This is a genomic window from Flavonifractor hominis (genome assembly GCF_040095835.1).
GTDB lineage: Bacteria > Bacillota > Clostridia > Oscillospirales > Oscillospiraceae > Flavonifractor > Flavonifractor hominis.
Map to the genome: position 1 here is coordinate 1 of NZ_JBBMFT010000003.1, position 57,225 is coordinate 57,225.

The following is a 57,225-nucleotide window of genomic DNA, read 5'->3' on the forward strand; positions in this document are numbered from 1 at the left end:
CCGAACACAGAAGTTAAGCTCACCTGCGCCGACAATACTTGCCTGGAGACGGGCCGGGAAGATAGGTAACGCCAACACAAAAGACGGACTTCTTTTGAAGTCCGTCTTTTGTTATTTCCAATTTTATTTAAATAACCAAGGACTTATACAGGTTTTATATGTCAAGACAGGAGTGGATTGAAGGACAATCCACAGGTCACAGGGTACCTAGCACTTGGTCTACATACAGGGAAACGTCAAAACGATTCAGCGGGCTGTCCTTCCGCAGATACAGCGGGTGGTGGGGATGTCCCTTCTTGGAAAAGGAGCCGGCGGAGTACCAGCAGGCCCCCAATTCTTCCCCAATGCGGATCATGTCTCGAAGACAGGCAGATAGATAGGGCCGTTTTTCGATGATGGCGCCCCACGCTGCCCAGATGGCGGGCGTGCCCTCCCGGGTCTGCTCCAACGCCCAACGGAAGGCGGCCATATTTTCCTGGTGGAGACAGGCGTTACACTCCAGTTCCATATCATCCGGCCGGGTGGCTCGTTGGGCATATACATTGAACATGATGAAACTGTCATATCCATTGCCCAAGGCAATGCGTTCTACCGATTTTAAGGTATTATCCAATGCATTGGGGGCGGCGGTGGATGGATTGATGCCTACGCAGATCAAGGGACGGATACCGGTGGTTCCCAGAATGTAACGATAATCGCAGTAAAAATTGGGTACAAACAACCAGCGGGCCACATCATAATCGGGACTAGGTTGTCGGGCGGCCTCCAGTGCGCGGGCAAAGGGCAGGATGGATTGCTCGGCGGTGCCGCAGGTGGGGATATGCATGAAAAAGAGCTCCTTCCAGATGGCTTGCAGGGCAGGCCATGGGGTGATATACTTACACCATTAGCATACAGGCAGGAGCAAGGTAATGCAATATCAACATGTCCATAAAGGAATTTTTTTAGAGCGGCCCAACCGCTTTATTGCTCATGTAGTCATAGACGGCAGGACGGAGCGCGTACATGTGAAAAACACCGGTCGATGCCGGGAACTGCTGGTCCCCGGGGCTACCGTTTATCTGGAGGAGAGTGGCAATCTGGCGCGGAAGACCCGCTATGATCTGATTGCGGTGGAAAAAGGAACGAGGCTTATCAATATGGATGCACAGGCTCCCAACCAGGTCTTTGCGGAGTGGGCACAGTCGGGTAGCTTCCTTAAAGGACTTACTCTGTTGCGCCCGGAGATGACTTGGGGGAGATCCCGGTTTGATTTCTACTGGGAGTTATCCACACGACGGCGTGGTTTTGTGGAAATCAAGGGAGTCACGCTGGAAGAGAACGGCCACGCCCGTTTCCCCGACGCGCCGACCGAACGGGGCGTGAAGCATCTGGAGGAGCTGATAGCCTGTCGTGCGGAGGGATATGAGGCGGCGGTTTGCTTTGTGCTCCAGATGGATGGTATGGTAGATTTTTCACCTAATGATATTACCCATCCGGCTTTTGGCGCGACGCTGCGCCGTGCGGCGGCGGCGGGGGTGGAGATTATGGCTCGACAATGCGTGGTGACACCCGACAGTTTGTCCATTGCCGGAGAAGTACCAGTTCGGCTGTGAAAGAACCAACGAGAGAAATGAAGGAGACAGAACGATGGAACCCATCTATCAGATTTACCCCAATGAGATTGGGGCGAAAGGGAAGGCCTACCTGGCGGTACGCCGCTGTCGGGCGGATGACCTGGAGGATGTGCTGCGTCGGGGACGTGAGAAGCTGTTGAGCCTTGGAGCGGCGGAGATTTATGTGACCTGCAGTGATCCAGCGGCGCCCCTGGAAGAGGGAAAGCTGGCCGACTGTCGCCTAGTGCATGTGAGGGACATGCTATGGATGGAGCGGGAGCTGACTGCGCTTCCGCCCGGCGGGGCGGAGCTGGATTTGGTTCCGCTGGCCAGAGAACGCGGCGGCGCTTGGCTGACGCTGCACAACGAGAGCTTTTTTGACGCACCCAATTCGGCCACTTATGGGCCGCAGGACCTGGAGACTGCATTGGAAGAGGGACACCGCTGTGGGTTTGCTCAGTACAGCGGTGTGCCAGTGGGTATCTATGAGCTGAATTTGACTGGAGAACTGCCTGAAATCGAGGGGATCGCCCTACAGAAGAATTTCCGGGGGAAGGGACTGGGCCGGGCTCTGCTGGTACGGAGCATGGAGGCTCTGGCTGCGCTGGGATATGGACGCTGCCGGCTGATGGTGGCCACCGACAATGCAGCGGCCTTTGCGCTCTACCGCAGCGCCGGTTTTCGGGCCGCGGGGGTACAGAGCCGCTGGTTTCAGATGTTGGGTTCATATTAAAAAAAGAGGAGCCGAAGGGCTCCTTTTTTTGCTTGACTTATATCGAATATCGGTATAATATGGCTATGACGATATTCGATATAGAAGGAGAGGAGAGCATGGCACGCAAGAAACTGGATACCCTGACCGAGCAGATGTTCTACGTGTTGCTCTCCCTGCGGCAGGAGCGGCACGGGTATGGAGTGATGCAGACCATTACTCAGCGGACCCAGGGGCGGGTGAGTGTAGGTGCGGGGACCTTGTATGCCCTGTTGGAGCGCTTTGAAGCAGATGGGCTGATTCGGCGCACCCGGACGGAGGACAACCGGAAATACTATCAGCTAACCGGTGAGGGGGAGCGGGTCCTCCTGGCGGAATATAAGCGCATCAAGCAGCAGGCGGCGGATATGGAGGCAGTTTTACGGGAGGAGGAAGGACAATGAAACGGCGCTGGAACCTGTTTACGTATCCAACCATGGATATCAAGGCGGCGGAGGCCATGCTGAACCGGCAGGCGGAGCAGGGCTGGCGGCTGGAGAAGGTCTGGCTGGGTCTGCTGGCTTCCTTCGTTCCGGCGAAGGAGCCGGTGTGCTATTGCATTGACTGGTATGACCCCAACCGGGAGGATGGGACGGACTACCGTACGCTGCTGGCCGATGCAGGGTGGACACTGCGGCGTCAAACGGCCTATCGGAACATCTACGAGGCGCCGGCAGGTACTCAGCCCATTCAAAGTGACAGTCAGCTGGAGTACCAGCGCTTTCGTAAAAAGGTGCTGCGTCGGATGGGGATCGGCGCGGCAGTGGTGGCGATCTATCTGCTGGTAATGCTACTTTTGATCCTGGGCACAGGCGGATGGGACTGGATGGCCACAGCGTACCTGCTTGCCGATTCGGATTTGCTGTCGGTGATGCTGCCTCTGCTGCCCTTGATACTGGTGGGAGGCGGGGCCTGGCTGCTGCGCATGGTCTGGCGGTTGTGGCAGTGGAATCGGGCCATTCGGGAGGGACAGGCACTGCCCGTGCCGGGACGGCGTAGCGCGGCAGTGGCGAAGGTATGTTCCCTGGGAGGGTGGATTGTCCTGCTGATATTTTTGGTGGCTATTCTACTGGACGTGTTGGGAAAGCGCTACCCTGTCTCGACCCTGGCCGGCTTTACCGTTGGTTCGCTCATTGTGCTTTTTAAATTTCAAGGGGAGGAGTACCGGCGTAGGCGGCGGTATGGTGTGGCTATGCTGGTGGTATGTCTGACGGCGCTGGTAGCTATGCTGGTGTTGCCCGAAGGGTTGACCGATCCTATCCATGTCCAGCCTCCCGCCGTACTGCGGGAACCGTTGGAGGAGATGCAGGAGCAGGGGGATCCCGCCTGGGGAAAAGAGGAGAGCAGCCTTTTGCTATACCACAGTAGTTGGCATAGGTATGGTGCGCCGGATGAGTGGCTCCAGGTTGAGGTATGGACAGCCCGGGGAGACCGGTTGGCCGACTGGGTATGGCAACAGACGATGAGGGAGCTGAGAGAGAACGGAACGCCGGAAGCCGAGGGGACAGACGTATGGCGTGTGATGTTGGGAGAGAACGACGATCTGTGGCTGCTGCGCCGGGGGACCACGGTGCTATGGCTGGAGGGCAGCGAAGGCTTCCTGACACCGCTGCTGGCGCAGCTGCAAGAGGTGGAATTATGAAGCAGGGTGAGACGTGCCGCCGCTGGTTCCGTTATACTGCTGAGGACGCCAAAGCCGCTCAAGCGGAGTTGGATGAATGGGCAGAGCAGGGCTGGGAGCTGGCGGAGCTGGGCATTTTCACTGCGACCTTCCGCCGCTCTACCCAGCCCCGACGGTGCTGGGTGGAACCCGCCCGGTGGAAAAGCATCCGCTGCAGGGATGAGCAGGCCCGGGCGGATTACTTGGAACTGTGTTGTGAGGCGGGCTGGGACCTGATTGACGAGGCGGGTGGACTGTTTTATTTCCAGGCCCAGGCGGGAAGGCATCCCGTGCCTATCCAGACCGACGGGAGCGTTGAGTGGGAAGAGGTACTGAAAAAGAGCCTGTGGAACCAGGCTTATACGTTCTTCTATCTGGTCATCTACTGGGCGGCCTGGGCTGGCGGGCAGTTTTTCCGGGATCAGCCCCGGGTGTGGGAATTGTTTCTCTCGAACGAAGCCATGATTGCCCAACTATTTTTACTGCTCTGGATCACACTGGAACTGTTTCTAGGCCTGCGGGTGGTCCGCTACCGCAGAAGATGCCGCCGGGCGGCGGAGACGGGGGAACCGATGCCGGTGCCAAGTCGGAGGTCCGCCCGATTCCGGGGGAGTATGCCCTTGGTTTACACGGTGCTGGGATTTGTCCTGATCCTGAGCTTCGTCATAGGAGCCAATACCCAGGACCTGCACAGCAGTTATGACTTGAACGGCCGGCTGACGGTGGAAAAGTCGGTTTTTGCTCATGGAATAGAGTATCGGGAATTTTCCGACCAGGGTGATTTGTGGATGGAATCCTACGACTGCAAAACCTCCTGGCTGGCGGATATCATCTGTGGAGATCTGCGGAGGATTGAGCGCGATGAGGATCGGCTGCACCACTATTTCCACATGCACAGCGCGGTGGAGCTGAACGAAGCAGACCTGGGCTATGACCAGGCCTGGACCTATGCCTGGGGTGCGGGCAGTGGTCTCATTTTCCGACAGGAGGACCGGGTGGTCCACATCGAGGCTGAGCGGGTAGACCTTACCGACAGAAGCGCCGTAGAAGGCCTGCTGGCTTGGTTGGAACAGGCCGCTTGCACCCTGGACGAAAGTGTGGTAGCATGAGTGAGAAAATGAACGCGGGAGCGTGAGGAAATGGAACATCTGCTGTTTGTCAATGGCTGTGTGCGCGGCGAAAAGTCCCGCACACTGAAGCTGGCCCGTCGCTTTCTGGAGCGGTATCAGGCAGCTCATCCAGATACGGAGGTGACCGAGGTGGACGTGTGTGCCCAGCGGCTGTCCCCCCAGTATCCGGAAGTGCTGGCCGAGCGGGACGCGGTGTGGAACGCGGGCGGTCTGGACCAGCCTATGTTTGCCCCTGCCCGGCAGTTTGCTGCAGCGGACAAAATCGTGATTGCTGCGCCATTCTGGGACTTGTCCTTCCCGGCGGCCCTGAAGATCTATCTGGAGCGCATCTCGGTCACCGATATCACCTTCGGCTATGATGCCGACGGCAACAGTGTGGGGCTGTGCAAGGCCTCCAAGCTGCTTTATATCACTACCCGGGGCGGCTATTATGCCGGTACGCCGCTGGATATTGCCACCCAGCACATCAAGGGACTGGCGGTCATGTATGGTATCCCCTGCGTCCATTTTCTGGATGCAGAGGGACTGGACGATGTACGCAATGACAAGCAGGCGCTGCTGGAGCAGGCCATGGAGCGGGCGGATGCGCTGGCGGAGGAATTTTGAGTGAAGCGGCGGATCCTTTTGCTGACCACCGGCGGCACCATTGCATCCCTGCCAACGGCGGAGGGCCTGGCCCCCGGACTGGGGGGAGAAGCGCTGGCGGAATTTTTGCCCCGTGGTGTGAGCGACAGCTATGATATTACCATCCGGGATATCCTGCACCTGGACTCCTCCAATATCCAGCCGGAGGAGTGGCAGACCATTGCCCGGCATGTATTTGAAAACAGAGGGGAATATGACGGTATTGTGATTACACATGGTACCGATACGATGGCTTATACTTCCTCTATTCTTTCCTTTATGCTGCGGGGGATCGCCATCCCGGTGGTGCTCACCGGGGCGCAGCTGCCCATGACGCACCCCCTTAGTGATGGCATGGAGAACTTGCGTACCGCCCTGGCCATGGCGGCCTCGGGTGTACCGGGGGTGTTTCTGGCCTTTGACCGGAAGGTGATCCTGGGCTGCCGTGCGGTCAAGACCCGTACCACTGACTTTGATGCTTTTGAGAGTGTCAACTGGCCCCTGGCGGCCAGCGTGGACGGCAAGGGCCTGCAAATCCACCGGGAGGCCATCCCGCCCCGCACCGGGGAGTGTTCTCTGCGGGACCGGCTGTGCGATAAGGTGTTCCTGATTAAGCTGACTCCCGGATTGGATCCGGAGATTTTTGATATGCTGCTGCAAATGCATTACCGGGGCATTGTCATTGAAGCTTTCGGCGCAGGTGGATTGCACTTTGTCCGCCGGGATCTCATCGCCAAGCTTCAGGCCGCGGCCCAGGCGGGCATGACGGTGGTGGTGTGCAGTCAGTGCCTCTATGAGCCCAGTGATTTCTCCATCTATGAGGTGGGGCAGCGGGCGCTGGAGCAGGGGGTCATCCAGGGCCGGGACATGACTACGGAGGCGGCGGTTACCAAGCTCATGTGGGTACTGGGACAGACCAGCGATGGAGAGATCATCCGGGACTACATGGAGCGTAGTCTGGCCGGAGAGATGGCCGGATATTAACAAAGACGCCGGCACAGAGCGTATACTCTGTGCCGGCGTCTTTTTGTTTCCTTATTCCAGTACGGCGCCCCGGGCGGCAGAGGTGACCGACTTGGCATAGCGGGCCAGATAACCCGTTTTGACCCTGGGCTCGGGACAGACCCATTTGGCCTTCCGCTGAGCCAGGGTGGCCTCATCCACCTGAAGCTCGATTTTGCAGGCCGGGATATCGATGGAGATGATGTCTCCCTCTTCCACCAGGCCGATGGGGCCGCCCTGGGCGGCCTCGGGGCAGACGTGGCCAATGGAGGCGCCGCGGGTAGCGCCGGAGAAGCGCCCGTCGGTGATAAGGGCTACCGACTCGCCCAGACCCATGCCGCAGATGGCGGAGGTGGGGTTGAGCATCTCACGCATGCCGGGGCCGCCCTTGGGACCCTCGTAGCGGATGACCACCACGTCGCCGGCGACGATCTTGCCTTCGTAGATGGCGGCGATGGCATCATCCTCACAGTTGAATACCCGGGCGGGACCGGTGTGGGTCATCATCTCGGGGGCAACGGCGGAGCGTTTCACCACGCAGCCCTCGGGGGCCAGGTTGCCCTTGAGCACGGCGATGCCGCCGTCGGGGGAGTAGGGGGTCTCGATGGGACGGATGATCTCGGGGTCCCGGTTGACCACGCCCTCCAGATTTTCCTCCAGGGTCTTGCCGGTGCAGGTCAGCACGCTGGTATCCAGCAGCCCTTTCTTGGTGAGCTCTTTCATGACGGCGTACACACCGCCTGCCCCCTCCAGGTCTTCCATGTAGGTGTTGCCTGCCGGGGCCAGATGGCACAGATTGGGGGTCTTGGAGGAGATCTCGTTGGACAGATCCAGATCCAGCTCGATGCCGCACTCATGGGCGATGGCGGGCAGGTGGAGCATGGTATTGGTGGAGCAGCCCAGGGCCATATCCACCGTCTCGGCGTTGTGGAAGGCGGCGGGGGTCATAATGTCACGGGGCTTGATATCCCGCTTTACCAGCTCCATGATCTGCATGCCGGCGTGCTTGGCCAGCCGCAGCCGGGCCGACCACACGGCGGGGATGGTGCCGTTGCCCCGCAGGCCCATGCCGATTGCCTCGGTGAGGCAGTTCATGGAGTTGGCGGTATACATGCCAGAGCAGGAGCCGCAGGTGGGACAGGCGTTGTTCTCATAGTCTTCCACGCCCTCTTCGTCCAGCTTACCCGCCTTGTAGGCACCTACTGCCTCAAACATGTGGGACAGGCAGGAGCGACGGCCGTCGTTGAGCTTTCCAGCCAGCATGGGACCGCCGGAACAGAAAATGGTGGGAATGTTTACCCGGGCGGCGGCCATGAGCAGGCCGGGCACGTTCTTGTCGCAGTTGGGAATCATCACCAGTCCGTCAAACTGATGGGCCATGGCCATGGCCTCGGTGGAGTCTGCAATCAGGTCCCGGGTCACCAGAGAGTATTTCATGCCGATATGGCCCATGGCAATGCCGTCGCAAACGGCGATGGCGGGAAATTCCACCGGAGTACCGCCGGCAGCCCGGACTCCGGCTTTGACAGCCTCGGCGATCTTATCCAGATTCATATGTCCGGGCACGATCTCATTGTATGAGCATACCACGCCGATGAGGGGGCGCTCCAGCTCCTCCTTAGTGTAGCCCAGAGCGTAAAACAGAGAGCGGTTGGGGGCGCGCTCCACCCCTTTGGTCACGTTGTCGCTGCGCATGGAAAGGACCTCCTTCTGATCGTATCCAACAAGTTGTATGACTACACTTGCATTGTCTGACTATATATTATATGATAGAGGCAGAACTGTCAAGGACACAATGGAGGGAGAACAGGGCATGGAGAAAAAAAGTTTGGTCCAGCAGACCACTGAGCGCCTGTACAGCTGTATTGTGGTGGAAAAGCAGATCCCTCCGGGGGAAAAGCTGCCCAACGAGGTGGAGCTGGCCCGAAGCCTTGGGGTGAGCCGGGCCACTCTGCGGGAAGCCATCCGGGCTCTGGTGACCCAGGGGGTGCTGGAGGTCCGGCGGGGCAAGGGTACTTTTGTCTCTCCACAGGTGGAGGAGATTGAGGACTTTGGTTTTGACGGACTGCGGCGGCTGCGTGGGCAGCTGCGGGATCTGTTTGAACTGCGCAGCGTATTTGAGCCCCGGGCGGCGGCTCTGGCCTGCCGCCGGGCCACTCCGGCCGAGCGGGCGGATATCCTGGAGCTGGGAGAGCGGGTGGAGCGCTGCATCCGGGCTGGAGAGGACCGGCTGGAGGCGGACCGGAGTTTTCACGCCGCCATTGTCCGGGCCACCCACAATGAGTTTTTTACGCGCCTGCTGCCTCTTATTGATGAGGCGGTGGCCGCCGCCCTGCGGGCGGGGGAGCACCAGGAACAGCTGGCGGAGGATACCCTCCGGGACCACGCACTTCTGTTGGAGTTTTTTGCCAAAGGAGATGCGGAGGGAACGGAGCATGCCATGGCCATCCATATGCGCCGCTCCATGGATGTTATGGGGCTATTTGAAGAAAAACAACCGTGAGGCGTAAGCCTCACGGTTGTTTTTCTTCATGCGTCGGAGCGGAAATAGGCCAGCTGATCGCTCTGGGAGTCGTAAATGGCCAAAGTGCAGTTGAGGGGAAATTCCAACTGGTGTCCCTCCGGTGAGCGGTCCAGATACCAGTACCAGCCCTGGGTGGGAAGGGTGTAGGTGAACCCGTCATCCTCCAGCAGGGAGAGGGTGGAGTCCAGTACATGGGCGGACTGCTCATCCAGCGGAAGCGGATACCAATCTTCCCGCCCGGCCAGTTCCTGGGCCAGAGCCTCGCCGTTCTCCGGAGAAAAGGCAAGGATCAGACAGGAGTTCCCATCTCCATGGAATCCACCATGCGTGTCAATATCGGTGAGCACATCCCCTTCCGGAAGCGTCAGGTCCAGCTCCTGGGCCGGTTCTTGCGCCGGGGAGGCGGTACAGCCCGCTACTAAAACCAGTGGAAGGATGAGCAGCAGTTGTCGCAGCATGGGTAAAACCCCCTTTCTGGGAAACAGAATACCATATGTCATATCAAAAATCAATTAAAATTTATTGAAAAACAATACAAATGAATGGAGCACTTTTTCAAAGTGCTCCATCGTGGGGAGAATCCGGGCCTCATCAGTCCATACCACTGCATACTCCTGGGGAGCCGCCAGACCGGGTACAGGTTAGGGTAAGGCCGGTGGGAGTTATGTCTCCTTTGGAAGGAGATTCTATTATAGAAAAAGCGCCTGTCCAATTGCGGACAGGCGCTTTTTGTCAGATATGTTTAGTTGGAGGCGGTATCCAGGTCCTTGTCGCCACCCCAGATCATGTTCTTGCGCAGCTCTTCGCCCACGATCTCCATCTGGTGCTTCTTGAGCTGGGCACGCTTGGAGTTGAAGAAGGTGCGGCCGTTCTTGTTCTCGGCGATCCACTTGCCGGCGAAAGTGCCGTCCTGGATGTCAGAGAGCACAGCCTTCATGTTCTTCTTGGTCTCCTCGTAGGGGAGGACACGGGGACCGGAGACATACTCGCCGTACTCCGCGGTGTCGGAGATGGAGTAGTTCATGGCAGCCACGCCGCCCTTGTTGATCAGGTCGATGATGAGCTTCATCTCGTGGATACACTCAAAGTAAGCGTTTTCAGGCTCATAGCCAGCCTCCACCAGGGTCTCAAAGCCGCAGCGCATCAGATCCACCACGCCGCCGCACAGCACGCACTGCTCGCCGAACAGATCAGTCTCGGTCTCATCGTGGAAGGTGGTCTCCATCACACCGGCCCGGGCGCCGCCAATGCCGGCAATGTAGGCCAGAGCGATCTTGTAGGCGTTGCCGGTGGCGTTCTGCTCCACGGCAACCAGGCAGGGCACACCCTTGCCGTTGACATAGGTGGAGCGGACGGTGTGGCCGGGGCCCTTGGGGGCTGCCATAAAGACGTCCACGCCGGCGGGAGGAACGATCTGCTGGTAGCGGATGTTAAAGCCGTGGGCGAAGGCCAGAGCCTTACCCTCAGTCATGTAGGGAGCGATATCCTTCTTATAGACATCGGCCTGGACCTCATCGTTGATGAGCATCATCACGATGTCGCCCCACTGGGCGGCCTCGGGGATGGTCATCACCTGCAGGCCGGCCTTTTCTGCCTGAGCCCAGTTCTTGGAGCCCTGACGCAGGCCGACACAGACCTCGCAGCCGGAATCCTTCAGGTTGAGGGCGTGGGCGTGGCCCTGAGAGCCGTAGCCGATAATCGCGATCTTCTTACCGTTCAGGTAGGACAGGTCACAGTCCTTCTCGTAGTACATCTTAGCCATGGTGATACACTCCTTTTTCTTCTTGCTGGTATGTGGGGATTTTGGATTTATAATAGCATAGTTTTCAGGAAAAGAATGATAACTGTGATACAATCCGCTGCGGACGCGGCATGAGAAGCAAATCAATCAAGCACTCGTTCCAGTTCGATCTCATCTTCGTCCGCCCGGCCAGTGGCAGAGAAGCGCAATGTCTGGTACAAATGGCAGGCAGCGGAGTTTTCCGGACTGACGGTCAGCCGGACAATGCTGGAATCTCCAAAGGGCTTGGAACGGATATAGGTAAGCGCTGCCTCCATGGCTGCCCTCCCATAGCCCCTGCACTGGTGCTGAACATCGATCATCAAATGCCAGATGAAATAAGCTTCTTCGTCATAGTCATAGATGACCATAAGATATCCGATTACCTGACCGGCGCAGTAGATCGCAAAAGGCGTACACTGCTTGTAATATACATACGCCTGGGCCAGACTTCGAATGGGGTGGGATACGAATCGCTCCTGTTTGGCATCTAACTTCAGGGAAAAGCAATCAAGAAAATTGGATTCATCAACTTTTTGTAAGGTAATACGATCCATACTTCCTCCTTCATATTCGGAGGGTTAACGGATGAAAACCCTCCTTTTGGTTGACAGGAACACGTTTTGATACAGATTCATACATGCTCTCCCCCTTTCTTTGAAGAAACAAATGCTGATATTATATATAAACACAGAGGCCTCTGTGGAATTGGCCAAGGCCATATTCTGTGTGCCGGGAATCAGGGTTTTTACAGGAAGTTCTTGCCCAGATTGAACTCGGTCTGCTCCTTGGTTTCATCCCCGATGGTGTAGGCGCCCCGCTCCAGAGCCACCATGCCAGTGCGTACCAGCTCCAGAATACCGAAGGCCTCCAGCAGTTTCTGCATGGCCTCGGCCTTGGTCTCATCTCCGATCAGAGCCAGGGTAAGGGATTTAAGCGATACGTCGATAATGGAGGCGCGGAAAATGTTGGCAATCTGGATGACCTCGTTACGGATATCATGGGTCTCCGCTTTGACCTTGAACATAACCAGCTCACGGCGGATGGAACGTTCCGGTTTCAGTTCCTGCACGGAGTAGACGGGAAACTGCTTGCGCAGCTGATTCATGATCTGTTCAATCATGGGTGCGTCGGCCATAACCTCAATGGTGATACGGGACACGGCAGGGTCATCGGTAGTACCCACAGCCAGGGATTCGATGTTGTATCCTTTCCGGGAAAACAACCGGGAGACCTGGGAGAGCACACCGGCGGAGTTTTCCACCAGTACCGAGAGGGTGCGGCGGGTGACATTGGCATCATTCATATTCCATGCCCTCCTTTAATCCAAAATAAAATCGGTGACCGGAGTGCCGGCAGAGACCATGGGATGGACCATGGCATCTTTGTCAATAGCACACTCAATGAGGTAAGGCCGCCCGGCGGCCACCGCCCGGCGGAAAGCCGTTTCAAATTCGCTCTGGGTGGCAGCACGTTCACCCTGAATACCGTAGGCCTCGGCCAGCCGGACAAAGTCGGGGCCACGGTCCAAATCGGTTTGGGAGAAGCGCTTTTGATAAATTAGGTTCTGCCACTGGCGAACCATGCCGAGGGTACGGTTGTTGAAGATCACGGTGATGACGGGAATGTTGTAGTGCTCGGCTGTACACAGCTCGTGGCAGTTCATGCGGAAACAGCCGTCGCCGGTACACTGTACCACCACTTTGCCCGGGTTGCCAACGGCGGCGCCCATGGCGGCACCCAGGCCAAAGCCCATGGTACCAAAGCCGCCGGAAGTAATAAACTGACCGGGACGAGAGAAATGGTAATACTGGGCACACCACATCTGGTGCTGCCCAACGTCGGTGACGATAATGGCATCTCCATCGGTGACATCCTGAATGGTCTCCAGGATCTCATGGGGGTGGAGGATCTCATCCTTCTTCAGGGGAACTTCCTTATGGGAGAACACCCACTGCTTCCACTCAGGATAGTCATGGGGAGGAAGCTTGGCGTTGAGCAGTTCCAGCACCCGCCGGGCATCTCCGATGATATGATGGTCGGTCTTGACGTTTTTGTCGATTTCCGCACGGTCGATGTCGATATGGACGATTTTGGCGTTGGGGGCAAAGGTAGCCGGATTGGTGGCCACCCGGTCGGAGAACCGGCAGCCGATGGCGATGAGCAGATCGCACTGATCACTGGCGTGGTTGGAGGCATGGGAGCCATGCATACCGATCATACCGGTAAAAAGAGGATGGTTGCCCGGACAGGCTCCGCCGCCCATAATGGTGGAGGCCACGGGAGCGTTCAGCGTCTCTATGAACGTACGGAACTCGGGTACTGCGCCACGGGAGCGGATCACGCCGCCGCCCACCAGGACCAGAGGCTTTTTGGCATGCTCGATCATGTCAAGCAGAGTCTGAATGTCACCGGCGTCGGGCTCGGGGGTTTTCAAATCATGGCTGGCCCGGCGGAGCATAGCGCCCAGCCGGCCATGGTTGGGGTGCTCAGCCAGAGGGAGCGGCTCATACTCCGCTTCCGCCGCGGTGACGTTCTTGGCAATATCCACCAGCACTGGTCCCGGCCGGCCCGAGCGGGCGATGGCAAATGCCTCACGCAGTACATCGGCCAGCTGATCCGGATCCTTCACCAGATAGTTGCACTTGGTAATGGGCATGGAGATACCGGTGATGTCTACCTCCTGGAAAGAGTCCTTGCCGATCAGATTTTCACTGACGTTGCAGGTAATGAACACCACGGGGGAGGAGTCATAGTAGGCAGTGGCAATACCGGTAGTCAGATTGGTGGCGCCGGGACCGCTGGTAGCAAAACATACCCCAACCTTCCCGGTGGCCCGGGCATATCCATCGGCGGCATGAGATGCACCCTGCTCATGAGCGGTAAGAATATGGCGGATCTTATTTTTGTAACCATGCAGCTCAAATTCGTCATATACGTTCAGGATCGTACCACCGGGATAGCCGAATACCGTGTCTACCCCCTGTTCCAACAGGCACTCCATTAAGATTTGAGCGGTTTTCATTCGCATGGGGATGGCCTCCTTTGGTCCAGATTTGGAAAAAAACATGGCGGCTTCGTCCCATAGGACGAAGCCGCCATGACGCTCCGTGGTACCACCTAATTTCGCGGGGAAAGGGCCCGCGCACTCATTGCCCTGTTAACGGAGGGAAACCGTGCCCGCCTACCTGAACTCGGGGGGCCCGCTCACGGGTGACCTTCCGCAACGGCCGCGGAGGAGCTTGCACCAGCCGCTCCCTCTCTGTGCCTGCGCACCGTCCGTACTGTCCCGGTCATTGCTTTTTTCTGCGGCCGGAAAATACCGGCACGATGAATTATTTGTTATCATACCGTGTCCGTTCGGGTTTGTCAAATGAATTTAAAAACTTCTACTTTTTAAACAATTAAAGCGGGAAAGTACAGAGGCGAAATGGTCAGTGATGACAAAAAGTAAACTGTACAGTTTGGCGAAAGGGAAGAAAAGGACCTTAAAACAAGAACCTTAACCGACAAAACTATACAGTTTAATGGAAAATGAAAGAAATTTGAACATTTTAACTGGACAAAAACAGTGGTTTGCGATATGATAACTCTGTTTGAGATACCGGTCAAACGACTCAGAAAAATGACCCGTGTGTGGGTCAGGTTTGCGAGGTGGACCTATGAAGCAAAGCTTTTACGGCGGCGTGCATCCCAATGACCGGAAAGAGTTGGCACGCCACAAGGAGATTGCGCCACTGAGCGCTGCTCCCAAGCAGGTGGTCATCGCCATGTCGATGCATATCGGCGCCCCCTGCAAGCCCATCGTTGCGGTGGGCGACCATGTTAAGGTGGGTCAGAAGATCGGCGAGATCGCCGGTCTGGGCGCACCCATCCATGCCTCTGTCTCTGGTGAGGTCAAGGCAGTGGAGCCCCGTCCTTATGTGGGCGGCGGCAAGATGATGTCCGTGGTCATTGAAAACGACTTCCAGGACACCTGGGGGAGCGAGCTTACTCCCCACTCCGATTACACCAAGCTGAGCGCCGACGAGATTGTGAACATTGTCAAGGAAGCTGGCATCACCGGTATGGGCGGCGCCGGGTTCCCCACCCATGTGAAGATCAGCTCGGGCATCGGCAAGGTGGACACCGTGATCCTCAACGGCGCTGAGTGTGAGCCCTACATCACCGCTGACCACCGCCTGATGCTGGAGCAGGGCGAGAAGGTCATCGGCGGCCTGCGGATCCTGATGCAGGCCTTTGGGCTGAAGAGCGGCGTCATCGGCGTGGAGGCCAACAAGGAGGATGCCATTGAGCACCTGCGCGCACTGGTGGGCGGCAAGGGCGACATCCAGGTGGAGTCCCTGCGTACCCGTTACCCCCAGGGCGCTGAGAAGCAGCTCATTCAGCGCATCACCGGCCGTGAGGTGCCTCCCGGAGGCCTGCCCGCCCATGTGGGCTGTGCTGTGTTTAACGTGGGTACTGCCGCTGCGGTGTATGACGCGGTTGTGGAGGGCAAGCCCGTAACCCACCGTGTGCTCACGGTTACCGGCGATGCCATCCAGGAGCCCAAGAACCTGCTGGTGCCTCTGGGCGTGTCCTTCCAGTACCTGATCGACGAGGCCAAGGGCTTCAAGGAGACCCCCGACCGGGTGCTCACCGGCGGCCCCATGATGGGTATTGCCCAGTACAACCTGGACGTGACTGCCATCAAGGGTACCAACGCAGTACTCTGCCTGACCAAGAAGGAAGTTGCGCCGGTGGTGGAGGAAGAGGTCTGCCTGCGGTGTGGCCGCTGCGTCAACGTCTGCCCCATGCACCTGACCCCTGTGTACATCCATCTCTATGCCGAAAAGGGTATGTGGAAAGAGGCAGAAGGCCTCAACGTAATGGACTGCATCGAGTGCGGTTCCTGCAACTACATCTGCCCCGCCCGTATCCACCTGGTGCAGTCCTTCCGGATGACCAAGGGTGAACTGCGGAACCTGGCGGCCAAGGAAAAAGCGGCGAAGGAGGCAGCCAAAGCATGAACGAGGAAAAGAACCTGAGACTGACGGTGGCTTCGTCCCCCCATGTAGCCACCCCGATTGATACCCAGAACCTGATGCGGGATGTACTGATTGCCCTGGTGCCTGCCATGGTCATGGGCGTGGTCTTCTTTGGCCCCCGCGCTCTGATTGCTACCATCATCTCCGTGCTGGCCTGTGAGTTCTTTGAGTGGGGCTACCGCAAGCTGATGCACAAGTCCTGCGCCAACAAAGACCTGTCCGCTGCCGTCACCGGCGTGCTGCTGGCCTTTGTGTGCGCTCCCACGCTGCCTTACTGGATGCTTATCATCGGTGACTTCTTCGCCATCGTGGTGGTTAAGCAGCTCTTCGGCGGCCTGGGCAAGAACTTCATGAACCCCGCCCTGGGCGGCCGTGCCTTCCTGATGCTGTGCTACCCCGTGGCTATGACCACCTGGGTGGTGCCCGGCATCGGCGCTGACAAGTGGGCTGGCCTGTTCTCTGGCAGCGTCACCATGACCGGTGCCGACGTGGTTACCGGTGCGACTCCTCTGGGTGCCGACTTTATGCATGGCGGCCTGCTGCCCGATGCTTCTATCCTGGATGCCTTTGTAGGTAACGTGGGCGGCTGCATCGGCGAGGTCTCTGCGCTGATGCTGCTCATCGGCGGTCTGTACCTCATCTGGCGCGGCGTTATCCGTGCTCGTATCCCCGTGGCCTATATCGCCACCGTGGCGGTGCTCACCTTCCTGTTCCCCATGGGCGGCAATGACCGTCTGACCTGGATGGCCTATCAGCTGTTCAGCGGCGGCCTGTTCCTGGGTGCTTTCTTCATGGCTACCGACTATGTTACCAGCCCTGTCACCAAGAAGGGCGAGGTCATCTTCGGCATCGGCTGCGGCCTGCTGACTGTGTTCATCCGCTACTTCGGCGGTTATCCCGAGGGTGTGTCCTACTCCATCCTGATCATGAACTGCTGCGTGTGGCTCATTGATAAGGTGGGTAAGCCCAACCGCTACGGCGTGACCAAGGAAATGAAGGCTGCCGCCAAGGCTGCCAAGAAAGCCGGAAAGGAGGGCTAAACCATGAGTGAGACTACGACCAAGAAAAAAGAGCCTGGTATGGCGACTCTGGTCATCGTGCTCTTTGCTATCTGTGCGGTGACGGCCCTGCTGCTGGGCCTGACCAACATGGTGACCAAGCCCTACATCGACAAGAATGCTCAGCTCAAGCAGGAGCAGGCCATGGCGGCCGTGCTGCCTGCGGACAGCTACACTGAGGTAACCGATCAGTACACCGGCGGCGACGCTACTGTGCTTAATATCTACGATGCCGGCGAGGCTGGTCATGTGGTGCAGGTGAAGCCTGCCACCTCCTTCAGCGGCAACCTGACCATTATGGTAGGCGTGGATGGCACCGGTGCCTGCACCGGTATCTCCGTTGTCAGCACCGGTGAGACGTCCGGCCTGGGCTCTAACGCCAGCAAGCCGGAGTTTGCCGACCAGTTCATCGGCAAGACCGGTGAGGTCAAGGTGAGCAAGGACGGCGGCGACATTGATGCGCTGACCGGCGCTACCATCACCTCCCGCGGCGTGTGCGAGGCTGTTACCAGTGCCATCGCCGCCGTCGCGAGCATGGGCTAAGGAGGGTACTGAAGCATGAATGTGAAAAATCAACTGCGGGACGGCCTGTTCTTCCAGAACCCTGTTACCGTACAGCTGCTGGGTATGTGTTCGGTTCTGGCCATTACCACCACCCTGTTCAACGGACTGGGCATGGGCGTGTCGGTGCTGGTTATCCTGACCCTGGCCAACATCATCATCTCCCTGCTGCGTAAGATCATCCCCAACAACATCCGTATTGCTTGCTTTATCGTGGTCATCGCTGGCTTCGTGACCATCGTGGACCTGTGCCTGCAGGCGTTCCTGCCGTCTCTGTCTGCCAGCCTGGGCCTGTTCATCCCCCTCATCGTGGTGAACTGTATCATTCTGGGCCGTGCTGAGTCCTTCGCCTACAAGAACGGCCCCGTGGCCTCCGCGCTGGACGGCGTTTTCCAGGGCCTGGGCTACACCATGGTGCTGGTTATCATGTGTGTGGTGCGTGAGTTCCTGGGCAACGGTACCTTCGGCGGCGGCATCCTCAACGGCGGCAACGGCATCCGCATTCTGCCCGAGGGCATTCCTGCTCTGGGTATGATTCTCCCCGTGGGCGGATTCTTGACCCTGGCCTGTGTGATTGCCGCTATGCAGTACATCCTGAATAAGCCCAAGAAGGGCGAGAATAAGACTGAGGAGGTGGCCAAGTAATGGAGTGGACTTCCCTGTTTACCATCGCCCTGGGCGCCATCCTGGTCAATAACTTCATTGTGGCCCAGTTCCTGGGCATCTGCCCCTTCATGGGCGTTTCCAAGAAGGTTGAGACGGCTTCCGGCATGGGCATGGCCGTTATCTTCGTCATGGGTCTGGCGTCTGCTATCTGCTGGCCCATCAACCAGTTCATTCTGGTACCCATGGGTCTGACTTTTATGCAGACCGTGACCTACATTCTGGTTATCGCTTCTCTGGTGCAGTTTATTGAGATGTTCCTAAAGAAGGCCATGCCCGCCCTCTATGAGGCCCTGGGCGTGTACCTGCCTCTGATCACCACCAACTGCGCCGTGCTGGGCGTGGTGCTCCAGAACACCCAGAACAGCTATAACTTCATCGAGAGCGTCGTGTACGGCATCACTGGCGGCGTAGGCTTCCTGCTGGTCATCGTGATCTTTGCCAGCATCCGGGAGCGTATGGAGTTCTCCGAGTGGCCCAAGGCCTTCGACGGATTCCCCATCGCCCTGGTGGCCGCCGGCCTGATCGCTCTGGCCTTCCTGGGCTTCTCCGGCCTGAAGGTCTTCGGTTAAGGGAGGCGGAAGAATATGAATACTGTTATCATTGCCGTGGTGGTCCTGGCGGTCCTGGGCGCCATCTTCGGCCTGGTCCTGGCGATTGCCTCCAAGGTGTTCGCCGTTGAGGTGGACCCCCGCGAGGAGGCCATCCTCGGTTGCCTGCCCGGCGCCAACTGCGGTGGCTGTGGTTATCCCGGCTGCTCCGGCTATGCTTCTGCCGTGGTGAAGGGTGTGGCTCCTGTCAATGCCTGCGCCGCTGGCGGTGAGGCTGTGGCTGCCCAGATCGGTGAGATCATGGGTGTGTCTGCCGGCGCTGCGGTGAAGCAGATTGCCCAGGTGCACTGCACCGGCTGTGGCCAGAACTACAAGCAGTACGAGTACGTGGGTATCCACGACTGTGTGGCTGCCTCTAAGCTGCCCGGCGGCGGCGATCTGGCTTGTTCCTTCGGCTGCCTGGGCCTGGGCTCCTGTGAGAAGGTTTGTCCCTTTGACGCCATCCACGTGGTGGACGGCGTGGCCAAGGTGGATGAGGACAAGTGTAAGGCATGCAACAAGTGCGTGGATGTCTGCCCCCGGCACATCATCGCTCTGGAGCCTTACAAGACCAAGCGTCATGTCAGCATTCCCTGCTCTTCTCATGACAAGGGTGTGGATGCCCGCAAGGTGTGCGATAACGGCTGCATTGGCTGCTCCCTGTGTGCCAAGAACTGTCCCAAGGAAGCCATTACTATGGTTAACAACCTGGCGGTCATCGACTACGAGAAGTGCATCGGCTGCGGCATTTGTGCGCAGAAGTGCCCCCGCAAGCTGATCACCGTGGACGGCAAGGTGCCCGTGGTCAAGCCTGCGGCCCCCAAGGCTGCTCCGGCTGCCGCTCCCAAGGCGGAGGCCCCCGCGGCTGCTGCAGAGCCCAAGGAGTAAGTACTCCGGATAAAGATTAAAAATCGCGCGTCCCCAATACGGGGACGCGCGATTTTTGCTTAATGCCCGAACTTAGTGCTTGCAGCCGCCAGGACCGCCCAGCTGGAAGGATGCACACTCAGTAGAAGCGCAGTTGGTCACATTGGCGTCGCAGCAACCCACCTTGATTTCATTCAGGGTACAGTAGTTCTGCTCGCCGCAGTGGTAAGCACAATTGTTGACGGAGCATTTGATGCTGCTGTTCGGGGTCTTGTTCATATCGCATTTCCTCCTTATTTCCGTGGTACGCTCTTAGTATGGACCGTGGGAGGAGGAATATACGACTAAGATTTGGAAGATTCGCTGTCCTGCTTGGGTAACGCCTTGGGAATAAAACGACGGGCAAATCTGCCTTTCCCGCGATTTTTTACATAGAAATAGCCGATAACAGAAAAGACTACCGCGCCAATGAAGTTAACGAACAGATCCATCATGGTATCCAGAATGCCGATATCCAGGTATCCGCCCAGCCCCAACGGATGCTGGGTCCCATCGGCGGTAACGACGATCACATCGGTGATGTTATGGATCGCAACGGGAGTATTCCCACCGGTAGGATCCAGCATTACCGAGCCGATAGAGTGGACAATGGTATCCTTTTGCATATCCAGCAGAAAGAGCTGATCCATGGTGCATTCGAAAAATTCCCACAGCACACCGATGGTCATGGAAAAACAGAATGCCACGATGGCCAAATATACCGGCGAGAGCTGAAAAGCCAGGCGCTCGTTTCGATTCAGAATATCCAACAGCGAAAACCCGATGGCGGCACACAAAAAGCCGTTAAGTGTGTGCAGCATGGTGTCCCAATACGGAAACTGGACATAATAGGCCTGAATTTCGCCGAGAATTTCTGCGGCAAAGATAAACAGGAGAATGATGACCTCCAACGTATCCGGAATGTCAATATGAATGGTGCGTTCAATGAAGCTGGGAAGAGTAAAGAGAAACAAAGTCAGTACGCACAAAAAGACATTTTCAAAATTCCGGTTAAAAATCTGGGCAATAAGAGCCACCACGACCAGGAAACGCAGGATAACATATACAACTGCCACGCCGGGGTGCTGTCGCACCTGTTCCCGAAGTGGTGTGTGGCGGCTGCGACGATGTTCCATTCTTTTCACAGAAGACCTCCTTATGTCTGTGCCGCTTCAGGCAGTTGCTGGGCGGCAAGTGTACAATAATTGTGGGCGGAATGGACCAGATCGGCGGCCTCATCCGGACGTAGGGAACGGACTACTTTGGCAGGGGAGCCCATTACCAGGGAGCCAGGTGGGATGACCATATGCTGGGGGATCAATGCACCGGCAGCCACCAGGGACCCTGCTCCCACGACGCATCCGTTGAGCAAAATGGCTCCCATACCGATGAGTGCACCGTCTTCCACGGTGCAGCCGTGGAGAATGGCGGCGTGCCCCACAGTTACGCTGTGGCCCACAGTAGTGGGATAACCTGGGTCAGCGTGTACAACTGCGTTGTCCTGGATGTTGCTGTCTGAGCCGATGTGTATGCTGTCCTCATCCCCGCGCAGTACAGCGCCGTACCAGATACTGACGCCGGACTCCAGAGTTACTTCGCCGGCTACGGTGGCGTTAGGTGCCACTCTCACATTCTGGGCAAGGGTAGGGTGCTTGCCGTCTATTTGAATTATCACGCCGCCCATTCTCCTTTCTGCGACAAATCCACCAAACATTATAGACGCTGGGAAAGATACTGACAAGTCAAATCTGTACCGGCAGTGCATAGGATAGCAGGGAGGTGAATCGTATGGACCTGAAACGAAACCAGATCACAGTAGGGGAGCTGATGGATCATCCTGGGGCGAGAGCGGTCTTCCAGCGCCGGTTCCCCATGTTGATGAAGCATCCTCTGCTGGGGGCGGCGCGCACCATTACCCTGGAGCAGATCCTGTCGGTGGCCCGGGCTTACGTACCGCAGAAGAAAATTGAAGAGACCCTTAACGAACTGAGACGGGCGTAAAAATACTCCCGCTCAAACGCAGAACGTTTGGGCGGGAGTATTTTTTATGCAGGGCTGTGTCGGGACAGACGGAGATACCATCGCAGAACATCGGTATCACGGGTACGGCGGAGAAGAGCGGCGGTAAGGAGCGTGTCTACCAGCAGGAAAGCCGCTGTCGGTGGTGCCAGCCATGGGGGAATATGCATAACCAGCCAAGTTACCCAGGGATGGAGCAGATAGAAAATCAGCAGAGCCAGTATCCCCCAGCACAGGGCAAAGCGCAGACATGCATGCCGACCGAGATGCATAGGCAGGTGTGAGTAGTCCCAGAAGCAGACCCGAAAAACTTTTTCGTAAAAGAATCCGGTAAACCACTCCACTCCGGTGCAGATAAACACTGCAGCAGGGAAAAGCAGCCAGGGGGTCTGCTGGATTTCCGCCGGCAGACACAACAGCCCCAGAGCGCCAAGACCATAGACCGGGCAGATCGGCAGAAACAGGCGGCACTTTCGGTCTCGCTTGGCATTACCGGTGATGTGAACATAGCAGACCTCGATAAGAAAGCCAACGAAACTGTAAATAAGAAAGTACCAAAACCAAGTCAAGAAAACCGCCCCGTCTCGTCCGTTTTTTTTATCATGGGACGAAACGGGGCAGTTCATACTCCACAGATTTTGACAGAGCGTCTTACACGGTTCTTTCTTGGGAACAAGGAAACCAGCAATGCCAGGAGCAGCGAGGAAAAAAGAGTCCAGATGATATAGGAGACGGTAAAGAAGCCTGCAGTGGTATCTCCGCCGGTGTGGATACGTTGGATCAGCGGAGGGAGGTTCCAAAGAGACATCCGGTAGAGTAGGGAACTGATGGACAAAATAGCCAGCTTTTCTCCCGCCCACGCCAGCAGCATGCCGGCGGCGATGGGATACATAGGACGTTCTGTCCGCCGGAAGACCCAACGCAGATAAAGGGCGCCGATGGGAAAGGGAAGCTGGTAAATAAGCCCTGTAAGGGCAATCATTTTATCATATTGCAGGGTAAAGGCTGGGGTACCGTATAGGGAGCCGGGCACCAATGCGCCCAAATGAGGAAGACCGTCGTTGGCAAGGGGGCCCGCCGCGCTGCCCATGATCTGGGAAAATACGGCGGTGACCAGAAGATAGAGGCCTCCCATCAGGCAGACGGCCAGCCAGATACGACTCACACAGTAACGCGGGCGCTGGCTGCGTAGAGCCAATTCAGCCTGGCGGTATTCACGCCGGAGCTGTTGGATGCTGCCCAGCTGAGACAAGGTTTCTCCCCGGGCCTCCGATTCCGACATTCCATGCTCCAGACAGCTCTGGTAAAGCATGCCCATATGATCCATCAGTTCAGCCAGTACCCGTGTCCGGTAGCGGCGGTCATGCAGAGGTTCCGCAATGAGCGCTGCCTGCTCCTCCATCCAGTTCAAGACGTTCCTCCTTCCAGAATCAGTCCCATGGCCCGGGTATAGCGCGCCCACTCCTGCTCCTGCTCCGCCAGAACGGCATGGCCAGTATCGGTCAGGCGGTAATACCGCCGCTCACGCCCTGAGTCCGACTGAAGATAGGAGGTAATCTCTCCACGGCTCTCCAGCGTGTGGAGAAGAGGATACAGGCTCCCCTGACTCATGGAAAAGACCCCTTCCGAGCGACGGGCCATTTCTTGGACCAACTCATAGCCGTACATGTCGCGCAGAGAGAGCAGCTTCAGCAGGATCAGGCCATGGCTTCCTTTGGACAATTCTTTGTTCAGCTTCATAAATACACCTCTTGTTTAGAGGCATTATATACATCGGACTAAGAGGTGTCAAGGAGAAATGGGAAAAAAGAAGGAAATTTGTCCATTCTGCTCTTGCCGTGAGAGGGGGAAATATGATACGATAGAAAAAATTCAAAAGGGGAAATGAAGCGTCATGCGGCATTTGATCGACTTTGGAGACCTGTCAAGGGCGGAGTGGGATTCCCTGTACCAGCGGTGCAGTGATATTATGGACCACCCCGCCGATTTTATGGATGCCTGCCGGGGGCGGGTGATGGCCAGTTTGTTCTATGAGCCCTCTACCCGTACCAACTTTTCTTTCCAGACAGCCATGCTGCGGGTAGGCGGCACCGTATTTGGCTTTGCCGATCCCAAGTCCACCTCTACCGCCAAGGGCGAGACCTTGAAGGACACCATCAAGATGGTGTCTGGTTATGCCGACGTGGTGGTCATGCGTAATCCCAAGGAGGGAGCGGCAAAGGCAGCATCCCTCTACTCCGACGTACCGGTAATCAATGCCGGTGACGGCGGTCATATGCACCCCACTCAGACGACCGCCGACCTGACCACAATCACCCGCTTGCGGGGGAAGGTGGACGGGCTGTCCATCGGCTTGTGCGGCGATCTGAAAAACGGACGGACGGTCCACTCCCTTATTAAAGCGCTGGCTAAGTTCAAAGGGATCAAGTTCTTCCTCATTGCCCCTCGCGAGTTGGCGGTACCGGAGTACATGCGGGCTTTCATGCGGGAGAACGATATGTGGTTTACCGAGGTCACCGGTCTGGAGGCTGTTATTCCTCAGCTGGATGTGCTGTATATGACCCGCATTCAGCGGGAACGGTTTGTGGATCCTCTGGAGTATGAGCGGTGCAAAGGAATATATGTCCTCACCCGTCGGAAGCTGGACCGGGCCCGCAAGGATCTGTTGGTGATGCATCCCCTGCCCCGTGTGGATGAGATCTCCATTGATGTGGACGATGATCCCCGGGCGGTTTATTTTGAACAGGCCCGCTACGGCATGTTTGCCCGTATGGCACTGCTTACCGACTTGGCTAACCAGGAGCGTATGCGGCCCGATGCGGTAGAGATCGGTGTAAAGCCGGTGTGTTCCAATCCCAACTGCATTACCCAGACCGAGCATTATCTGCCCCCGCTGGTGAAGCAGAACGGTGGTGTGGACTGCTGCGCCTACTGTGATAAGGAACTGCGATAAAAACAAGCAAATACAATGAGATGCGGGACGGCCTCAGGGCCGTCCCGCATTGTTGTTTTATAAAAAATAAAATTGGAGTGCGGTGTGACCAACGGCCTGACCGCCCTGCTGACCACGGTGGAGCCTTCCGTGGAGAGGAACCGGAGGTTCCTGGCTGACTTTGCCCTGGGCGGTGTGTGATACCATGTGGAGGCCGACAGTGTGGCCGAACCTCAGCAGGCCCTGGAGGCGCCGAAGTCTGTTCTGGATGGGGTTGGACGTTAAGGGAGAAAAGCGTGGGATTCTTGACAGAAGGACAAAAAGCAGGTATAATAACACTTCGAAAAAGACGTAGATGGGAAGGAGTACCCGCGCAAAAGGTACAGAGAGGAGCCGGTCTGGTGCAAGGCTCTCCGATGGCACGGGGAAGGTCGTCCCGGAGTTCCGTTTCCGAAGTCAGTAAGAAGCGGCGGAGTCCTCCCGTTACAGAGGCAATGAGTGTCCCGCAAGGGAAATTCAGGTGGTACCGCGGACTTTTGGGTTCGCCCTGAGCAAAGGCTCGGGGCGGACCTTTTGTTTTGCCCCGAAAAGGAGTGTAACAGATGAAAAAAGAACTTCCCAAGGTCTATGAGCCCCAGGAGGCGGAGGCCCGCATCTACCGGATGTGGGAGGAGAACGGCTGTTTTGAAGGCCACCGCGATCCGGACAAAAAACCCTTTACCATTGTGATGCCGCCCCCCAACGTCACCGGGCAGCTGCACATGGGCCACGCCATGGACTGCACCCTTCAGGATATCCTGACCCGCTTTAAGCGGATGCAGGGTTACGCCGCCCTTTGGGTGCCCGGCACCGACCACGCCGGAATCGCCACCCAGATCAAGGTGGAGGAAGAGCTGCGCAAGAATGAGGGACTGTCCCGCTATGATCTGGGCCGGGAGAAATTCCTGGAGCGGGTGTGGGACTGGAAGCACAAGTACGGCAACCGCATCGTGGAACAGCAGAAGAAACTGGGCGCATCCTGTGACTGGTCCCGGGCCCGGTTCACCATGGACGAGGGACTGTCCAACGCGGTGCGGCATGTATTTGTCTCCCTGTACAAGAAAGGGCTCATCTACAAGGGCAGCCGGATCATCAACTGGTGCCCCCACTGCGTCACTGCTCTTTCCGACGCTGAGGTGGAGTACAAGGATAAGCCCGGCCACCTGTGGCACCTCAAATACCCCATCAAGGGGGAGCCGGGCCGCTACGTCATCGTGGCCACCACCCGGCCTGAGACCATGCTGGGCGATACCGGCGTGGCAGTCAACCCCAAGGACGAGCGCTATCAGGACCTGATCGGCAAGACCTGCATCCTGCCCCTGATGGATCGGGAGATTCCCATCGTGGCCGACGAGTATGTGGACCTGGAGTTCGGCACCGGCTGTGTGAAGATGACGCCCGCCCACGATCCCAACGATTTTGAGGTAGGCCTGCGCCACAACCTGGAGTCCATCCGGGTGCTGGACGACAACGGCCGTATCAACCAAAACGGCGGTAAATACGAGGGCCTGGACCGCTATGAAGCACGCAAGGTCATCCTGGCCGATCTGGAGGCGCTTGGCCTGCTGGAGAAGGTGGAGGACCACCAGCACAACGTTGGTACCTGCTACCGCTGCGGTACGGATGTGGAGCCCATTATCTCCGCTCAGTGGTTTGTGAAGATGGAGCCCCTGGCCCGTGAGGCCCTGCGGGTGGTGAATGAGGGCGAGGTCAAGTTCGTCCCCGACCGTTTCTCCAAGATTTATACCAATTGGATGGAAAATGTCCACGACTGGTGTATCTCCCGGCAGCTGTGGTGGGGCCACCGCATCCCGGCCTGGACGTGCGAGGAGTGCGGCCACATCACCGTCAGCGAGAGCGACCCCACCGAATGTGAACACTGCCACTCCAAGCACATCAAGCAGGAGGACGACGTGCTGGATACCTGGTTCTCCTCCGCCCTGTGGCCCTTCTCTACTCTGGGTTGGCCGGATGAGAACAGCGAGGACTACAAATACTTCTATCCCACCGATGTACTGGTTACCGGGTATGACATCATCTTCTTCTGGGTAGCCCGGATGATCTTCTCTGGCTGTGAGCATACCGGAAAGCCGCCCTTCCACACCGTATTTATCCACGGCCTGGTGCGGGATGACAAGGGCCGCAAGATGTCCAAGAGCCTGGGCAACGGCATTGATCCCCTGGAGATGGCCGACCAGTACGGCGCTGACGCGCTGCGCTTTAACCTCATCACCGGCAACTCTCCCGGAAACGACATGCGTTTCTACACCGAGCGCTGCGAGGCTATGCGCAACTTTGCCAACAAGATCTGGAACGCGTCCCGCTTCCTGATGATGAATCTGACCATCGACAAGTGTGAGCTGCCCGCGCAGCTGGAGCTGGAGGACAAGTGGATTCTCTCCAAACTCAACCGCGTTATCCCGGAAGTGACCGAGAATATGGAGCGCTACGAGCTGGGAGTGGCCGCTCAGAAGGTCTACGACTTCATCTGGGACGCCTACTGCGACTGGTATATCGAACTGACCAAGACCCGTCTGCAGGGAGAGGATGAGGATTCGAAGGTACGCGCTCAGCAGGTGCTGTGCTATGTGCTGACGGAGACGCTGAAGCTGCTGCATCCGTTCATGCCCTTTATTACCGAGGAGATCTGGCAGGCGCTGCCCCACGAGGGCGACTACCTGATGCTCCAGCAGTGGCCGGAGCACCATGTGAGCCTGGACTTCCCTGAGGAGGAGAAGGCCATGGAGCTCATTATGGATGCCATCCGGGCCATCCGGGCCAGACGGGCGGAGATGAATGTCCCCCCCTCCAAGAAGGCGCAGCTCACCATTTCCACTCTGGAGCGGTCTGTCTTTGAGCAGGGTATCCCCTTCCTCAAACGCCTGGCCTATGCCAGCGATGTGAAGATCGTGGAGGCTACCGATGAGGTGGAAGCCCAGGGGATGGTAGTAGTGACCACCCATGCCGCCCGCCTGTATCTGCCTTTGGCCGAGCTGGTGGACCTGGAGAAGGAAAAGGCCCGCGTGCAGAAGGAGCTGGACAAGAACCGTAAGGAACTGGATAAGCTGGAGACCAAGCTCCAGAACCCCGGCTTTGTGAACAAGGCCCCTGCCCAGGTGGTGGAGGCCGAGCGGGAGCGCGCGGACAAGCTGCGGGCGCTGCTCGTGAAGCTGGAAGAGTCCATGGCGTCTCTTTCCTGAGAAAATAAAACGGATGACAGGCCGGGAGGCCGTCCCTTTTGGGACGGCCTCCCGGTTTTTTCTGCGCGGCCAGAAGCAATCCGACACAATCGGCCCCACAGTCTGTGCTATCATCCCATCAGATGACCTGTGAGAAGGAGGGACAAGCCATGGCAGTGACCTGTACCGGGTGCGACCGTGTGTTGAACGCCGCCATCAGCGGCGAAGTGGATCACCACGGTGCCCGGACAATCATGGAGGAACTGAGCCGCCAGATCGATTTGGCGCTGCCCCGACAGCTGAATCTGGATCTGGGGGGCGTGACGTTTATGGACAGCTCCGGCATCGCCGTGCTGCTGCGGGCCTATCGCCGCTTGGGTGAGCTGGGCGGCTCTGTACGGGTGTGCAATGTGCCGCCCCAGGCTGGAAAGGTCCTGCGGGCTGCCGGGATCGATAAGCTGATGCGATTTGAATGACGGGAGGTTTTACATATATGAAGCCAATCAACGAGGTGGCGGTGACCTTTCTCAGCCGTTCAGCCAATGAGGGGTTTGCACGGACCACGGCGGCCTGTTTTGCCGCCCAGCTGGATCCAACCCTGGATGAGATCAACGATATCAAAACTGCCGTAAGTGAGGCAGTGACCAACTGCATTGTCCACGCTTATCCTGACCGCCTGGGGCCGGTGAGTCTGCGCCTGCGCCTGTTTGCGGACAACACGCTGGAGATTCAGGTAAAAGACCGGGGCGTGGGGATTGAGGACGTGGAGAAGGCGCGCCAGCCGTTGTATACGACCGGAAATGAGGAACGCAGCGGTATGGGGTTTACCATCATGGAGAGCTTTATGGATACCCTCCGGGTGCGCTCCACACCCGGTAAGGGAACCGTTGTGACCATGCGGCGGCGCATCTCCAGCCGTTTGGGAGGGCGCACGGTGTGAGCGTGGCTGACACCCCCGCCCTGTTGGAACAGGCGCGCGGGGGAGATAACGAGGCTTGCACCCGCCTCATTGAGGAGAATGCCGGGCTGATCTGGAGTATCGTGCGCCGCTATTACGGCCGCGGGACCGATCCAGAGGATCTGTACCAGTTGGGGTGCATGGGGTTTCTGAAGGCGGTGCGGGGATTTGACCCGGCCTTTGGATGCCAGTTTTCCACCTATGCAGTCCCCAAGATCGCAGGAGAGATCCGGCGCTTTCTCCGGGACGATGGGGCGGTAAAGGTGAGCCGGGGGCTGAAGGAGCGGGCCGGGACGATCCGGCAGGCGCGGGAGCGATTGGCTGCACAGCTGGGACGGGAACCTGCCCTGAGTGAGTTGGCCGCCGAAACCGGGTTGGAGGTGGAGGAGATCGCGGCAGCTGAGGAGGCCAGCCTGCCGGTGGCGTCCCTGCAGATGGAGAGCGGGGACGGCTTTACGCTGGAGAGTGTGCTGGGGAGCGATGGCATGGAGGAGTCCATTGTGGAGCGGGAGGCTCTGCTGACGGCGGTGGCCGCCCTGCCGGAGCGGGAGCGGCAGGTCATCGTTCTGCGTTATTTCCGGGAGCTGACCCAGGAGCGGGCCGCCCGGATTCTGGGGGTATCGCAGGTGCAGGTCTCGCGCATCGAACGACGGGCGATGGAGCATCTACGGCGCAAACTGGAAGTGTGAGGGAACGAGGCAGTAGCTTTTTTCGTCAAAAGGGGGTATAATCAAACCCAGATGACAGGAAGGAGGACAAGACTGGATGGCGGATATCCTGTACATCGTGGTCCCCTGCTATAATGAGGAAGAGGTACTGCCTGAGACGGCCCGCCGCCTGCGGCAGAAGCTGGAGGCGCTGATTGCAGCCCAACAGATCAGCACAGCCAGCCGAGTGCTGCTGGTGAATGACGGTTCCAGGGATGGCACCTGGGGGATCATTACAAAATTGCACCAGGAGTGCACCCTCTTTTCGGGGGTAGATCTCTCCCGCAACCGGGGGCACCAGAACGCCCTGCTGGCTGGATTGATGACCGCCCGGGAGCGCTGTGACATGGCCATCTCTATGGATGCCGACCTACAGGACGACATCGATGCTGTGGATGCCATGCTGGAGCAATATTACGCCGGGTGCGACGTGGTGTACGGTGTGCGTTCGGCCCGGAAAAAGGATACCTTTTTCAAGCGTGTTACAGCCGAGGGATTTTACCGGCTGATGAACTTTATGGGGGCAGAGACCGTATTTAATCATGCCGACTACCGCTTGCTGTCCCGGCGGGCGCTGGACGGGCTGGCCCAGTTTAAAGAGGTGAACCTCTTTCTGCGGGGGATCGTACCCATGGTGGGCTATCGCTCAGCTGTGGTGGAATATGAGCGGGGAGAGCGCTTTGCCGGTGAGAGCAAATATCCACTGGGGAAAATGCTCTCCTTTGCCATGGAGGGGATCACCAGTCTGTCGGTCAAACCCATCCGCTATATCACCCTGCTGGGCTTTTTTATCTTCCTGGTGAGTATCCTGATGCTCATCTGGTCGGTGGTGCGCTGGGCAGGGGGCGATACCGTCAGCGGCTGGGCCAGCATGATCTGCTCGGTGTGGGCCATCGGGGGACTGATTTTGCTGTGTCTGGGCGTCATCGGGGAGTACATCGGCAAGATCTATCTGGAGACCAAGGGACGGCCGCGGTTCCTGATCCGGGAGATACTGGAGGACGGCCATGGCGAGACTGATCGATAAAAGCATCCCCAAATTCTTGTTGGTGGGCGTGCTGAACACCTTGGTGGGAGCGGGGGTCATGTTCCTGCTCTTTAATGTGGCGGGCTGGGGCTACTGGAGCGCCAGCGCGGCCAACTACCTGGTGGGCGGCGTGGTAAGTTTTTTCCTCAACAAATATTTTACCTTCCAGAACCGGGAGCGCAGCTTGACCCAGGTGGTGCGGTTTGTGGTGACGGTGGCGGTGTGCTGGGTGGTGGCCTATGCCATTGCCAAGCCGCTGGTCCTCTGGGCGCTTTCCGGGCAGAGTGAGCCTGTGCAGACCAACATCGCTATGCTGGTCGGCATGTGCCTGTATACGGGGCTGAATTACTTTGGACAGCGGTTTTTTGCGTTTGCCCAGCGCTCCGGCGGCGCGGATGCCTCACCCGGGCGCTCAGGAGAAAAAGAGAATAAGGAGGGTACCCCATGAGACGGATGTGTTCCATTGTTGTGGCACTGGCCCTGGCGGTGGTTTTGGCTGTCCCGGCGCTGGCTGCGGGCGGTGTGTGGGATGCCGCGGCCCACTCCGAGCAGAACCTGGAGGAAGTGGGAGGTGCTTACTACGGTGGTCAGGGGAACTCCGGCCGGTATATCATCCGGCAGCGGAGCGGAGATTCCTCTGCCAGTGGACTGGCCATCTCCACTAATGGCAGCACCTGGAAATCCATTCCCCGGAAAATGACCGAGGATATGATGCGCCTGACGGAAACGGGACGGGCAGTGCTCTACTACTGCACCTATACCGGGCAGCTCTGGTACTGGGATGAGACGGACTGGACCGAGGCGGAGCTGCCGGGTGTGAGCACCAGCATGGCCGTGACGTACAAGGCCTGCTGGACCGGGGACGGCTATCTGCTCAACCAGACGGCGGTCGGTATTGGGATGATGGGCTTTAACGCAGGGGAAACCGGAATGTACAACAATAAGGTCCTCTTGTTGGATGAGCACTTTCAGGTCGTGGGAGAACATGACTTTGGCGCCCAGGTAGAAGGTCTCTCCTATACTGGGGGAGCGTGCTATGTCCAGGCAGGCGGCGTGATTTACAAGAGCACGGACCGGACCAACTGGACCGCCGCTGCCCTGTCCGAGCTGCCCCAGGCCGCGCCCCAGACAGGCGGAAGCATCCGCACCTGCGCGGTGGGGGATGAGAGCGACGGGACGCTGGTCTATCGCCAGGCCGGAGGCAAACTGCTCGTCTCCTGTGACGGCGTGTACTTTATGACTCTGCGGGATTGGAAGTCAGCGGGAGTAAAGGTCTGCGGAGGACAGACTGGCTCGGTACTCACCGGTGAAGAGTACGGGGAGATCCAGGTGATCGACCATGCGGCTCTGAAGGCCCGATGGACGGCCAAGTTTGGACAGCCCATCTATGTGACGCTGGACGGGACCTACCTTACCACCACCGATTTGGGGTTCTATCAGCGCTCGGGCTGCACCATGGTGCCACTGCGCCAGTTGGCCACTGCTGCCGGGTATACGTTCTCCTATGACAGCGCCAGCCAAAGTGCCGTCTGTACCAGTGGCGGTGTGAGCGCGACCATCACTCTGGGTAAGACAGCTGCCCAGGTTACCGGCCGAGGCACAGTGAGCATGTCGGTACCGCCGGAGCTGAAGGGCGGCATCTTCTACGTGCCTGTGCGGTTTTGGTCCGGCATCACCGGCGGGGTGGATACCTTCGACGCAGCCAGCAACACCATTGAGATCACCAGCGGATAAAAAGAGAGCCCCTGCCGGGGCTCTTTTTTCATTGGGCAGCGGCGTGGAAAAGGGTTAAAATTACATGAAATCCACGCCCTTCCCCTTGCGCTGATTGGGAAAAGAGGGTAGAATAAGGCCAAACCGTAAGGAGGGTTTTAATATGGCTTTTTTGGATGAACTCAAGGACCGTGCCATGGATCTGGGACGGGCCGGTGTGGCCAAGTCCAAGCAGCTGGCGGAGATTACCAGACTGACTCTGAACAATGCCAGCGAGGAGGATGCCATTAAGAAGGCATATACCGAAATCGGCAAACTCTACTATGCTGAGCGGGGAATGGCACCCGAGGCAGCCTATGTATCGCTGTGTGAGAAGATCACGGCCGCCAAGATCAACATCGAAGAGAACAAGGCCCGCATTGCAGAGCTGAAGGTGGAGGGCAATGTGACGGAGGAAGAGATCCCCCATGTAGAGACCGATGTCCCCCCTGAAGAGCCCACATGCGGCGGCTGCCACTGTGGCTGCGATGTGCCGGAAGAGCCGGTGGTGGACGAGGATAAACCTCAGGAGTAAGCAATTACAGACTGCAAAAAGCGCCCCGCTTGCAATTGCAAGCGGGGCGCTTTATTACAATGGATCCATGATTTTGCCTGCCAAGGAAAATCAGAGGATGCGGCGGGCGCCCACGTAGACGTTGGCGTAATGGCCGCTGGTCAGATCGTCGATCTTGACGGTGTATGTATTGGTGGAAGCGTGGATAAACTGTCCGTTACCAATGTAGATGCCAACGTGAGAAGCGGCCTTGCTGGTGTTGTACTTAAAGAATACCAGATCGCCGGGCTGCAGTTCACTCTTGGAAACGGAGGTACCGTTGGACAGCTGGGTGGAAGCGGTACGGTTCAGAGTGTAGCCAAAGTGACGGTACACATAGCTGGTAAAGCCGGAGCAGTCAAAGCAGCTGGGACCATTACCGCCATATACATAGGGACAACCAAGATACTGCTTGGCGTAGTCTACTACCTGCTGCCCCAGGCTGGTGCTGGCGGCAACCGCCACGGCGGTGGTGCCGTCTCCACGGGAGCCGGCGGAATCCTTACAGGTAACCATGTAATCACTGCTTACGTAACCAGTGACGCCGTTGGTGGTAATTTTGTACCAACCGTTATCAATGCCAACGATATTGACCACTGCATTGTCGTTCAGAGTAGCGACTTTGGAATACGTGGTGCCTGGGCCGCTGCGCACATTCAGGGTAGCGCCGTCCGACTGGACCAGACCATAGCCGATGGTGACATCGGCCTTCTGAGCAATGTCCAGGTATTCGCCGGACATATAGCCTTCTACGGATTTGTAATCCACCTTATACCAGCCATTGCCGGCATCGGCCAGAACAACCACCGTATCGCCCTTGGAGGCGGTGCCAAGAATGGTGGCGGTGGTGCTGGCGGAATCCCGCAGGCGGAGTGCATCGGTGTTTACGGTACCTACGCCCACACTGGCGGCGGAAGCACCCACAACACAGAGGGCGGAAAGGGCGATGGTCAGAACGGCGGTGCGCAGGAGCTTGGCAGGCTGTATCATTGGTCGTTGTCCTCCATTTCAAGATACGGCCCGTACCCGTAATGGGTACGGGAGCCGCTGTTTTCTTTTGTGGTGTGCGTTATTTCCCAGCCAGGGCCCGATCCAGCCAGACGGCCGCCACATCCATTGCGGCGTACAGACTGTCCTTCTCGGTCTTTTTTACCACCCGGTCCCGGCTCTTCAGATCGGGGTCAGTGAGCTGAAGCTGAACGGATACCTTCGTGGCCACATCCAGATCCTGTTCCTTTTTCTGGCTGAGGATCTGGAGCATGATAATATATTTCTCGGCCATGCTGCCGTAATAGACCAGGCTGTCTTTCCGGCGAAGAGGATGGCCTTTGTAAGTCAGAGGAATCGTTGTGTTTGCCATGAGTGCCTCCTTTCTTGCATGTTACTGATTTTTAAAAACTGTAACCAAATTGTAACACATTGTCTCCGGTTCGTCAACCGCTTTGCCCGGGGAAAATAGAGGAAAATTATCCCGGCTTGCCGGAGGAGGGGCGGAGCTGACGGAGCAGGAAGAACAGTGCATAGAGCAGTGCGGCCAGCATCAGAAGCCCTTCTGCCAGCATCGGGTAGACACGGTCGCCGAGTGGTATGATCAGGGTAAATTTCTGCCGCAGGTAGATAAGATAGGAACTAAGGGAGGCCAGCTGTACCAGTATGGATGCGGGGAACCGGGCCGGGACGGCGCAGGCCCAGGCCAGGGTGAGTACATCGGCCAGGAAAAAGTAGCGGTCGTGCATGTAGGGGAGCAGGAAGGGCACACCTATGGCTAGAACGACACTGGCAGTAAGCAGTACCGGTGCTGATGCACGCTCCCGGTTCAGATACAGCAGGATAAGCAATGCCAGGACCAGTGCCAGAGCGGCTAGGATGGCAAGCCGGCTCCACAAGGCTTCGTCCACCTGGATTCCATAGGGTAAAAAGGAAAAGAGAGAGGCGGAGTTATAATTCAGCGATCCCGCACCCTCTTGGGTTTGTCCCAGGTAGACGCTGAGAATGTCAACGAGAGGTTTCCCAAGCAGCAAGGCGGGGATGCAGGTGAGGCCATAGGCGGCGGGGAAGAGAAAGAGATGCCGGAATTTGACCCGGCCTACCAGCCACAGACCACCCCAAAGGGGGAGCAGGAAGACCGTCTGCAGCTTAAAAGAGAAGGCGATGCCCATAAGGAAGACGGACAGCCCCGGACGCCTGCCCAGCGCACAGGCCAGGGCATGGAGGGCCAGCGCACCATAAAGGGCGTCACACTGTCCCCAACAAGAGCCGTTGAGTACCACTGTGGGCAGCAGCAGCAGCAGACAGAAACAAACCAGAGGGCGCAGGCTGCCTTCTGGACAGAACAGAGCTGCCAAGCGCAGCCCGCCCCAGGCCAGAATTACATCGAACAGGATAGAGAACAGTTTGATCAGGTACAGATCAGGCAGGGGCAGATAGGAGATAGCGGCCAGTATATAAAGATAGGGAACGTTGTAATTGCCGATAGGTTCTTTCAGCGCGGCAAAGCCGCCGCCTGCCCGAAAGGTTTCCACCCACTGGGATAGAAAGATCTGATAGTCCGAAGAAACGTAGTTCAGCAGGCAGGCCCGAAGAAAAAAGGCCAGTCCAACCGGCAGCAGGCAGACCAGAAGCCGGGGGCGGGATGTGCCTGTCCGTGCCAAAAGGACCATAGCCAGAACGGCCATCAGAAGCAGCAGTGGAAATACCGCCGCACCACCGCCACGGTCCAGGGACGCAATGGGAATCAGGCTGAACAACAGCAGAGCAATTCCGAACCCAGCGCAGGCAAGGGGAAAGACAGATGAGCATTTTCGCATGCGGTATACCTCACAGAGAATGCGTCAGCGGCCCGGAGTATGTGCTCCGGGCCGCTGTATGGTTGAGGATCAGAAATCAGTGAGCTCCTCCGTAACGGAAGCGGGTTCTTCGATGAGTACCTCAGTGGACGGTTCCGTATCGGTCTGGGCCGTCGCCTCCTCATCTTCCAGCTTGTCGTACTTGCGATACATGGACAGGCCGGAGCCGGCGGGAATCAGCTTACCGATGATGACGTTCTCCTTCAGACCCAGCAGGTGATCCACCTTGCCCTTGATGGCGGCTTCGGTCAGGACCTTGGTGGTTTCCTGGAAGGAAGCGGCGGACAGGAAGGAGTCGGTGGCCAGCGAGGCCTTGGTAATACCCATCAGCAGGCGGGTGGCGGTGGGCAGGCGCAGTTCAATACCGTCGTTGGTTTCACCAGCGTCGATGCGTGCCTGCACGGCAGCCTTGGCATCCTCAAACTCGATCAGGTCGATGGTGGAGCCGCTGAGCAGATCAGAATCGCCGGCATCTTCCACCCGTACCTTGCGCATCATCTGACGGCAGATGACCTCGATGTGCTTGTCGTTGATGTCAACGCCCTGCTGGCGGTAGGGCTTCTGTACTTCCTGGATCAGGTAGTCGTACACAGCGTGGACACCGCGTACCCGCAGCACGTCCTGGGGATAGAGGGCGCCCTCAGTGAGAGCAAAGCCCTTTTCCACCCGGTCGCCGTCCTGGACCCGCAGACCGGCGCTGTAGGGCAGAGCGTAGGTGACCACCTCGCCATCGTCGGCGGTGATGGTGACGTTGCACATGGAGTTGCGCTTGGCTTCCTCCAGAGTCACCCGGCCACTGATCTCGGCCAGCTGAGCCATCTTCTTGGGCTTGCGGGACTCAAACAGCTCCTCAACACGGGGAAGACCCTGGGTGATGTCGCCGCCGGCCACGCCGCCGGTATGGAAGGTACGCATGGTCAGCTGAGTACCAGGCTCACCGATGGACTGGGCGGCGATGATACCAACTGCCTCGCCGGCGCCCACAGGTTCGCCGATGGCCAGGTTGATACCATAACACTTGGAACATACTCCGCTGCGGGCCCGGCAGGTGAGTACGGAGCGGATCTTGACCTGATGGATGCCATGGGCCTCCAGCAGCTTGGCGTCGTCGGCAGTCATCATAGTGTGATGGTCGATGAGCACCTCGCCGGTCTGAGGATCGCAGATGTCCTCCACCGGGTAACGGCCCTTAAGCCGCTCGCCGAAGGTCTCGATGACCTGGCCGTTCTCCACGATCTCGCTGACCAGGATGCCGTCGTCGGTGCCGCAGTCCTCTTCGCGGATAATGACTTCCTGGGACACGTCCACCAGACGGCGGGTCAGGTAACCGGAGTCGGCGGTACGCAGAGCGGTATCGGCCATGCCCTTTCGAGCGCCTCGGGAGGAGATGAAGTACTCCAGTACGGACAGACCTTCACGGAAGTTGGACTTGATGGGGATCTCGATGGTGCGGCCGGAGGTGTCGGCCATCAGGCCACGCATGCCGGCCAGCTGACGGATCTGGGCGGAAGAACCACGGGCGCCGGAGTCCGCCATCATCCAGATGGGGTTGTAGCGGTCCAGACCGGCCATCAGGGCATCGGTCACGTCCTTGGTGGTCTTTTCCCAGGCCTCCACCACCAGACGATAGCGTTCGTCATTGGTCAGGAAGCCGCGCTTGTACTGGCGCTCGATCTTGACGATCTCCTTCTCCGTATCGGCGATGAGGCCGTTCTTCTTTTCAGGAATGGTCATGTCGTAGATGGAGACGGTCAGGGAGCCGCGGGTGGAGAATTTGTAGCCGCGGGCTTTGATGATATCCAGTACCTCGGCGGACTTGGTAAAGCCGTGCTTGGTGATGCACTTGTCGATGATCTTGCCCAGCTGCTTTTTGCCCACGATAAAGTTGATTTCCGGCTCAAACACCTGCTCGGGATCGTTGCGGTCCACAAAGCCCAGGTCCTGGGGAATGCCTTCGTTGAAGATCAGGCGGCCCACGGTGGTGCGCACCAGCTTGCGGCGGGTCTCACCATCCACCTCAGCCTCACGGCGGACCAGGATGGGCATGTGCAGTTCCAGCTCGCCCTCATCGTAGGCCAGGCGGGCATCAATATCGCTGCCGAAGACATGGAGAGCCTCACGGGGCAGCTGGCCGTCCTCGGTCTCGGCGCAGATGCCGGCATAGGTGGGAATGTCGTCCAAAGAGCCGGGATTCTTGACCCAGATATAGGAGTCAGGCTGCAGCTTGCCCTCCGCCAGGGCGGCCTTCACTGCGGCCACATCCTCATAAGTGTCCTCCTCGGCGTGCTCGGGGTAACGCTCATAGGTCAGGTAGTAGGAGCCCAGCACCATGTCCTGGGTAGGCACGGTGACAGGACCGCCGTCCTGAGGACGCAGCAGGTTGTTGGCCGAGAGCATGAGCACCCGGGCCTCGGTCTGGGCCTCGGCGGACAGGGGCACGTGAACGGCCATCTGGTCGCCGTCGAAGTCGGCGTTGAAGGCGGTACACACCAGGGGGTGCAGCTTGATGGCGCGGCCCTCTACCAGGACAGGCTCAAAGGCCTGGATACCCAGGCGGTGCAGGGTGGGGGCGCGGTTGAGCATGACGGGGTGGTCTTTGATGACGAACTCCAGAGCATCCCACACCTCGGCGCGGCCCTTGTCCACCATCTTCTTGGCGGATTTGATGTTGTTGGCCAGACCGTCTTCCACCAGCTTCTTCATAACGAAGGGGCGGAACAGCTCAATGGCCATCTCTTTGGGCAGACCGCACTGATAAATCTTCATTTCAGGGCCGACTACGATAACGGAACGGCCGGAGTAGTCGACACGCTTGCCCAGCAGGTTCTGACGGAAGCGGCCCTGCTTGCCCTTGAGCATGTCGGACAGGCTCTTGAGGGCACGGTTGTTGGCGCCGGTGACGGCGCGGCCGCGGCGGCCGTTGTCGATCAGGGCGTCCACGGCCTCCTGGAGCATGCGCTTCTCATTGCGCACGATGATGTCGGGGGCGTTGAGCTGGATCAGGCGCTTGAGGCGGTTGTTGCGGTTGATGACCCGGCGGTACAGGTCGTTCAGGTCGGAAGTGGCAAACCGGCCGCCGTCCAGCTGCACCATGGGGCGCAGCTCAGGGGGAATAACGGGCAGCACATCGATGATCATCCACTCGGGCTTATTGCCGGAGATACGGAAGGCATCCACCACTTCCAGACGCTTGACGATGCGGGCCTTCTTCTGGCCGGAGGCGTCCTTCAGCTCGGCGCGGAGCTGGGTGGAGAGCTCCTCCAGGTCGATGTCCTGGAGCAGCTTCTTCACGGCCTCGGCGCCCATGCCGGCCTCAAAGTCGTCCTCATACTTCTCCCGCATGTCGCGGTATTCCTTCTCGGAGAGAATCTGGTTTTTGGCCAGAGGAGAGAAGCCAGGGTCGGTGACAATATAGCTGGCGAAGTAGAGTACCTTCTCCAGAATGCGGGGGCTGATGTCAAGCAGCAGGCCCATCCGGGAAGGAATACCCTTGAAATACCAGATGTGGGACACGGGGGCGGCCAGCTCGATGTGGCCCATGCGCTCACGGCGCACCTTGGCCCGGGTGACCTCCACGCCGCAGCGGTCGCAGATCTTACCCTTGTAGCGGATCTTTTTGTACTTGCCGCAGTGACACTCCCAGTCCTTGGTGGGCCCGAAGATCCGCTCGCAGAACAGACCGTCCCGCTCCGGCTTCAGGGTGCGGTAGTTGATGGTCTCGGGCTTCTTGACCTCGCCGTAGGACCATTCACGGATCTGCTCCGGGGAGGCGATGCCGATCTTGATGGCGTCAAATTCAGCGTAACTCATATATTTGCTCGTCCTCCCTTATGATTACATATCGTCGTCCTCGGAAAAATCATCCGAGAAATCGTCAGTGTCGTCGCTCTCGTCCGCATCGCCGGCCACCAGGTCGTCGTCGTCGCTGCCTTCCTTGAGCGTATAGCCCGCCGCGGCAAAGTCAGACTCGCCACCGGCATTGTAGCCGTAGAAGTCGTCGTCATCGTCGCGGAACTTGCCGGGCTGGTAGGTGTCCTCGTCGTCGTCCTTGAGTTCGATCTCATTGCCCTGGTCATCCAGCACCTTCATATCCAGGCACAGGGACTGCAGCTCCTTGACCAGAACCTTAAAGGATTCAGGTACGCCGGGCTTGGGCACGTTGTGACCCTTGACGATGGATTCATAGGTGCGCACACGGCCGGTAACGTCGTCGGACTTGACGGTCAGGATCTCCTGCAGGGTGTAGGCCGCGCCGTAAGCCTCCAGGGCCCACACTTCCATTTCGCCGAAGCGCTGGCCGCCGAACTGGGCCTTGCCGCCCAGAGGCTGCTGCGTAACCAGAGAGTAGGGGCCGGTGGAACGGGCATGGATCTTATCATCCACCAGGTGGTGGAGCTTGAGGAAGTAGACGTAGCCGACGGTGACAGGGTTGTCAAACCGCTCACCGGTACGGCCGTCGTACAGCCAGCTCTTACCGTCGGGGCGCAGGCCGGCCAGCTTCAGGGTTTCGGCGATGTCCTTCTCATCGGCGCCGTTGAAAACGGGGGTGGCCACCTTCCAGCCCAGAGCCTTGGCGGCATAGCCCAGATGGACCTCCAGCACCTGTCCGATGTTCATTCGGGAAGGCACGCCCAGAGGGTTCAGAACGATATCCAGGGGGGTGCCATCGGGCAGGAAGGGCATATCCTCCTGGGGCAGAATGCGGGAGACAACACCCTTGTTACCGTGACGGCCGGCCATCTTGTCGCCCACGCTGATCTTACGCTTCTGGGCGATGTAGACCCGGACCACCATGTTCACGCCGGGGGAGAGCTCGTCGCCCGCCTCACGGGTAAAGACCTTCACGTCCACGATGATGCCGCACTCGCCATGGGGCACCTTCAGGGAGGTGTCACGTACCTCGCGGGCCTTCTCACCGAAGATGGCCCGGAGCAGCCGCTCCTCAGCGGTGAGGTCGGTCTCGCCCTTGGGGGTGACCTTACCGACCAGAATATCGCCGGGGCGCACCTCGGCGCCCACGCGAATGATGCCGCGCTCGTCCAGATCCTTCAGGGCGTCCTCGCCCACGTTGGGAATATCGCGGGTGATCTCTTCAGGCCCAAGCTTGGTGTCACGGGACTCGGTCTCGTATTCCTCGATGTGGATGGAGGTGAACACGTCCTCCTTCACCATGCGCTCGTTGAGCAGCACGGCGTCCTCGTAGTTGTAACCTTCCCAGGTCATAAAGCCCATGAGAATGTTCTTGCCCAGGGCGATCTCACCGTTGTTGGTGGAGGGACCGTCTACGATGACCTCGCCCTTTTCCACCCGCTGGCCGGCGTTCACGATGGGGCGCTGGTTGATGCAGGTGCCGTGGTTGGAGCGCAGGTACTTGGTCAGCTTGTAGTCCACCACACGGCCGTCGTCATAACGGACGGTGACGTACTCGGCGGACACCTTGACGATCACGCCGTCATCCTCGGCCAGGATAGCGACCTCGGAGTCGATACAGTTCTTGTGCTCCTGGCCGGTGGCCACGATGGGGGCCTCGGTGGTCAGCAGGGGCACGGCCTGACGCTGCATGTTGGCGCCCATCAGGGCGCGGTTGGCGTCGTCGTTCTCCAGGAAGGGGATCTGAGCGGTAGCGATGGAGAACATCATCTTGGGGGAGACGTCGATATAGTCCACCTGATCCCGGTCCACATCAATGATCTCATTGCGGTGGCGGCAGGTGATACGGGCGTTTTTCAGGCAGCCGTTCTCATCCAGCGGTTCGGTTGCCTGGGCGATGGTGTACTGATCCTCCACATCGGCGGTCATGTAATCCACCTGATCGGTGACGTGGCCGGTAGCCTTATCCACCTTACGGTAGGGAGCCTCGATGAAGCCGTAACGGTTGATGCGGGCGTAGGAGGCCAGGTAGGAGATCAGGCCGATGTTAGGACCTTCGGGGGTCTCAATGGGGCACAGACGGCCGTAGTGAGAGTAGTGAACGTCTCGCACGTCGAAGGAAGCGCGGTCACGGGACAGACCGCCGGGGCCCAGGGCGGACATACGGCGCTTGTGGGTCAGCTCGGCCAGAGGGTTGGTCTGGTCCATGAACTGGCTCAGAGGGGAGGAGCCGAAGAACTCCTTGATGGCGGCGGTGACGGGGCGGATGTTGATCAGGCTCTGGGGGGTAACGATGTCCAGATCCTGGATGGTCATGCGCTCCCGGATCACCCGCTCCATACGGGAGAAGCCGATGCGGAACTGATTCTGCAGCAGCTCGCCCACGCAGCGCAGCCGGCGGTTGCCCAAATGGTCAATGTCGTCGGCATTGCCCACGCCGTGGGCCAGGCAGTTGAGGTAGTTGATGGACGCCATGATGTCATCCACAATGATGTGCTTGGGGATAAGGTCGTCCAGGTGATCCTTCACAGCTTCCTGCAGGTCCTCGCCGGAGTAGTTCTGCATCAGCTCCTGCAGCACGGTGAAGCGCACCCGCTCGGTAACGCCGCACTCAGCGGGATCGAAGTCCACGAACTTGGACATGTCCACCATGTGGTTGGAGAAGACCTTCACCGGGAAGCCGTCCACATCCACCACAGCCTCGTTGACGCCCTTGTCGTCCAGCTCATGAGCCTTCTCACGGGAGAGGACCTCGCCGGCCTCGGCCAGGATCTCGCCGGTCAGGGGATCCACCACCGGCATGGCCAGGGTCTGGTTCACCAGACGGGACCAGATGGCCAGCTTCTTGTTGAACTTGTAGCGGCCTACGGCAGACAGATCATACCGGCGGGGGTCGAAGAACAGAGCGTTGAGCAGGCTCTCGGCGGAATCCACCGTGGGAGGCTCGCCGGGACGCAGCTTGCGGTAGATCTCCAGCAGGGCGTCCTCATAGGTCTTGCAGGCGTCCTTCTCCAGCGTGGCCACGATGCGGGGATCCTCGCCGAACAGCTCCAGGATCTCGGGGTCGGTCTTGGGACCCACGGCACGGATCAGGCAGGTGATGGGCAGCTTGCGGTTTTTGTCGATGCGGACATAGAAAATATCGGAAAGATCGGTCTCATACTCCAGCCAGGCGCCGCGGTAGGGAATAACGGTGCTGGAGTAGACTACGTTGCCCGTTTTATCCTCAGTACGGGCATAGTAGATACCGGGGGAGCGGACGATCTGGGAGACGATAACACGCTCGGCGCCGTTGATGACAAAGGTACCGGCCTTGGTCATCAGGGGGAAGTCGCCCATGAAGATCTCCTGCTCCTTGATCTCCTCGGTCTCCTTGTTGCGCAGACGTACCCGGACCTTGATGGGAGCGGCGTACGTGGCATCCCGGGCCTTGCACTCCTCCACGGAGTACTTGGGGGGCTCATCCATGGAGTAGTCGATGAAGGAGAGCTCCAGATTACCCGCGTAATCCGTAATGGAGGCAACATCCTTGAAGACTTCCCGCAGTCCTGTGTCCAGGAACCACTGATAGGAGTTCTTCTGCACCTCCAGGAGGTTGGGCATGTCCAGGATCTCTTCATGGCGGGCAAAGCTCTTGCGGAGGGTCTTGCCGTAGTAGACGTCCTTGACCATCGTAGAAAAAACACCTCGTTTTCTTTGTCTGGGGACCGCTGTAGGCCAGCGTTTCCCGATTTGCGTCGGCCGCTTTCCGTCAAAGCGAACAAAAGGGACAGTTGAACCCGGGGATACACACCCGGATGCGTGGATAAAATGTGATGATTTTCTCTTGCGCTTTCTTGCACTCCGTGGTACACTAAATGCAACATGGGAGGGTATTGAAAACGCCAGCCTGAATATAAGAGCATTTTAGTATACCATGTACATGTTGGAAAAGTCAATCTTTTTTGGATGAAAATCTGGAGCAATCCAGATTTTTTTCTATATTTGCGCACCAGAAAAGCCGGAGGGGGAGGGTGTGGCATGAAAAAGCGGCTTTTGGACCAGATCGGTGAGGTTGTGCGGCTGTGTGAGGATACCGATGGGATCCTGATTGCAAACCGGGACGGAATTGTAGAATATCATCGGATCTCAATGGACAGCTACTGGCACTCCCAGGAGACGGAGGGACGGCATATTCTGGAGCTCTATCCGGAGCTGGACGAGGAGAGCAGCACCATCCTTCAGGCTCTGCGCACGGGAAAAGCTACCTACAATGTATTGCAGGATATCAACAACCGGAAAGGGGAGCGGGTGCTCCTGGAGTCCACCACCATCCCCATCGTAGTGGACGGACGGGTAGAATGCGTGGTGGATTCCTCCAAGTACCATACCATTGACCAGCGGGTGATCCGGGGGGGCGGGGGTGGACTGTACACCCTGGACCAGATCCTCACCCGGGATCCGTATATGCTGACGCTGAAGGAGCGCATCCGTAGCGTGGCCCAGACCGATTCAGCTGTGCTTATTTATGGGGAGACGGGTACGGGCAAGGAACTGGTGGCCGAATCGCTCCACAGCGAGGGTGGCCGGGCAGGCAAGCCTTTTGTGGCACAAAATTGTGCTGCGATCCCTGCCAATTTGTTGGAGAGTCTCTTCTTCGGTACGGAGAAGGGCAGCTATACCGGGGCGCTTACCCGGAAGGGCCTGCTGGAAGAGGCCGACGGTGGAACGCTTTTTTTGGACGAGATCAACTCCATGGCAACCAGCCTGCAAGCCAAGCTTCTTAAGGTGCTGGAAGAGAAAAAGGTGCGCCGCCTGGGAGGAAATCGGGACATTCCGTTTGATGTACGTATTGTGGCTGCGGTGAACGAACCGCCTCAGAAGCTGATCCAAGAGGGACGGATGCGGGAGGACCTTTATTACCGCCTTGGGGTTATCCGGCTGATTCTACCGCCCCTGAGAGAACGTCCGGGGGACATCGACCTGCTGGCCGAGGTGTTCCTCAAGCGCTATAGCCGGACGCTGCGTCGGGATGTGCGGGGACTGAGTGCCCGGGCGCTGGAAGAGCTGCGGCAGTACCGTTGGCCGGGCAACGTGCGGGAACTGCAAAACGCCATTGAGGGCGCGGTAGCCACCACACGTGGGACACAACTGACCGTGGAGGATATCGAGGCCGTGCTGGAAGGGCGGCCGGGTCCGCGTTCCCTGCCTGACGGAGCGGGAGCGGGGCGCGAACAGCCCCTTGAGCCTGGATTTTCCCTCAGCAAGGCCATGGAACGCTATGAGCGGGAGCTCATTGTGCGAGCCATGGAGCAGGGAGGGTCCATTTCTCAGGCGGCCCGTCTGCTGGGGCTTTCCCGGCAGAACCTCAAATACAAACTGCAAAAATATAACCTGTAAAAAATTTTGCATCCGCAAAAAATTTTGCCTTTTTATACTTTAATCTAACCTGCGGCAAAGCCGCCGAATACCGTGTACCAAAAGCGGGAAAGGACCGAATATTCTGGTGCGAACGGGATTTCGGCGGCTTTTTTTGCGAAAAATGCCGGGTTGGTATCCGATTTGCTCTGTTAAAAGGCAAAACTTCTCGAATGCGGAAAGGAAGAGCGGTATGCGAAGACTGTGGTATAACGGCAAGGTCGTCTCTATGGACCGGGTCATGTCCCGCTATGAGGCAGTAGGAGTGGAGGACGGTCGGATCGTGTTCCTGGGAGACAGCGCCCAGGCCCTGCAGCAGTCCTGGGAAGAGACACGGGATCTGCAGGGGGCTATGGTGCTGCCCGGCTTCAATGATTCCCATATGCATCTGCTGCACTACGCGATGTTCCGGCGGAACGTGCCTCTCTTTGGCGTCAAGAACATTGATGAGGTGGTGGAGCGCTGCCAGGCGCGCATCGCAAAGGAGAATCCCGCCTACCTCATCGGTATGGGCTGGAACCAGGAAACCATGGAGGAGGGACGTCTGCTCACCCGGGAGGATATGGACCGCATCTCCACTGATATCCCGGTGTGCATGCTGCGCACCTGCATCCATATTGCTGCCTGCAACACCGTGATGCTGGAACGGATTCGGGCCCTGAAGGACGTGGATCCGGAAGTGATGGCACTGGTTGACTTCGAGCACGGTATCCTGCGGGAAAACGCCGCCCGGCTCTACATGGATGTGCTGCCTCAGGCAGACGACGCCTATGTGCGGGAGCTGATCCAAGAGGGACAGAGGGAACTCAATGCAGCCGGCATCACCTGTATCCACTCCGACGATTTGATGGCCATTGCCGGCATGGACCCCATCCACCTGATTGACGTCTTCCGGCAGATGGAGGCTGACGGGGCGCTCACGGTGCGGATCTACGAGCAGTGTCTGGTGGAACCGAAAGACTTTGAGCGGCTCAAGGGCGTGCGCAGCGACCCGGCCGACCGCACCAGCCTCTTCCGCACCGGCCCGCGGAAACTGCTTCAGGATGGCTCCCTGGGCGCTAAGTCCGCCGAAATGATCGACGGCTATGTGGACGAGCCGGACAACCACGGCATTCCCATCTACACCGAAGAGGAACTGTTCCAGCGGATCCAGGCGGCCCACGATGTCCATATGGACGTGGCAGTACACGCCATTGGCGATCTGGCACTGAAGAAGGTGTGTGACGCCATGGAACGGGCAGAGCAGGCCAATCCCTGGCCGGAACACCGCCACGGTATCGTCCATGCCCAGACGACCACTCCGGCTTTGCTGGAGCGGATGAAGGAGTTGGGCCTGCAGGCGTACATCCAGCCCATTTTTATTGATGCAGATATGAATATCATTGCCGAGCGGGTGGGCGAGGAGCATGCAAAGGACTGCTACAACTGGAAGGCCATGGAGGATCTTGGCCTGCGCGTCAGCGGCGGTTCCGACTGCCCGGTGGAGCCTTTTGACATACTGGACAATATGCGTGCAGCTATCACCCGCCAGAACCGGGCGGGGACCAGGACCTATCTGCCCGACCAGGCTCTGAGTGTGGAACAGGCGGTGCGCCTGTTTACCTCCGACGCCGCCTGGCCCAGCCGGGATGAGGGAGTGCGCGGCACCCTGGAGATGGGAATGCTGGCCGACCTGGTGGTACTGGACCGGGATCTGTTTGCCATACAGCCCAGTCAGTTCCCCCAAGTAAAGGTGCTGGAGACTGTCCTCAACGGCACCACAGTGTATCAGGCTTAACGCGGAGTTCCGCGTGGACCAGAGAAAGGAGCGCTCCTTATGAATGAGATGCTGGAAAAAGCCCGTGCCATTGAGCAGCAGATCATCGCCGACCGGCGGTGCCTGCATCAGATCCCCGAGGTGGGAGTCTATACCCCGAAAACGGCGGAATACGTCAAGCAGCGGCTGGGTGAGATGGGAATCGAACACCGGGACTGTGGTGTTCACTCCCAGGAGGACCGGGAGAAGATGGTTTTTGCTGGCTACCCCGACGCTCCTACCTCCACCGGTGTGGTAGGCCTGATCGGCAAAGGAGAAGGACCTTGCATTTTGCTGCGGGCCGATATGGACGGGCTGCCTATGGAGGAGACCACCGGACTGGACTTTGCATCCAAAGGAAATACCGCCCATATGTGCGGCCACGACGCCCATGCGGCCATGTTGTTGGGCGCAGCCCGGATACTCAAGGATATGGAAGAGCAGCTGCCCGGTACAGTGAAGCTGATGTTCCAGCCCGGCGAGGAGATGGGGTATGGTTCCCGCACCATGGTGGAGGACGGACTGCTGGAAAATCCAAAGGTAGATGCCGCCATGGCTCTCCATGTGGGTCCTCAGGTGGAGGTGGGCAAACTGACCTACTCTCCTGGCGTGGCTTCCGGCGCCATGGCTACCTTTATTATCAGTATCCAGGGCAAGGGCGGCCACTCCTCTGAGCCGCAGAAGACGGTAGACCCGGTGAACATCGCAACTCAGCTCTGCTCCGCTCTGAACCTGCTCATCCCCAGAGAGGTGGACCCGGAGGCCTTTGCAACTTTGACGGTGGGGGCACTTAACGGCGGGCGGGCCTCCAATATCATTCCTGACACAGCGGAAATTATGGTTTCCTTCCGCACGTTGAGTCCGGAGGCGTATGATCACCTGCTCCAGCGCATTCCTGAAATCCTGGACCACTATGTCAAAGCCTGGCGAGGCACCTATTCGGTCCGGGTGCTCAAGACCCCCAGCACTGTGTGCGATCGGCAGTTCTCTGAGGAACTGGTGCCCTTTGTGGGGCAGGTCCTGGGAGAGGAAAACGTGCTGCCGGCCCCGCCCATGAAGGGGGCGGAAGATTTCGGCCATGTGACCCGGCTGGTCCCTGGGTTTTATGCCTTTATGGGCGCGGGCTCGCCGGAAGGGTATCCTCTGCACAATCCCAACATGGTGTTGGATGAGAGCGCCTTTGCTCTGGGCAGTGCGATTTTGGCCAACTGCGCGGTGGAGTGGCTGAAAAAGCATGCCGGGCAATGAGTATGTGCTGTGAAGCGAGGAGGAATTGAACGTGGATAATACACTCAAAAGCAAGAAAAAAAGTTTCAGCCTTCCACATGTGTACATCGTCATTCTGATCCTGATGCTCATCATCACGGTCATGACTTATGTGATCCCAGCCGGCAGCTATACCCGTGTGGACGGCAATGTGGATCCCAACAGCTTTGCCTATGTGGAGCAGACTCCCGTTGGCTTTATGCAGTTTTTCACCTCTCTGCATCAGGGGTTCGTGGAGAGTGCAAACATCATCGGCGCCGTGCTGCTCATCAGCGGCTGTATCCAGGTCATCAATATGACCGGCGCCTTCTCGGCCGGTATCCAGGCCATGATCCAGCGTACCCGGGGTAAGGGAATCGTCATGGTGGTGGCTTTCTTTACCCTGTTTACCGCGCTGGGCGTCATCGGCTATCTGGATGCGCTGTATCCATTCTATCCCATTATCATCTCTTTGTTTATTACTCTGGGATATGACAAAATGGTGGGTACGGCGGTAATTCTGCTCTCAACTGCTGTGGGCTTCACCTGCGGCATGGTCAACCCCTACACCACCGGCGTGGCGCAGACTCTGGTGGGTCTGCCCATGTACTCCGGTATCGCGTTCCGGGCTGTGGGTCTTGTGGTGTTTTACGTGATTGCCCTGTTCTTCCTGCTGCGCTACTGCATCAAGATCAAAAAAGACCCCAAGTACAGCGTGATGGGCGCCAATTACCTCCAGGAACAGACTGCTCCTATGGAGTTTGAGCAGGGCCTGGAGTTCAACGGCAAGCGGGTGACCCTTATCGTGTTGTTCCTGCTGACCATCCTGTTGTCTGTGGTGGGTTCGCTGAAATGGAAATGGGGCCTGCCTGAGATTACCGCCATCTATTTCCCCGTGACCATCATCGGCGTGATCCTCTTCCGGATGGACCTGACTGAGGTGTGCACCCAGTTTGGCAAGGGTATGGCCGGCGTAGTGGCGCCCACTATGGTCATCGGATTCAGCCGGGCTGTGTCCGTGCTGCTCACGGAGGGCAACATCACGGATACCATTATTTATGCCGTCTCCAGTCTGCTGGAGGGCAAGAGCCCCATCATCACCCTGCTCATCATCTACGCCTTTGTTACTCTGTTCAACTTCTTTGTGTCCTCCGGTAGCGGCAAGGCCGTGGTCATCATGCCCATCCTGGAGCCTCTGGGTCAGGTGATGGGGATCAACCAGCAGGTTATGGTGCTGGCCTACCAGTACGGCGATGGCTTCACCAACACCTTCTGGCCCACCGCATCCTTGCTGCAGCTCTCTCTGTGCGGAATGGATTACGGCCACTGGTTCAAGTTTGCATGGAAGATCTACGCCTGCCTGATTACGGCCGGTTTTATCCTTGTTGTCATTGCCAATCAGATCGGCTACGGGCCCTTCTGAACAGGCGGAAAAAGAACGGAGGGGACGGTATGCCGTCCCCTCCGTCATTTCTGACTGGAAACAGGGCGCAAACCATTGAAAATCCGGCAAAAATCCATTTGACAATCACAAATACGTATGGTATAATGCGAAATCGTGCAGGTATGCCTGCCAAAGGGAGCGGTTCGCCGCTTTCCATTGAGAATCAAGGGATGGGAGGCAAACCGTATGCTGACGCAACTCAAACAGGGCGCCAAGGTAGTGGGAGTAAAACAGACCAAGCGTGCTGTTCATGACGGGAAAGCCGCCCTGGTATTTCTGGCGCAGGATGCCGACCCGCGGGTAACGGAACCCGTGGAGCAGATGTGCGCCGAGTGCAGTGTTCCGGTAGAGTGGGTACCCCTGATGAAAGAGTTAGGGAGCGCCTGCGGTATTGCCGTGCCCAGTGCGGTAGCGGCTTTGTTGCGGACATAATTGTCCATTTATTTGGTTTTAACGGAATAATCTATGGTTGTTCTGTTAAAATATATTTTTTAGAAAGCAAGAAAGGAGGAAAACCATGCCTACGTTTAACCAGCTCGTCCGTAAGGGACGCGAGGCCGTGAGCTACAAGTCCACTGCTCCTGCTATGCAGAAGGGCCTGAACACCCTGCAGAACCGTATGACCGATCTGCCTTCTCCTCAGAAGAGAGGTGTGTGCACCGCGGTGCGTACCGCCACCCCCAAGAAGCCTAACTCCGCTCTGCGTAAGATCGCCCGTGTGCGTCTGACCAACGGAATGGAGGTCACCGCTTATATCCCCGGTGTCGGCCACAACCTGCAGGAGCACTCCGTGGTTATGATCCGTGGCGGCCGTGTTAAGGACCTGCCCGGTGTTCGTTACCACATCATCCGCGGTACCCTGGACGCTCAGGGCGTGAACGGCCGTATGCAGGCTCGTTCCAAGTACGGCGCCAAGCGGCCCAAGGCCGGCAAGAAGTAATCAAAAGATTATTTCACTAAAGTATTTGAATTGAATTGATGCGCATATGCGCAAGGCAGTTGTCCTTGCAGAAGCGCTTACCTATATATATAGGGGGCGGTTCCTGTGGGGCACTGGACAAGCAGGCACTTGTCTTACACGGGGGTTTTCCTGGAAAACCTTCGAGTACCTATGAAATCATACTATGAAGGAGGGAAGCAAAGTGCCCAGAAGAGGAAACGTACCCAAGCGGGAAGTTCTGCCCGATCCTATCTATAACTCCATCCTGGTGACCAAGCTGGTCAACAGCATCATGCTGGACGGCAAGAAGGGCGTGGCCCAGAAGGTGGTCTACGGTGCTTTCGACATCATCAAGGAGAAGACCGAGAAGGATCCCCTGGAGGTATTTACCGCCGCCCTGGAGAACATCATGCCGTCCCTGGAGGTTAAGGCCCGCCGCGTGGGCGGCGCCACCTATCAGGTGCCCATCGAGGTCCGGCCTGAGCGCCGTCAGACCCTGGGTCTGCGCTGGCTGACCAACTACTCCCGCGCCCGCAGCGAGAAGACCATGAAGGAGCGGCTGGCCGGCGAGATCATGGACGCCGCCAACAACCTCGGCTCCGCGGTCAAGAAGCGTGAGGACACCCACAAGATGGCCGAGTCCAACAAGGCGTTCGCGCACTATCGCTGGTAATAAGGAGTTAGAGTATGCCTAGGAAAGTTACCTTAGAGAATACCAGAAATATCGGCATCATGGCTCACATCGATGCCGGTAAGACCACCACCACCGAGCGTATCCTCTATTACACCGGCGTCAACTATAAGATCGGTGAGACCCATGATGGTACCGCCACCATGGACTGGATGGCCCAGGAGCAGGAGCGCGGCATTACCATCACTTCCGCGGCTACCACCTGTTACTGGAAGGGTTCCAAGAACCAGTTCCCCCAGACCCGTATCAACATCATCGACACCCCGGGCCACGTGGACTTCACCGTCGAGGTGGAGCGTTCCCTGCGCGTGCTGGACGGTTCTGTGACCGTCATGTGCGCCAAGGGCGGCGTGGAGCCCCAGTCTGAGACTGTGTGGCGTCAGGCCGACCACTATAAGGTCCCCCGCATGATCTACGTCAACAAGATGGACATCATGGGTGCCGATTTCTACAACGTGCTCAACATGATCCACGACCGGCTCAAGTGTAATGCTGTGCCCATCCAGCTGCCCATTGGCTCCGAGGATACCTTCAAGGGTATCATCGATCTGGTGGAAATGGATGCCGACATCTACTATGATGAGCTGGGCAAGGATATGCGCGTGGAGGAGATTCCCGCCGACATGATGGAGCTGGCTCAGGAGTACCGCACCAAGCTGGTGGACGCCTGCGCCGACATCGACGACGAGATCATGGAGCTGGCTCTGGAAGAGAAGCCCATCCCCGAGGATATGCTTCGCCGGGCCCTGCGCAAGGGCACCATCGAGAACCTGCTGGTTCCCGTGACCTGCGGTACTTCTTACCGCAACAAGGGCGTACAGAAGCTGCTGGACGCCATCGTGGACTTTATGCCCTCCCCGCTGGACATTCCGGCCATCAAGGGCACCAATCCCGACACCGAGGAAGAGGACGAGCGTCCCGCCGACGACAACGCCCCCTTCTCCGCTCTGGCCTTTAAGATCATGACTGACCCCTATGTGGGCCGTCTGTCCTTCTTCCGTGTGTACTCCGGTAAGCTCACCACTGGTTCTTCCGTGCTCAACTCCACCAAGAACCAGAAAGAGCGTATGGGCCGCATCCTGCAGATGCACGCCAACCACCGTGAGGACATCGAGGAGGTCTTCTCCGGCGACATCGCTGCCGCTGTGGGCCTGAAGAACACCACCACCGGTGATACCCTGTGTGATGAGAAGGCTCCCATCATCCTGGAGTCCATGGAATTCCCCGACCCCGTTATCCGCGTCGCTATCGAGCCCAAGACCAAGGCTGGTCAGGAGAAGATGGGTCTGGCGCTGGTGAAGCTGGCCGAGGAGGACCCCACCTTTAAGACCTACACCGACGAGGAGACCGGCCAGACCATCATCGCCGGCATGGGCGAGCTCCATCTGGAGATCATCGTGGACCGTCTGCTCCGCGAGTTTAAGGTGGAGGCCAACGTGGGTGCTCCCCAGGTTGCCTACAAGGAGACCATCAAGAAGTCTGTCGAGCAGGATACCAAGTATGCCCGTCAGTCCGGTGGTAAGGGCCAGTATGGTCACGTCCGTATCACCGTGGAGCCCAATGAGCCCGGCAAGGGCTACGAGTTCCTCAACGAGATCACCGGCGGCGTCATCCCCAAGGAGTATATCCCTGCGGTCGACGCTGGTATCCAGGGCGCTATGCAGGCGGGTATCCTGGCTGGCTATCCCGTTGTGGACGTGAAGGTCCACTTGACCTTCGGCTCCTATCACGAAGTAGACTCCTCCGAAATGGCGTTTAAGATTGCCGGTTCTATGGCCTTCAAGGAGGCCTGCCGCAAGGCTGACGCCGTTCTGCTGGAGCCTGTGATGAAGGTTTCCGTCATCGTGCCCGACGAGTATCTGGGCAACGTGATCGGCGATCTGACCAGCCGCCGCGGTATGATTCAGGGCCAGGAGAGCCGTCCGGGCGCCACTCAGGTGGATGCTCTGGTGCCTCTGGCCAGCATGTTCGGCTATGCTACTGACCTGCGTTCCTCTACTCAGGGTCGTGGTCAGTACTCCATGGAGCCTCACAGCTATGTGGAGATCCCCAAGAGCATTGCCGAGAAGATCATTGCCGAGCGTGGTCGGAAGGACGACTAATACTTTGTGCTTGGCGCAAAGTGTGTCAGCTTCCAAAATCAGAAAAGGTATTGCATTTTACGCTGTGATGCTATACAATATTTTCGCATTTATTGTGGAAATAGGGTCTATCCCACCATCAGAAATTAAGGAGGAACATCCAAATGGCTAAGGCTAAATTTGAGCGTACCAAGCCCCATGTCAACATCGGCACCATCGGCCACGTTGACCACGGCAAGACCACTCTGACTGCTGCTATCACCAAGTACCTGGCTCTGAAGGGCCAGGCTCAGTACGAGGACTACTCCAGCATCGATAAGGCTCCCGAGGAGCGTGAGCGCGGCATCACCATCAACACCGCTCACGTGGAGTACGAGACCGATGCCCGTCACTATGCCCACGTTGACTGCCCGGGCCACGCCGACTATATCAAGAACATGATCACTGGCGCTGCTCAGATGGACGGTGCTATCCTGGTTATCGCCGCCACCGACGGCCCCATGGCTCAGACCCGTGAGCACATCCTGCTGGCCCGTCAGGTGGGCGTGCCCGCCATCGTGGTCTTCCTGAACAAGTGCGATCAGGTGGACGACGAGGAGCTGCTGGAGCTGGTGGAGATGGAGGTCCGCGAGGTCCTGTCCAAGTACGAGTTCCCCGGCGACGACATCCCCATCATCAAGGGTTCCGCTCTGAATGCTCTGACCTGCGAGTCCGGCGATGTGAACGATCCCGACTTCGCCTGCATCAAGGAGCTGATGGATGCGGTTGACAACTATATCCCCACTCCCGCCCGTAACGACGACCTGCCCTTCCTGATGCCCGTCGAGGACGTCTTCACCATCACCGGCCGCGGCACCGTGGCTACCGGTCGTGTGGAGCGCGGCGTCATCAAGATGAACGAGGAAGTCGAGATTGTTGGTCTGACCGACGAGAAGAAGAAGACCGTCGTCACCGGCATCGAGATGTTCCGCAAGCTGCTGGACTACGCTGAGGCTGGCGACAACATCGGCACCCTGCTGCGTGGTATTGCCAAGACCGACATCGAGCGTGGCCAGGTTCTGTGTAAGCCCGGCTCCATTCACCCCCACACCAAGTTCGTGGGCCAGGTGTACGTTCTGAGCAAGGACGAGGGCGGCCGTCACACCCCCTTCTTCAACAACTATCGTCCTCAGTTCTACTTCCGTACCACCGACGTTACCGGCGTCATCACTCTGCCCGAGGGCACCGAGATGTGCATGCCCGGCGATAACGTTGACATGAAGGTGGAGCTGATCACCCCCATCGCCATCGAGAAGGGCCTGCGTTTCGCTATCCGTGAGGGTGGCCGTACCGTGGGTTCCGGCGTTGTTATCGAGATCGACGAGTAATTTGCCATTGAAAAGAAGCGGTCCGTTTGGACCGCTTCTTTTTTTTACCAGAGCGCAATGCTTGCCCTGGCGGAAGCGCTATGATAAAATAACGTTGAAAGGGGGCGGAATATGCTTACAAACCTGACGGCTACCACAGAAGAGACTCAAGAGACACTTTCCACACTGGCGAAAATTGCCAAAGGATTGGACCTACAGCAGATTATCACAACGGTTGTGCTGTTTGCGGCCTGTATGCTGGTGATGAAGGTAGTGCTTCGGATTGTGGATCGCACATTTCTTCGGTTGGAAGTTGAAAAGAGTCTACGCGTCTTTCTGCACGCGGCGCTTCGAGTGGTGCTGTGGCTGATCACTGTATGCGTGGTACTGGGTTATCTGGAGATCCCCATGACCAGTCTTGTGGCAGTGCTCAGTGTGATGGGTCTGGCTGTTACGCTGGCGATTCAGGGAACCTTGTCCAATCTGGCCGGCGGTATTCAGGTCCTGACGGCTAAGCCATTTAAGGCCGACGATTACATTGAATTGAGCAGTATTGGCGGAGTTGTGGTGGAAGTTGGACTGGTTTATACCAAACTGCGTACCTATGACAACAAAATTATCTCCATTCCAAACGGCAGTATTTCTGGGGAGACCATCACCAATTATTCTACTGCGGAGAAGCGACGAGTGGATCTGAAGTTCAATGCCTCCTATGACAATCCGCCCGAGCAGGTGATTGGGGCTATCCGTGAGGTGGTCAGCGCCCACCCCAAGGCACTGTTTTCACCGGAACCTTTTATCCGGGTGTCTGCCTATCAGGACAGCAGTGTGGAATACACCGTACGAGTTTGGTGTGCCACAGAAGACTATTGGGACCTCTATTACGACCTGCTGGAGCAGGTCAAAACAGCCTTTGACCAGCATAAGATCGAGATGACCTACAATCATTTGAACGTCCACCTGATGAACGGAAAAGAGTCAGCATCATGACAGACTATACGACTGCTGGTGGTATCCCTTTCCAGAGTAAGCATGGTTGGCGTGATCCTGAGCATTGCAGTGGTCTACTTTGTCTGTAACGCTACTGGTGAGTTGCTGATGGAGAAGGGGGATTCTCAGACAGCGGCTAAGGGACAGTTTGTCTGGAAATTGTATGCTGTCTGCGGAATGATTGTTCTGGTGTGCAGTCTGATGGCCCTGATCCCTGGTGTGGTCATTCTGGCGGCGGTGGTGCTGATCCCCACAGCGATCGCAAGTTTGGTGGCTGGCATCTGGTATCTGATTTTCCTCTATCGTGCTTCGGAATACCTGCTGATTTGAACAGAAAAAAGCGGCGCTCTCAGGAGCGCCGCTTTTTTTCGTCAGCCTGGCATAGACAACCCGTGGATAAAGCCTCCTAACTGGGGTGAAAGCACATCACCGCCAATAACGGTGTTTTTATAGAGCAATAGTCCGGCTTGAATCCCACTTTCACCGGTTGGATAATTCAGAATCTCATAGGTGTAACGTTTGACCCGCTTTCCGCAGTAATCGGTCAGATCGAATCCCTGAGCAGATTGGAGATCCAGGTATTCCTGATAGGTTTCGTCAAATTCTTCGGGGATGATCAGCTCCTCTACACTGACCGGGTCGGGGGCAACCTGCCAGCCATAACTCTGCAAATAGGCGACGCGATCCTCATTGCTTTTTATACCCTTTGGACCGATTACAGCGACGGCCTCCGCTCCGCCGCCGCCCAGCAGTCCCGTGGCGGCCCACAGGAGCCCGCAGGCCGCCGCGACCGCCGCCACGGCCACGATACGGCCCTTGCGGACCTTGGCGGTAAAAATGAACACAGCGCAACGCTCCTTTCCAACAGTGGTCGTTGTTGATGTGTATGTTTTTTTGGCGCCAGATATGCTAAAATGAAAAAAACGGACAAGAACAAGGGAGGCATCCATGGAACGACTGGATAAGATATTGGCCAACACGGGACGCTGGTCCCGAAAGGAGGCGCGGGAACTCATCCGGGCGGGCCGGGTGACGGTGGACGGAGCCCTGGCAGGGGCGGCGGACGACAAGTACGACCCTGCGGCGCTCTTCTGTGTGGACGGGACCCCCGTGTCAGGAGAACGGATGGTTTACCTGATGCTGCACAAGCCTGCCGGATTGGTTTCCGCTACGGAGGATCCGCGGCAGCCCACGGTGTTGGAACTGCTGCCGGTCCATCTGCGCCGGGTGGGCCTGTTCCCTGCCGGGCGGCTGGATAAGGATACCGAAGGGCTGCTGCTGCTCACCAACGACGGGCCACTGGCCCATCGGCTGCTTGCCCCCAAGCGGCATGTGGATAAGACCTACTTTGTACAGGTGGAAGGTATTCTGGATGCGGCGGACACGGCCGCCTTTGCTGCCGGCATGACGCTGGGGGACGGACTGGAATGTATGCCGGCGGGACTGGAGCGGCTGGAAGCGCCGGATGCCGCCATCGTTACCCTGCGGGAGGGAAAATACCATCAAATCAAGCGGATGCTGGCTGCCCGAGGTAAGCCCGTGC

At 58.0% G+C, this 57,225-nt stretch carries 56 protein-coding genes and 2 other annotated features (1 of these 58 only partly in view); of the genes, 37 read left to right on the plus strand and 19 right to left on the minus strand.

The genetic code is table 11. From position 1 onward, the window contains the following. Positions 1 to 181, plus strand: a 181-nt coding sequence (locus WMO45_RS05970; protein WP_349139643.1) for a hypothetical protein, incomplete at its 5' end; no start/stop codon positions are given. A gap of 15 nt (positions 182 to 196) precedes the next feature. On the opposite strand, the gene WMO45_RS05975 is transcribed toward WMO45_RS05970, so the two are convergent. Then, entirely contained in the window at positions 197 to 826 is a 630-nt protein-coding gene (locus WMO45_RS05975) for a DUF1643 domain-containing protein (protein ID WP_349139644.1), read from the minus strand. Between the two features lie 85 nt (positions 827 to 911). On the opposite strand from WMO45_RS05975, the gene sfsA reads away from it, so the two are divergent. From sfsA to WMO45_RS06010, 7 genes are all read left to right on the plus strand, one after another. Next, a complete protein-coding gene (gene sfsA / locus WMO45_RS05980) occupies positions 912 to 1,595 on the plus strand; it encodes a DNA/RNA nuclease SfsA (protein WP_349139645.1) in 684 nt (227 codons plus the stop codon). Between the two features lie 34 nt (positions 1,596 to 1,629). Further along, complete coding sequence (locus WMO45_RS05985; protein WP_349139646.1) at positions 1,630 to 2,328, plus strand: GNAT family N-acetyltransferase; 699 nt, start codon at positions 1,630 to 1,632, stop codon at positions 2,326 to 2,328. Positions 2,329 to 2,426: 98 nt separating this feature from the next. After that, on the plus strand, positions 2,427 to 2,750 hold the full coding sequence (locus WMO45_RS05990; RefSeq protein ID WP_349139647.1) for a PadR family transcriptional regulator: 324 nt from the start codon (positions 2,427 to 2,429) through the stop codon (positions 2,748 to 2,750). Then, a complete protein-coding gene (locus WMO45_RS05995) occupies positions 2,747 to 3,988 on the plus strand; it encodes a DUF2812 domain-containing protein (protein WP_349139648.1) in 1,242 nt (413 codons plus the stop codon). Before WMO45_RS05990 ends, WMO45_RS05995 begins: the two co-directional genes overlap by 4 nt. Then, the gene (locus WMO45_RS06000) at positions 3,985 to 5,115 is read left to right on the plus strand and encodes a DUF2812 domain-containing protein (protein WP_349139649.1); all 1,131 of its coding nucleotides are present in this window, start codon (positions 3,985 to 3,987) and stop codon (positions 5,113 to 5,115) included. The genes WMO45_RS05995 and WMO45_RS06000 overlap by 4 nt, the downstream gene beginning before the upstream one ends. A 30-nt stretch (positions 5,116 to 5,145) precedes the next feature. Continuing rightward, entirely contained in the window at positions 5,146 to 5,742 is a 597-nt protein-coding gene (locus WMO45_RS06005) for an FMN-dependent NADH-azoreductase (protein WP_349139650.1), read from the plus strand. Next, the gene (locus WMO45_RS06010; protein WP_349139651.1) at positions 5,743 to 6,744 is read left to right on the plus strand and encodes an asparaginase; all 1,002 of its coding nucleotides are present in this window, start codon (positions 5,743 to 5,745) and stop codon (positions 6,742 to 6,744) included. 51 nt (positions 6,745 to 6,795) lie between these two features. Here the strand turns inward: WMO45_RS06010 and ilvD are convergent, their stop codons facing one another. Continuing rightward, complete coding sequence (gene ilvD / locus WMO45_RS06015; protein WP_349139652.1) at positions 6,796 to 8,457, minus strand: dihydroxy-acid dehydratase; 1,662 nt, start codon at positions 8,455 to 8,457, stop codon at positions 6,796 to 6,798. Between the two features lie 118 nt (positions 8,458 to 8,575). Here ilvD and WMO45_RS06020 point away from each other — a divergent pair, with 118 nt between their 5' ends. Beyond that, positions 8,576 to 9,265, plus strand: a complete 690-nt coding sequence (locus WMO45_RS06020; protein ID WP_349139653.1) for a FadR/GntR family transcriptional regulator — start codon at positions 8,576 to 8,578, stop codon at positions 9,263 to 9,265. A 26-nt stretch (positions 9,266 to 9,291) separates the two neighbouring features. Here the strand turns inward: WMO45_RS06020 and WMO45_RS06025 are convergent, their stop codons facing one another. From WMO45_RS06025 to ilvB, 5 genes are all read right to left on the minus strand, one after another. Further along, positions 9,292 to 9,744, minus strand: coding sequence for a hypothetical protein (locus WMO45_RS06025; protein WP_349139654.1), 453 nt, complete (start codon positions 9,742 to 9,744; stop codon positions 9,292 to 9,294). A gap of 284 nt (positions 9,745 to 10,028) precedes the next feature. Next, complete coding sequence (gene ilvC / locus WMO45_RS06030; RefSeq protein WP_349139655.1) at positions 10,029 to 11,048, minus strand: ketol-acid reductoisomerase; 1,020 nt, start codon at positions 11,046 to 11,048, stop codon at positions 10,029 to 10,031. Between the two features lie 122 nt (positions 11,049 to 11,170). Beyond that, a complete protein-coding gene (locus WMO45_RS06035) occupies positions 11,171 to 11,623 on the minus strand; it encodes a GNAT family N-acetyltransferase (protein ID WP_349139656.1) in 453 nt (150 codons plus the stop codon). A 191-nt stretch (positions 11,624 to 11,814) separates the two neighbouring features. After that, on the minus strand, positions 11,815 to 12,372 hold the full coding sequence (ilvN, locus tag WMO45_RS06040) for an acetolactate synthase small subunit (RefSeq protein ID WP_349139657.1): 558 nt from the start codon (positions 12,370 to 12,372) through the stop codon (positions 11,815 to 11,817). 15 nt (positions 12,373 to 12,387) lie between these two features. Beyond that, positions 12,388 to 14,097 (minus strand): biosynthetic-type acetolactate synthase large subunit, encoded by a 1,710-nt coding sequence (ilvB, locus tag WMO45_RS06045; protein ID WP_349139658.1) that lies wholly within the window; start codon positions 14,095 to 14,097, stop codon positions 12,388 to 12,390. A 51-nt stretch (positions 14,098 to 14,148) separates the two neighbouring features. Further along, positions 14,149 to 14,372, minus strand: a binding site (T-box leader). 356 nt (positions 14,373 to 14,728) lie between these two features. Here ilvB and rsxC point away from each other — a divergent pair. Genes rsxC through rnfB form a run of 6 tightly spaced genes read left to right on the plus strand, consistent with a single transcriptional unit; the run spans position 14,729 to position 19,853 of the window. Beyond that, positions 14,729 to 16,075, plus strand: coding sequence for an electron transport complex subunit RsxC (rsxC, locus tag WMO45_RS06050; RefSeq protein WP_349139659.1), 1,347 nt, complete (start codon positions 14,729 to 14,731; stop codon positions 16,073 to 16,075). After that, a complete protein-coding gene (locus WMO45_RS06055) occupies positions 16,072 to 17,133 on the plus strand; it encodes an RnfABCDGE type electron transport complex subunit D (protein WP_349139660.1) in 1,062 nt (353 codons plus the stop codon). The genes rsxC and WMO45_RS06055 overlap by 4 nt, the downstream gene beginning before the upstream one ends. 3 nt (positions 17,134 to 17,136) lie before the next feature. Next, positions 17,137 to 17,694, plus strand: coding sequence for an RnfABCDGE type electron transport complex subunit G (locus WMO45_RS06060; RefSeq protein WP_349139661.1), 558 nt, complete (start codon positions 17,137 to 17,139; stop codon positions 17,692 to 17,694). 15 nt (positions 17,695 to 17,709) lie between these two features. Next, positions 17,710 to 18,357 carry an electron transport complex subunit RsxE gene (gene rsxE, locus WMO45_RS06065; RefSeq protein ID WP_349139662.1) on the plus strand — a complete coding sequence of 216 codons (648 nt, stop codon included), beginning with the start codon at positions 17,710 to 17,712 and terminating at the stop codon, positions 18,355 to 18,357. Next, positions 18,357 to 18,947, plus strand: coding sequence for an electron transport complex subunit RsxA (rsxA, locus tag WMO45_RS06070; RefSeq protein WP_349139663.1), 591 nt, complete (start codon positions 18,357 to 18,359; stop codon positions 18,945 to 18,947). The genes rsxE and rsxA overlap by 1 nt, the downstream gene beginning before the upstream one ends. A gap of 15 nt (positions 18,948 to 18,962) precedes the next feature. Continuing rightward, positions 18,963 to 19,853 (plus strand): RnfABCDGE type electron transport complex subunit B, encoded by an 891-nt coding sequence (rnfB, locus tag WMO45_RS06075; protein WP_349139664.1) that lies wholly within the window; start codon positions 18,963 to 18,965, stop codon positions 19,851 to 19,853. A gap of 72 nt (positions 19,854 to 19,925) precedes the next feature. Here the strand turns inward: rnfB and WMO45_RS06080 are convergent, their stop codons facing one another. The 3 genes from WMO45_RS06080 to WMO45_RS06090 form a co-directional block, all read right to left on the minus strand. After that, positions 19,926 to 20,111, minus strand: coding sequence for a DUF1540 domain-containing protein (locus tag WMO45_RS06080; RefSeq protein WP_349139665.1), 186 nt, complete (start codon positions 20,109 to 20,111; stop codon positions 19,926 to 19,928). A gap of 65 nt (positions 20,112 to 20,176) precedes the next feature. Continuing rightward, positions 20,177 to 21,007, minus strand: a complete 831-nt coding sequence (locus tag WMO45_RS06085) for a DUF2238 domain-containing protein (protein ID WP_349139995.1) — start codon at positions 21,005 to 21,007, stop codon at positions 20,177 to 20,179. A gap of 20 nt (positions 21,008 to 21,027) precedes the next feature. After that, entirely contained in the window at positions 21,028 to 21,546 is a 519-nt protein-coding gene (locus tag WMO45_RS06090; RefSeq protein ID WP_349139666.1) for a gamma carbonic anhydrase family protein, read from the minus strand. A gap of 113 nt (positions 21,547 to 21,659) precedes the next feature. Between WMO45_RS06090 and WMO45_RS06095 the strand changes: the two genes are divergently transcribed. Continuing rightward, positions 21,660 to 21,872 (plus strand): hypothetical protein, encoded by a 213-nt coding sequence (locus tag WMO45_RS06095; RefSeq protein ID WP_349139667.1) that lies wholly within the window; start codon positions 21,660 to 21,662, stop codon positions 21,870 to 21,872. 44 nt (positions 21,873 to 21,916) lie between these two features. On the opposite strand, the gene WMO45_RS06100 is transcribed toward WMO45_RS06095, so the two are convergent. Genes WMO45_RS06100 through WMO45_RS06110 form a run of 3 tightly spaced genes read right to left on the minus strand, consistent with a single transcriptional unit; the run spans position 21,917 to position 23,630 of the window. Beyond that, positions 21,917 to 22,459, minus strand: a complete 543-nt coding sequence (locus WMO45_RS06100; RefSeq protein WP_349139668.1) for a putative ABC transporter permease — start codon at positions 22,457 to 22,459, stop codon at positions 21,917 to 21,919. Between the two features lie 53 nt (positions 22,460 to 22,512). After that, on the minus strand, positions 22,513 to 23,292 hold the full coding sequence (locus WMO45_RS06105; RefSeq protein WP_349139996.1) for a permease prefix domain 1-containing protein: 780 nt from the start codon (positions 23,290 to 23,292) through the stop codon (positions 22,513 to 22,515). A gap of 5 nt (positions 23,293 to 23,297) precedes the next feature. After that, entirely contained in the window at positions 23,298 to 23,630 is a 333-nt protein-coding gene (locus tag WMO45_RS06110; protein WP_349139669.1) for a PadR family transcriptional regulator, read from the minus strand. A gap of 154 nt (positions 23,631 to 23,784) precedes the next feature. On the opposite strand from WMO45_RS06110, the gene pyrB reads away from it, so the two are divergent. The 9 genes from pyrB to WMO45_RS06155 all read left to right on the plus strand — a co-directional run bounded on the left by pyrB (position 23,785) and on the right by WMO45_RS06155 (position 33,019). Continuing rightward, positions 23,785 to 24,843, plus strand: a complete 1,059-nt coding sequence (pyrB, locus tag WMO45_RS06115; protein WP_349139670.1) for an aspartate carbamoyltransferase — start codon at positions 23,785 to 23,787, stop codon at positions 24,841 to 24,843. Positions 24,844 to 25,165: 322 nt separating this feature from the next. After that, positions 25,166 to 25,375 (plus strand) — a binding site (T-box leader). A 49-nt stretch (positions 25,376 to 25,424) separates the two neighbouring features. After that, positions 25,425 to 28,061, plus strand: a complete 2,637-nt coding sequence (locus WMO45_RS06120) for a valine--tRNA ligase (RefSeq protein ID WP_349139671.1) — start codon at positions 25,425 to 25,427, stop codon at positions 28,059 to 28,061. Positions 28,062 to 28,210: 149 nt separating this feature from the next. After that, positions 28,211 to 28,516, plus strand: a complete 306-nt coding sequence (locus tag WMO45_RS06125) for an anti-sigma factor antagonist (RefSeq protein ID WP_349139672.1) — start codon at positions 28,211 to 28,213, stop codon at positions 28,514 to 28,516. Between the two features lie 17 nt (positions 28,517 to 28,533). Continuing rightward, positions 28,534 to 28,980, plus strand: a complete 447-nt coding sequence (gene spoIIAB, locus WMO45_RS06130; RefSeq protein ID WP_349139673.1) for an anti-sigma F factor — start codon at positions 28,534 to 28,536, stop codon at positions 28,978 to 28,980. Continuing rightward, a complete protein-coding gene (locus WMO45_RS06135) occupies positions 28,977 to 29,687 on the plus strand; it encodes a sigma-70 family RNA polymerase sigma factor (protein WP_349139674.1) in 711 nt (236 codons plus the stop codon). Before spoIIAB ends, WMO45_RS06135 begins: the two co-directional genes overlap by 4 nt. A 76-nt stretch (positions 29,688 to 29,763) precedes the next feature. Then, positions 29,764 to 30,732, plus strand: coding sequence for a glycosyltransferase family 2 protein (locus WMO45_RS06140; protein WP_349139675.1), 969 nt, complete (start codon positions 29,764 to 29,766; stop codon positions 30,730 to 30,732). Beyond that, on the plus strand, positions 30,713 to 31,180 hold the full coding sequence (locus WMO45_RS06145; RefSeq protein ID WP_349139676.1) for a GtrA family protein: 468 nt from the start codon (positions 30,713 to 30,715) through the stop codon (positions 31,178 to 31,180). Before WMO45_RS06140 ends, WMO45_RS06145 begins: the two co-directional genes overlap by 20 nt. Then, entirely contained in the window at positions 31,177 to 32,466 is a 1,290-nt protein-coding gene (locus tag WMO45_RS06150) for a copper amine oxidase N-terminal domain-containing protein (protein ID WP_349139677.1), read from the plus strand. Before WMO45_RS06145 ends, WMO45_RS06150 begins: the two co-directional genes overlap by 4 nt. Positions 32,467 to 32,608: 142 nt before the next feature. After that, on the plus strand, positions 32,609 to 33,019 hold the full coding sequence (locus WMO45_RS06155; RefSeq protein WP_349139678.1) for a serine proteinase: 411 nt from the start codon (positions 32,609 to 32,611) through the stop codon (positions 33,017 to 33,019). Positions 33,020 to 33,109: 90 nt separating this feature from the next. Here the strand turns inward: WMO45_RS06155 and WMO45_RS06160 are convergent, their stop codons facing one another. The 5 genes from WMO45_RS06160 to rpoB all read right to left on the minus strand — a co-directional run bounded on the left by WMO45_RS06160 (position 33,110) and on the right by rpoB (position 43,425). Beyond that, positions 33,110 to 34,027, minus strand: coding sequence for a C40 family peptidase (locus tag WMO45_RS06160; RefSeq protein WP_349139679.1), 918 nt, complete (start codon positions 34,025 to 34,027; stop codon positions 33,110 to 33,112). 79 nt (positions 34,028 to 34,106) lie between these two features. Then, positions 34,107 to 34,397 (minus strand): hypothetical protein, encoded by a 291-nt coding sequence (locus WMO45_RS06165; RefSeq protein WP_349139680.1) that lies wholly within the window; start codon positions 34,395 to 34,397, stop codon positions 34,107 to 34,109. A gap of 106 nt (positions 34,398 to 34,503) precedes the next feature. Beyond that, positions 34,504 to 35,844: a putative hexosyltransferase gene (locus tag WMO45_RS06170; protein WP_349139681.1), complete on the minus strand. Its 1,341-nt coding sequence runs from the start codon at positions 35,842 to 35,844 to the stop codon at positions 34,504 to 34,506. 69 nt (positions 35,845 to 35,913) lie between these two features. Continuing rightward, positions 35,914 to 39,693: a DNA-directed RNA polymerase subunit beta' gene (gene rpoC / locus WMO45_RS06175; RefSeq protein ID WP_349139682.1), complete on the minus strand. Its 3,780-nt coding sequence runs from the start codon at positions 39,691 to 39,693 to the stop codon at positions 35,914 to 35,916. Positions 39,694 to 39,717: 24 nt separating this feature from the next. Next, positions 39,718 to 43,425: a DNA-directed RNA polymerase subunit beta gene (gene rpoB, locus WMO45_RS06180; RefSeq protein WP_349139683.1), complete on the minus strand. Its 3,708-nt coding sequence runs from the start codon at positions 43,423 to 43,425 to the stop codon at positions 39,718 to 39,720. A 348-nt stretch (positions 43,426 to 43,773) separates the two neighbouring features. Between rpoB and WMO45_RS06185 the strand changes: the two genes are divergently transcribed. From WMO45_RS06185 to WMO45_RS06235, 11 genes are all read left to right on the plus strand, one after another. After that, positions 43,774 to 45,132 (plus strand): sigma-54 interaction domain-containing protein, encoded by a 1,359-nt coding sequence (locus WMO45_RS06185; RefSeq protein WP_349139684.1) that lies wholly within the window; start codon positions 43,774 to 43,776, stop codon positions 45,130 to 45,132. Between the two features lie 211 nt (positions 45,133 to 45,343). Beyond that, positions 45,344 to 46,927 (plus strand): amidohydrolase, encoded by a 1,584-nt coding sequence (locus tag WMO45_RS06190; protein ID WP_349139685.1) that lies wholly within the window; start codon positions 45,344 to 45,346, stop codon positions 46,925 to 46,927. A 39-nt stretch (positions 46,928 to 46,966) separates the two neighbouring features. Then, a complete protein-coding gene (locus WMO45_RS06195) occupies positions 46,967 to 48,193 on the plus strand; it encodes a M20 metallopeptidase family protein (protein ID WP_349139687.1) in 1,227 nt (408 codons plus the stop codon). A gap of 31 nt (positions 48,194 to 48,224) precedes the next feature. After that, positions 48,225 to 49,613 carry a YfcC family protein gene (locus WMO45_RS06200; RefSeq protein ID WP_349139688.1) on the plus strand — a complete coding sequence of 463 codons (1,389 nt, stop codon included), beginning with the start codon at positions 48,225 to 48,227 and terminating at the stop codon, positions 49,611 to 49,613. Between the two features lie 207 nt (positions 49,614 to 49,820). Beyond that, entirely contained in the window at positions 49,821 to 50,066 is a 246-nt protein-coding gene (locus WMO45_RS06205; protein WP_349139689.1) for a L7Ae/L30e/S12e/Gadd45 family ribosomal protein, read from the plus strand. A gap of 85 nt (positions 50,067 to 50,151) precedes the next feature. Beyond that, complete coding sequence (gene rpsL, locus WMO45_RS06210) at positions 50,152 to 50,574, plus strand: 30S ribosomal protein S12 (RefSeq protein WP_349139690.1); 423 nt, start codon at positions 50,152 to 50,154, stop codon at positions 50,572 to 50,574. Between the two features lie 202 nt (positions 50,575 to 50,776). Then, the gene (gene rpsG, locus WMO45_RS06215) at positions 50,777 to 51,247 is read left to right on the plus strand and encodes a 30S ribosomal protein S7 (protein WP_349139692.1); all 471 of its coding nucleotides are present in this window, start codon (positions 50,777 to 50,779) and stop codon (positions 51,245 to 51,247) included. 14 nt (positions 51,248 to 51,261) lie between these two features. Next, positions 51,262 to 53,367 (plus strand): elongation factor G, encoded by a 2,106-nt coding sequence (fusA, locus tag WMO45_RS06220; RefSeq protein ID WP_349139694.1) that lies wholly within the window; start codon positions 51,262 to 51,264, stop codon positions 53,365 to 53,367. Between the two features lie 143 nt (positions 53,368 to 53,510). Then, entirely contained in the window at positions 53,511 to 54,713 is a 1,203-nt protein-coding gene (gene tuf / locus WMO45_RS06225) for an elongation factor Tu (RefSeq protein ID WP_349139696.1), read from the plus strand. A gap of 111 nt (positions 54,714 to 54,824) precedes the next feature. Continuing rightward, positions 54,825 to 55,682, plus strand: a complete 858-nt coding sequence (locus WMO45_RS06230) for a mechanosensitive ion channel family protein (protein ID WP_349139697.1) — start codon at positions 54,825 to 54,827, stop codon at positions 55,680 to 55,682. A 42-nt stretch (positions 55,683 to 55,724) separates the two neighbouring features. Further along, positions 55,725 to 56,012 carry a hypothetical protein gene (locus WMO45_RS06235; protein WP_349139698.1) on the plus strand — a complete coding sequence of 96 codons (288 nt, stop codon included), beginning with the start codon at positions 55,725 to 55,727 and terminating at the stop codon, positions 56,010 to 56,012. A 41-nt stretch (positions 56,013 to 56,053) separates the two neighbouring features. Here the strand turns inward: WMO45_RS06235 and WMO45_RS06240 are convergent, their stop codons facing one another. Further along, positions 56,054 to 56,527, minus strand: a complete 474-nt coding sequence (locus tag WMO45_RS06240; RefSeq protein ID WP_349139699.1) for a DUF4830 domain-containing protein — start codon at positions 56,525 to 56,527, stop codon at positions 56,054 to 56,056. 103 nt (positions 56,528 to 56,630) lie between these two features. Between WMO45_RS06240 and WMO45_RS06245 the strand changes: the two genes are divergently transcribed. Further along, on the plus strand, positions 56,631 to 57,225 hold the 5' portion of the coding sequence (locus tag WMO45_RS06245) for a pseudouridine synthase (protein ID WP_349139700.1). It continues 110 nt past the right edge of the window; the window shows 595 of its 705 coding nt (coding positions 1–595); it begins with the start codon at positions 56,631 to 56,633; its stop codon lies beyond the right edge, outside the window.

Coding starts and splice junctions, on each gene's coding strand:
- WMO45_RS06125 (WP_349139672.1), top strand. CDS start 28,211: ATGGCAGTGACCTGTACCGGGTGCGACCGTGTGTTGAACGCCGCCATC.
- WMO45_RS06155 (WP_349139678.1), top strand. CDS start 32,609: ATGGCTTTTTTGGATGAACTCAAGGACCGTGCCATGGATCTGGGACGG.
- rpsL (WP_349139690.1), top strand. CDS start 50,152: ATGCCTACGTTTAACCAGCTCGTCCGTAAGGGACGCGAGGCCGTGAGC.
- WMO45_RS06005 (WP_349139650.1), top strand. CDS start 5,146: ATGGAACATCTGCTGTTTGTCAATGGCTGTGTGCGCGGCGAAAAGTCC.
- rpoC (WP_349139682.1), bottom strand. CDS start 39,693: ATGAGTTACGCTGAATTTGACGCCATCAAGATCGGCATCGCCTCCCCG.
- WMO45_RS06185 (WP_349139684.1), top strand. CDS start 43,774: ATGAAAAAGCGGCTTTTGGACCAGATCGGTGAGGTTGTGCGGCTGTGT.
- WMO45_RS06140 (WP_349139675.1), top strand. CDS start 29,764: ATGGCGGATATCCTGTACATCGTGGTCCCCTGCTATAATGAGGAAGAG.
- WMO45_RS06195 (WP_349139687.1), top strand. CDS start 46,967: ATGAATGAGATGCTGGAAAAAGCCCGTGCCATTGAGCAGCAGATCATC.
- WMO45_RS06020 (WP_349139653.1), top strand. CDS start 8,576: ATGGAGAAAAAAAGTTTGGTCCAGCAGACCACTGAGCGCCTGTACAGC.
- WMO45_RS05985 (WP_349139646.1), top strand. CDS start 1,630: ATGGAACCCATCTATCAGATTTACCCCAATGAGATTGGGGCGAAAGGG.
- WMO45_RS06205 (WP_349139689.1), top strand. CDS start 49,821: ATGCTGACGCAACTCAAACAGGGCGCCAAGGTAGTGGGAGTAAAACAG.
- spoIIAB (WP_349139673.1), top strand. CDS start 28,534: ATGAAGCCAATCAACGAGGTGGCGGTGACCTTTCTCAGCCGTTCAGCC.
- fusA (WP_349139694.1), top strand. CDS start 51,262: ATGCCTAGGAAAGTTACCTTAGAGAATACCAGAAATATCGGCATCATG.
- ilvN (WP_349139657.1), bottom strand. CDS start 12,372: ATGAATGATGCCAATGTCACCCGCCGCACCCTCTCGGTACTGGTGGAA.
- tuf (WP_349139696.1), top strand. CDS start 53,511: ATGGCTAAGGCTAAATTTGAGCGTACCAAGCCCCATGTCAACATCGGC.
- WMO45_RS06060 (WP_349139661.1), top strand. CDS start 17,137: ATGAGTGAGACTACGACCAAGAAAAAAGAGCCTGGTATGGCGACTCTG.
- WMO45_RS06160 (WP_349139679.1), bottom strand. CDS start 34,027: ATGATACAGCCTGCCAAGCTCCTGCGCACCGCCGTTCTGACCATCGCC.
- ilvB (WP_349139658.1), bottom strand. CDS start 14,097: ATGCGAATGAAAACCGCTCAAATCTTAATGGAGTGCCTGTTGGAACAG.
- ilvC (WP_349139655.1), bottom strand. CDS start 11,048: ATGGCTAAGATGTACTACGAGAAGGACTGTGACCTGTCCTACCTGAAC.
- WMO45_RS06230 (WP_349139697.1), top strand. CDS start 54,825: ATGCTTACAAACCTGACGGCTACCACAGAAGAGACTCAAGAGACACTT.
- WMO45_RS06085 (WP_349139995.1), bottom strand. CDS start 21,007: ATGGAACATCGTCGCAGCCGCCACACACCACTTCGGGAACAGGTGCGA.
- WMO45_RS06000 (WP_349139649.1), top strand. CDS start 3,985: ATGAAGCAGGGTGAGACGTGCCGCCGCTGGTTCCGTTATACTGCTGAG.
- WMO45_RS05990 (WP_349139647.1), top strand. CDS start 2,427: ATGGCACGCAAGAAACTGGATACCCTGACCGAGCAGATGTTCTACGTG.
- WMO45_RS06190 (WP_349139685.1), top strand. CDS start 45,344: ATGCGAAGACTGTGGTATAACGGCAAGGTCGTCTCTATGGACCGGGTC.
- WMO45_RS06080 (WP_349139665.1), bottom strand. CDS start 20,111: ATGAACAAGACCCCGAACAGCAGCATCAAATGCTCCGTCAACAATTGT.
- WMO45_RS06120 (WP_349139671.1), top strand. CDS start 25,425: ATGAAAAAAGAACTTCCCAAGGTCTATGAGCCCCAGGAGGCGGAGGCC.
- WMO45_RS06025 (WP_349139654.1), bottom strand. CDS start 9,744: ATGCTGCGACAACTGCTGCTCATCCTTCCACTGGTTTTAGTAGCGGGC.
- rsxC (WP_349139659.1), top strand. CDS start 14,729: ATGAAGCAAAGCTTTTACGGCGGCGTGCATCCCAATGACCGGAAAGAG.
- WMO45_RS06165 (WP_349139680.1), bottom strand. CDS start 34,397: ATGGCAAACACAACGATTCCTCTGACTTACAAAGGCCATCCTCTTCGC.
- ilvD (WP_349139652.1), bottom strand. CDS start 8,457: ATGCGCAGCGACAACGTGACCAAAGGGGTGGAGCGCGCCCCCAACCGC.
- WMO45_RS06035 (WP_349139656.1), bottom strand. CDS start 11,623: ATGGATCGTATTACCTTACAAAAAGTTGATGAATCCAATTTTCTTGAT.
- rsxA (WP_349139663.1), top strand. CDS start 18,357: ATGGAGTGGACTTCCCTGTTTACCATCGCCCTGGGCGCCATCCTGGTC.
- WMO45_RS06145 (WP_349139676.1), top strand. CDS start 30,713: ATGGCGAGACTGATCGATAAAAGCATCCCCAAATTCTTGTTGGTGGGC.
- WMO45_RS06055 (WP_349139660.1), top strand. CDS start 16,072: ATGAACGAGGAAAAGAACCTGAGACTGACGGTGGCTTCGTCCCCCCAT.
- sfsA (WP_349139645.1), top strand. CDS start 912: ATGCAATATCAACATGTCCATAAAGGAATTTTTTTAGAGCGGCCCAAC.
- rpoB (WP_349139683.1), bottom strand. CDS start 43,425: ATGGTCAAGGACGTCTACTACGGCAAGACCCTCCGCAAGAGCTTTGCC.
- WMO45_RS06095 (WP_349139667.1), top strand. CDS start 21,660: ATGGACCTGAAACGAAACCAGATCACAGTAGGGGAGCTGATGGATCAT.
- rsxE (WP_349139662.1), top strand. CDS start 17,710: ATGAATGTGAAAAATCAACTGCGGGACGGCCTGTTCTTCCAGAACCCT.
- WMO45_RS06170 (WP_349139681.1), bottom strand. CDS start 35,844: ATGCGAAAATGCTCATCTGTCTTTCCCCTTGCCTGCGCTGGGTTCGGA.
- WMO45_RS05995 (WP_349139648.1), top strand. CDS start 2,747: ATGAAACGGCGCTGGAACCTGTTTACGTATCCAACCATGGATATCAAG.
- pyrB (WP_349139670.1), top strand. CDS start 23,785: ATGCGGCATTTGATCGACTTTGGAGACCTGTCAAGGGCGGAGTGGGAT.
- WMO45_RS06150 (WP_349139677.1), top strand. CDS start 31,177: ATGAGACGGATGTGTTCCATTGTTGTGGCACTGGCCCTGGCGGTGGTT.
- rnfB (WP_349139664.1), top strand. CDS start 18,963: ATGAATACTGTTATCATTGCCGTGGTGGTCCTGGCGGTCCTGGGCGCC.
- WMO45_RS06105 (WP_349139996.1), bottom strand. CDS start 23,292: ATGGAGGAGCAGGCAGCGCTCATTGCGGAACCTCTGCATGACCGCCGC.
- WMO45_RS06235 (WP_349139698.1), top strand. CDS start 55,725: ATGGTTGGCGTGATCCTGAGCATTGCAGTGGTCTACTTTGTCTGTAAC.
- WMO45_RS05975 (WP_349139644.1), bottom strand. CDS start 826: ATGCATATCCCCACCTGCGGCACCGCCGAGCAATCCATCCTGCCCTTT.
- WMO45_RS06110 (WP_349139669.1), bottom strand. CDS start 23,630: ATGAAGCTGAACAAAGAATTGTCCAAAGGAAGCCATGGCCTGATCCTG.